The organism is Methylobacterium sp. DB0501 (assembly GCF_011043735.1).
Lineage (GTDB): Bacteria > Pseudomonadota > Alphaproteobacteria > Rhizobiales > Beijerinckiaceae > Methylobacterium > Methylobacterium alsaeris.
This window is the reverse complement of sequence record NZ_JAAKGV010000014.1, coordinates 170288-214679: the sequence shown is the minus strand read 5'-3', so window position 1 is coordinate 214679 and position 44392 is coordinate 170288. Positions and strand designations below refer to the sequence as shown.

At 69.9% G+C, this 44392-nt stretch carries 38 protein-coding genes, 1 tRNA gene and 2 rRNA genes (1 of these 41 only partly in view); 15 read left to right on the top strand and 26 right to left on the bottom strand.

All coding sequences use genetic code 11. The features are described 5' to 3' along the window. From G4G93_RS21045 to G4G93_RS21035, 3 genes are all read left to right on the top strand, one after another. Positions 1–257, top strand: a 23S ribosomal RNA gene (locus G4G93_RS21045); the annotation flags it as partial. A 113-nt stretch (positions 258–370) separates the two neighbouring features. Beyond that, positions 371–486: ribosomal RNA gene (rrf, locus tag G4G93_RS21040) — 5S ribosomal RNA — on the top strand. Positions 487–534: 48 nt separating this feature from the next. After that, positions 535–611 (top strand) — tRNA-Met (locus tag G4G93_RS21035). Between the two features lie 47 nt (positions 612–658). On the opposite strand, the gene G4G93_RS21030 is transcribed toward G4G93_RS21035, so the two are convergent. The 3 genes from G4G93_RS21030 to G4G93_RS21020 all read right to left on the bottom strand — a co-directional run bounded on the left by G4G93_RS21030 (position 659) and on the right by G4G93_RS21020 (position 2895). Further along, positions 659–889, bottom strand: coding sequence for a tautomerase family protein (locus G4G93_RS21030; RefSeq protein ID WP_165086858.1), 231 nt, complete (start codon positions 887–889; stop codon positions 659–661). Positions 890–899: 10 nt separating this feature from the next. Then, positions 900–1298 (bottom strand): cupin domain-containing protein, encoded by a 399-nt coding sequence (locus G4G93_RS21025; protein ID WP_165086856.1) that lies wholly within the window; start codon positions 1296–1298, stop codon positions 900–902. Positions 1299–1422: 124 nt separating this feature from the next. After that, positions 1423–2895, bottom strand: a complete 1473-nt coding sequence (locus tag G4G93_RS21020) for an amino acid permease (RefSeq protein ID WP_165086855.1) — start codon at positions 2893–2895, stop codon at positions 1423–1425. 207 nt (positions 2896–3102) lie between these two features. Here G4G93_RS21020 and G4G93_RS21015 point away from each other — a divergent pair, with 207 nt between their 5' ends. Further along, the gene (locus tag G4G93_RS21015; RefSeq protein WP_165086853.1) at positions 3103–3393 is read left to right on the top strand and encodes a ribbon-helix-helix domain-containing protein; all 291 of its coding nucleotides are present in this window, start codon (positions 3103–3105) and stop codon (positions 3391–3393) included. 1 nt (position 3394) lies between these two features. On the opposite strand, the gene G4G93_RS21010 is transcribed toward G4G93_RS21015, so the two are convergent. Further along, complete coding sequence (locus G4G93_RS21010) at positions 3395–5032, bottom strand: GMC family oxidoreductase (RefSeq protein ID WP_165086851.1); 1638 nt, start codon at positions 5030–5032, stop codon at positions 3395–3397. Positions 5033–5140: 108 nt separating this feature from the next. Between G4G93_RS21010 and G4G93_RS21005 the strand changes: the two genes are divergently transcribed. The 7 genes from G4G93_RS21005 (at position 5141) to G4G93_RS20975 (ending at position 13663) form a co-directional block, all read left to right on the top strand. Next, on the top strand, positions 5141–6691 hold the full coding sequence (locus G4G93_RS21005; RefSeq protein WP_165086850.1) for a tannase/feruloyl esterase family alpha/beta hydrolase: 1551 nt from the start codon (positions 5141–5143) through the stop codon (positions 6689–6691). Between the two features lie 192 nt (positions 6692–6883). Beyond that, entirely contained in the window at positions 6884–7120 is a 237-nt protein-coding gene (locus G4G93_RS21000) for a hypothetical protein (protein ID WP_165086848.1), read from the top strand. Positions 7121–7227: 107 nt separating this feature from the next. Further along, the gene (locus tag G4G93_RS36605) at positions 7228–8946 is read left to right on the top strand and encodes a sensor domain-containing diguanylate cyclase (protein ID WP_165086846.1); all 1719 of its coding nucleotides are present in this window, start codon (positions 7228–7230) and stop codon (positions 8944–8946) included. 522 nt (positions 8947–9468) lie between these two features. Continuing rightward, entirely contained in the window at positions 9469–10245 is a 777-nt protein-coding gene (locus G4G93_RS20990; protein ID WP_165086844.1) for an SDR family oxidoreductase, read from the top strand. Between the two features lie 615 nt (positions 10246–10860). Beyond that, complete coding sequence (locus G4G93_RS20985) at positions 10861–11778, top strand: 50S ribosomal protein L11 methyltransferase (protein WP_165086895.1); 918 nt, start codon at positions 10861–10863, stop codon at positions 11776–11778. Positions 11779–11937: 159 nt separating this feature from the next. Beyond that, entirely contained in the window at positions 11938–13110 is a 1173-nt protein-coding gene (locus tag G4G93_RS20980) for a zinc-dependent alcohol dehydrogenase (protein ID WP_165086842.1), read from the top strand. 10 nt (positions 13111–13120) lie between these two features. After that, the gene (locus G4G93_RS20975; RefSeq protein WP_165086841.1) at positions 13121–13663 is read left to right on the top strand and encodes a cyclase dehydrase; all 543 of its coding nucleotides are present in this window, start codon (positions 13121–13123) and stop codon (positions 13661–13663) included. 131 nt (positions 13664–13794) lie between these two features. On the opposite strand, the gene G4G93_RS20970 is transcribed toward G4G93_RS20975, so the two are convergent. Continuing rightward, on the bottom strand, positions 13795–13956 hold the full coding sequence (locus tag G4G93_RS20970; RefSeq protein WP_165086839.1) for a hypothetical protein: 162 nt from the start codon (positions 13954–13956) through the stop codon (positions 13795–13797). Positions 13957–14516: 560 nt separating this feature from the next. On the opposite strand from G4G93_RS20970, the gene G4G93_RS20965 reads away from it, so the two are divergent. The 3 genes from G4G93_RS20965 (at position 14517) to G4G93_RS20955 (ending at position 18111) form a co-directional block, all read left to right on the top strand. Further along, positions 14517–15653, top strand: coding sequence for an alpha/beta hydrolase (locus G4G93_RS20965; RefSeq protein ID WP_165086838.1), 1137 nt, complete (start codon positions 14517–14519; stop codon positions 15651–15653). Between the two features lie 406 nt (positions 15654–16059). Next, a complete protein-coding gene (locus tag G4G93_RS36600; protein ID WP_165086837.1) occupies positions 16060–16917 on the top strand; it encodes a GNAT family N-acetyltransferase in 858 nt (285 codons plus the stop codon). Positions 16918–17583: 666 nt separating this feature from the next. After that, positions 17584–18111, top strand: a complete 528-nt coding sequence (locus G4G93_RS20955) for a peroxiredoxin (protein WP_165086836.1) — start codon at positions 17584–17586, stop codon at positions 18109–18111. Here G4G93_RS20955 and lpxB read toward each other — a convergent pair. The 21 genes from lpxB to ispG form a co-directional block, all read right to left on the bottom strand. Further along, positions 18098–19279 carry a lipid-A-disaccharide synthase gene (lpxB, locus tag G4G93_RS20950; RefSeq protein WP_165086835.1) on the bottom strand — a complete coding sequence of 394 codons (1182 nt, stop codon included), beginning with the start codon at positions 19277–19279 and terminating at the stop codon, positions 18098–18100. The two genes, G4G93_RS20955 and lpxB, sit on opposite strands and share 14 nt — an antisense overlap. Further along, positions 19276–20175, bottom strand: coding sequence for an LpxI family protein (locus G4G93_RS20945; RefSeq protein ID WP_165086894.1), 900 nt, complete (start codon positions 20173–20175; stop codon positions 19276–19278). The genes lpxB and G4G93_RS20945 overlap by 4 nt, the downstream gene beginning before the upstream one ends. A gap of 30 nt (positions 20176–20205) precedes the next feature. Continuing rightward, on the bottom strand, positions 20206–21042 hold the full coding sequence (gene lpxA, locus G4G93_RS20940) for an acyl-ACP--UDP-N-acetylglucosamine O-acyltransferase (RefSeq protein ID WP_395409883.1): 837 nt from the start codon (positions 21040–21042) through the stop codon (positions 20206–20208). Between the two features lie 10 nt (positions 21043–21052). Continuing rightward, positions 21053–21508, bottom strand: coding sequence for a 3-hydroxyacyl-ACP dehydratase FabZ (fabZ, locus tag G4G93_RS20935; RefSeq protein WP_395413591.1), 456 nt, complete (start codon positions 21506–21508; stop codon positions 21053–21055). A 141-nt stretch (positions 21509–21649) separates the two neighbouring features. Next, on the bottom strand, positions 21650–22705 hold the full coding sequence (lpxD, locus tag G4G93_RS20930) for a UDP-3-O-(3-hydroxymyristoyl)glucosamine N-acyltransferase (RefSeq protein WP_165086834.1): 1056 nt from the start codon (positions 22703–22705) through the stop codon (positions 21650–21652). A 164-nt stretch (positions 22706–22869) separates the two neighbouring features. Next, positions 22870–25419: an outer membrane protein assembly factor BamA gene (gene bamA / locus G4G93_RS20925; RefSeq protein WP_165086833.1), complete on the bottom strand. Its 2550-nt coding sequence runs from the start codon at positions 25417–25419 to the stop codon at positions 22870–22872. Between the two features lie 338 nt (positions 25420–25757). Next, positions 25758–26918: an RIP metalloprotease RseP gene (rseP, locus tag G4G93_RS20920; protein WP_165086891.1), complete on the bottom strand. Its 1161-nt coding sequence runs from the start codon at positions 26916–26918 to the stop codon at positions 25758–25760. 129 nt (positions 26919–27047) lie between these two features. Then, positions 27048–28211, bottom strand: a complete 1164-nt coding sequence (gene dxr / locus G4G93_RS20915) for a 1-deoxy-D-xylulose-5-phosphate reductoisomerase (RefSeq protein WP_165086832.1) — start codon at positions 28209–28211, stop codon at positions 27048–27050. Next, complete coding sequence (locus tag G4G93_RS20910) at positions 28208–29074, bottom strand: phosphatidate cytidylyltransferase (RefSeq protein ID WP_165086831.1); 867 nt, start codon at positions 29072–29074, stop codon at positions 28208–28210. The genes dxr and G4G93_RS20910 overlap by 4 nt, the downstream gene beginning before the upstream one ends. Then, complete coding sequence (locus tag G4G93_RS20905; RefSeq protein WP_312892168.1) at positions 29074–29997, bottom strand: isoprenyl transferase; 924 nt, start codon at positions 29995–29997, stop codon at positions 29074–29076. Before G4G93_RS20905 ends, G4G93_RS20910 begins: the two co-directional genes overlap by 1 nt. Positions 29998–30026: 29 nt before the next feature. Beyond that, positions 30027–30590 carry a ribosome recycling factor gene (gene frr / locus G4G93_RS20900; protein WP_048434929.1) on the bottom strand — a complete coding sequence of 188 codons (564 nt, stop codon included), beginning with the start codon at positions 30588–30590 and terminating at the stop codon, positions 30027–30029. A gap of 229 nt (positions 30591–30819) precedes the next feature. Continuing rightward, positions 30820–31578: a UMP kinase gene (pyrH, locus tag G4G93_RS20895; RefSeq protein WP_165086829.1), complete on the bottom strand. Its 759-nt coding sequence runs from the start codon at positions 31576–31578 to the stop codon at positions 30820–30822. Between the two features lie 272 nt (positions 31579–31850). Then, complete coding sequence (gene tsf, locus G4G93_RS20890; RefSeq protein WP_165086828.1) at positions 31851–32774, bottom strand: translation elongation factor Ts; 924 nt, start codon at positions 32772–32774, stop codon at positions 31851–31853. 148 nt (positions 32775–32922) lie between these two features. Then, on the bottom strand, positions 32923–33972 hold the full coding sequence (locus G4G93_RS20885; protein ID WP_165086826.1) for a 30S ribosomal protein S2: 1050 nt from the start codon (positions 33970–33972) through the stop codon (positions 32923–32925). A 314-nt stretch (positions 33973–34286) separates the two neighbouring features. Beyond that, on the bottom strand, positions 34287–35417 hold the full coding sequence (locus G4G93_RS20880; protein WP_165086825.1) for a UDP-galactopyranose mutase: 1131 nt from the start codon (positions 35415–35417) through the stop codon (positions 34287–34289). A gap of 139 nt (positions 35418–35556) precedes the next feature. Beyond that, positions 35557–37179, bottom strand: coding sequence for a glycosyltransferase 61 family protein (locus G4G93_RS20875; protein ID WP_165086824.1), 1623 nt, complete (start codon positions 37177–37179; stop codon positions 35557–35559). Between the two features lie 467 nt (positions 37180–37646). Then, positions 37647–38135 carry a cyanase gene (cynS, locus tag G4G93_RS20870; RefSeq protein WP_165086822.1) on the bottom strand — a complete coding sequence of 163 codons (489 nt, stop codon included), beginning with the start codon at positions 38133–38135 and terminating at the stop codon, positions 37647–37649. Positions 38136–38243: 108 nt separating this feature from the next. Further along, the gene (locus tag G4G93_RS20865; RefSeq protein WP_165086821.1) at positions 38244–38450 is read right to left on the bottom strand and encodes a hypothetical protein; all 207 of its coding nucleotides are present in this window, start codon (positions 38448–38450) and stop codon (positions 38244–38246) included. Between the two features lie 96 nt (positions 38451–38546). Beyond that, positions 38547–39773 (bottom strand): bifunctional phosphopantothenoylcysteine decarboxylase/phosphopantothenate--cysteine ligase CoaBC, encoded by a 1227-nt coding sequence (gene coaBC, locus G4G93_RS20860; RefSeq protein ID WP_165086820.1) that lies wholly within the window; start codon positions 39771–39773, stop codon positions 38547–38549. Positions 39774–39779: 6 nt separating this feature from the next. Then, positions 39780–41750, bottom strand: coding sequence for a potassium transporter Kup (locus G4G93_RS20855; RefSeq protein ID WP_165086818.1), 1971 nt, complete (start codon positions 41748–41750; stop codon positions 39780–39782). A 369-nt stretch (positions 41751–42119) separates the two neighbouring features. Beyond that, complete coding sequence (gene ispG / locus G4G93_RS20850; protein ID WP_165086817.1) at positions 42120–43421, bottom strand: flavodoxin-dependent (E)-4-hydroxy-3-methylbut-2-enyl-diphosphate synthase; 1302 nt, start codon at positions 43419–43421, stop codon at positions 42120–42122. Positions 43422–43766: 345 nt separating this feature from the next. Between ispG and G4G93_RS20845 the strand changes: the two genes are divergently transcribed. Continuing rightward, positions 43767–44392, top strand: partial view of a patatin-like phospholipase family protein gene (locus tag G4G93_RS20845; RefSeq protein ID WP_165086815.1) — the 5' portion only. 520 nt of this gene lie beyond the right edge of the window; the window shows 626 of its 1146 coding nt (coding positions 1–626); it begins with the start codon at positions 43767–43769; its stop codon lies off the right edge, out of view.

The following is a 44392-nucleotide window of genomic DNA, read 5'->3' as shown; positions in this document are numbered from 1 at the left end:
GAGTTCTGAGAGGATCTGTCCCTAGTACGAGAGGACCGGGATGGACGAACCTCTGGTGGACCTGTTGTGGCGCCAGCCGCAGTGCAGGGTAGCTATGTTCGGTCGGGATAACCGCTGAAGGCATCTAAGCGGGAAACCCCCCTTGAAACGAGAACTCCCTTGAGAGCCGTGGAAGACGACCACGTGGATAGGCTGGATGTGCAAGCGCGGTAACGCGCTGAGCTGACCAGTACTAATCGCTCGATCGGCTTGATCGCTCTCATGATCCGTGTCCGGATCAACCCCGACACCACGCCACGATGAAGACGCCTGACGCAGCCAAGCGGCTGCCGCAGAACGCATGCTTGCCACAACGAACGTGCTTGGCCGGTCTGGTGGTCTGAGCGGGGTGATCAGAACCCGATCCCATCTCGAACTCGGCCGTTAACCGCCCCAGCGCCCATGGTACTGTGTCTCAAGACACGGGAGAGTCGGTCACCGCCAGACCTGCCAAGCACGTCACGTTCCCTCGACACGAGGCAGATCACACCCTGGCGCGGGGTGGAGCAGCCCGGTAGCTCGTCAGGCTCATAACCTGAAGGTCACAGGTTCAAATCCTGTCCCCGCAACCAACGATACGAAAAACCCCCGCTGGCGAAAGCCGGCGGGGGTTTTTCGTTCAGGCCGGTGCGTAGCCGGGTGTCTTGAAGATCGTGCCGGCCTTGGCGGCGATGTCGGGCTCGTAGACGGTTGCAGTCCAGGCGCTCGGCTCGACATCCTCGATCCCGACCGAGATCGAGCCTTCCGACGATCCCGCGGCGGTCATGATGGCCTTGGTGACCTCTTCGGCAATGCGCTGCTTCTCCTCGTCGCTGCGGCCGGCATAGAGCTTGACGATGACGTGCGGCATAATGGGTCCTCTACTGCGCGCCGTATTCGGCGTCGGTCACGGGGTCGAGCCAGGTCACGGCGCTGCCGTCCTGCTTCTCCTGGATGGCGATGTGGCTCATGCCGGTCGTGGCGCTCGCGCCGTGCCAGTGCCGCACCCCGGGCGGGAACCACACGACGTCGCCGGGCCGGATCTCCTCGATCGCACCGCCCGCGGTCTGGGCCCAGCCGAGGCCGGCGGTGACGATCAGGGTCTGGCCGAGGGGATGGGTGTGCCAGGCTGTCCGCGCGCCCGGCTCGAAGGTAACGTGGGCGCCCGCGACGCGGGCCGGATCGGGCGGGCTCATGAGCGGGTCGATCCGCACCCGGCCGGTGAAGTACTCGGCGGAGCCCGTTTGCGACGGACGGGATCCGCTCCGGTGGATCTCCATGATGTGGCCCTCTAATGAATGACGGACTCCTGGCGCTGCTGGCGCCGGACTCTCGGCGCATCGCGCGCGGGATCGGACTGCCTTAGCCCAGTCGCGGCCCGCGTCGCCAGGGGGAGGGGAGTGGTCAGCGCGCCGTCTCGCGGCCGACCCGGCTGTGGCGCCGGCCGTAGCCGAAATAGATCACGAGCCCGATTCCGAGCCAGACGACCAAGCGCAGCCAGGTCTCGCCGTCGAGGGAGAGCATCATCGCGAGGCAGACCAGGATGCCGGCCACCGGCACGAACGGCACCAGCGGGACGCGGTAGCCCCGCGGCTCGTCCGGGTGGGTGCGCCGCATGATGACGACGCCGGCGCAGACGATGATGAAGGCGAGGAGCGTGCCGATGCTCGTCATGTGGCCGAGCGTGCTGATCGGCGTGAGCCCGCCGAGGAGTGCCGCGAACACCATGAAGAACAGGTTCGAGCGGTACGGCGTGCGCCAGGTCGGGTGGACCACGGCGAAGAACTTCGGCAGCAGCCCATCGTTCGCCATCGAGAAGAACACCCGCGACTGGCCGTAGAGAAGCACCAGCATCACGGTGGTGAAGCCCGCGATGACGCCGAGGGTCACCAGGGTCTGGAGCCAGGGAAACGGCGTCTGCTTGATGGCGGTGGCGACCGGGGCGGCGTCACCCTTCATCGACGCGTAGGGAACGAGGCCGGTGAGCACCGCCGCGAAGGCGATATACAGGACCGTGCAGATCGCGAGCGAGCCGAGGATGCCGATCATCATCGTGCGCTGGGGATTCTTCACCTCCTGCGCCGCCGTCGAGACCGCGTCGAAGCCGATATAGGCAAAGAACACCACGCCGGCCGCTCGCATGATGCCGCTCCAGCCGTACTCGCCGAAGGTGCCGGTGTTCTGCGGGATGAATGGGACGTAGTTCTGTGCCTTGACGTAGAACAGGCCGACCCCGACCACGATCAGCACCACCGCGACCTTCACCACCACGATCACGCTGTTGACCCTCGTCGATTCGCGCACCCCGCGCATCAGCAGCAGCGAGATCAGGCACAGGATCAGGACCGCCGGCAGGTTGACGAGGCCGTGCACGGTCGAGCCGTCGGCGAGCTGCACCGTCTCGAACGGCGAGTGCAGCAGCCGCGGCGGCAGCGCGATGCCCCAGTCCTGCAACAGGGTGGCGACGTATTTCGACCAGCTCACCGACACGGTGGCGGCGCCGACCGCGTATTCGAGCACCAGATCCCAGCCGATGATCCAGGCGATGAACTCGCCCATGGTGGCATAGGCGTAGGTATAGGCGCTGCCCGAGACCGGGATCATGCTGGCGAGTTCGCTGTAGCACATGCCGGCGAGCGCGCAGCCGACCGCCGCGATGGCGAAGGAGATGACCACCGCCGGCCCGGCATTCTCCGCCGCCGCGATGCCGGTGAGCGAGAACAGCCCGGCGCCGATGATCGCCCCGATGCCGAGCCCGACGAGGCTCCAGGGTCCCAGCGTCCGTTCGAGGCCGTGGCCGCCGCTCTCCGCGTCCCGTCGCAGGCGGTCGATCGGCTTCGTCCGCATCAACTCGCCCGCTACGCTCTCCTGTGCCATCGCGCGTCCTCCTGGGGTCTTCGGGACTAGAACGCGCCGTTACCGTCAGGGCTGCACCATGACGTAAGGAAAGAAGAGCCGTACGTCTGGGCCATTCCGCCGGTCAAATGATGCACCGCGATCTTCTCGCCCGCGACGCATCGGCCGCTTGCCGATCCGCCTCCCGCTTCAATATCCTTGTCGCAACACAAGACAGGAGGAGCCCCCATGTGCCGGATCTTCGCCGAGCAGACGCCCGAGCGCTACGCCTACGAGACGCGCTCGCTGCGGATCGGCGGGCACTGCACCTCCCTGCGCCTCGAGACCGCGTTCTGGACCATCCTGGAGGAGATCGCCCGCCAGGAGGGCCTCAGCGTCGCGAAATTCGCCACCAAGCTCCATGACGAGGTGCTGGAGCGCCACGGCGAGGTGCGCAACTTCGCCTCGCTCCTGCGCTGTTCCTGCCTGATCTACCTGTCCGAGGGCCAGCGGGCACCGGTGCTGATGGCGGCGGAGTAGACTACCCGGCATCCTCCAGGATCATCGCCGCGCCCTTCTCGGCGAGCATGATCGTCGGCGAGTTGGTGTTGCCGGAGGTGATGCGCGGCATCGCCGAGGCGTCGGCGACCCGCAGGCCGCGGATCCCGCGTACCCGCAGGCGCGCATCGAGGACCGCGCCTGCGTCGTGGTCGGCCCCCATCCGGGCGGTGCCGACAGGGTGGAAGATCGTCGTGCCGAGGTCGCCCGCCGCCTTGAGCAGGGCCGCGTCGCTCGCGATCGACGGCCCCGGCAGGTACTCCTCCGGCCGGAAGCGGGCGAGCGGCGCCTGGGCGACGATGCGGCGGGTGAGCTTGAGGGAATCCACCGCCACGCGCCGGTCCTCCTCGGTGGAGAGATAGTTCGGGCGGATCTCGGGTGGCGCCAGCGGGTCGGGGCTGCCTGCATGCACGCTGCCGCGGCTCGACGGGCGCAGGTTGCAGACGCTCGCCGTGAAGGCGCCGAACCGGTGCAGGCCATCGCCCCACTTGTCGAGGGAGAGCGGCTGGAAGTGGTATTCGAGGTTGGCGGTGGCGTAGTCGGGCGACGAGCGGGTGAACACCCCGACCTGGCTCGGCGCCATGGTGAGCGGCCCGGTGCGGAACAGCGCGTATTCGACGCCCATCCAGCCGCGCTTGATGAGGTTGGCGTAGGAGAGGTTGAGCGTCGGCACGCCGGTCACCTTGTAGACCGGGCGGATCTGCAGGTGGTCCTGCAGGTTCTCGCCGACGCCCGGCGCGTGATGCGCGACCGCAACCCCGAGGCCCTGGAGCCGCGCTCCGTCGCCGATGCCGGAGAGTTCGAGGAGTTTCGGCGTCGCGACGGCGCCGGCCGAGAGCACCACCTCGCCGTTCGCCCGGGCGACGTATCGCTGCCCGCCGCGGCCGAACACGACGCCGGCGGCGCGCCCATCCTCGATCAGCACCCGCTCGACGAGGATTCCGGTCTCGAGCCGCAGGTTCGGGCGGTTCAACGCCGGCTTGAGGAAGCCGCGGGCCGCGCTCCAGCGCCGGCCGCGGCGCTGGTTGACCTGGAAGTAGGACGAGCCCTCGTTGTCGCCGGTGTTGAAGTCCGGGATTTTCGGAATTCCGGCGGCCTCCGCGGCGTCGCGGATCGCGTCGAGGATCGCCCAGCGGATCCGCGGCGGCTCGACCCGCCACTCGCCGCCGGAGCGGTGGAAGCCGTTGGGTGGGGCGATATGATCCTCGTGCTTGAGGAAATAGGGCAGCACGTCCTCCCAGCCCCAGCCGTCGAGGCCGAGCTGGCGCCAGCCGTCGTAATCGGCGGCCTGCCCGCGCATGTAGATCATCGCGTTGATGGCCGACGAGCCGCCGATGACCTTGCCGCGCGGATAGGCGAGCTGGCGCCCGTTCAGGCCGGCCTCGGCCTGCGTGCTGAACAGCCAGTCGGCCCGCTTGTTGCCGATGGCGAAGAGGTAGCCGGCCGGGATGTGGAACCAGATCCAGTTGTCGCGTCCGCCCGCCTCCAGCACCAGCACCCGCCGGCGGGCATCGGCCGAGAGGCGGTTGGCGAGCACGCAGCCCGCGGAGCCTGCCCCGACCACGATGTAATCGTAGGTGCCGAAATCCTGAAAGTCGCTGCCGGCGTCGTTGCCTGCCATCGCGTTTCCCGCCCTGATCTCTCGTTCCCGCGGGTTTAGCGCATTCCGCCGGCGACGGCGCAAGGGGTTGCGGTTAAGCTCAGCGAAAAGCCGGGAGGGACGGGGACGATGGGACGGAGACTTCGGGGGCGCAGCGTGGGGATCGCGGTCGGCCTGGCCGCCGGCCTGGTGGCGGGGCCGGCCCTCGCCGGCGAATGCGGCGCGCTCGCCAACCTCAAGATCGAGGCCGTGAACCTCCACTCCGCCGCCGAGGTGCCGGCCGCCGGCGACCTGCCGGCCTATTGCCGGGTGCTCGGCACGGTGCGGCCGGCGATCGGCTTCGAGGTGCGGCTGCCGCTGCAGGACTGGAACGGCAAGTATTACGGCACCGGCTGCGGCGGATTCTGCGGCACGCTCCTGTCGGACGCGCCGGGCTTCACCAACGCGATGAATTACGGCCTGCGCCGGGGCTACGCCGCCTCGACCATGGATTCGGGCCATTGGGGTACCGGCTCGGCCGACGGGCGCTGGGCGGTCGGCGACCTCGTCGCCCGGATGGATTGGGGCCAGCGCGCGGTGACCGAGACCGCCCGGGTCAGCAAGGTTCTGGTGCGGGCCTTCTACGACCGGCCGCAACGGAAATCCTACTTCGCCGGCTGCTCCACCGGCGGCCGCATGGCGGCGATGGAGGCGCTGAAATACCCGAAGGACTTCGACGGGATCATCAGCGGGGCACCGGCCCTCGACTATACCGGCCTCGTCGCCTCCACCTTCGCCTGGGTGACGAAGGCCAATACCGGCGCCGACGGCAAGCCGATCCTGACCACGCCGCGGGTCAAGCTGGTGGCCGACGCGGTCGCGGCGTCCTGCGGCACGGAGGGGACAAAGGGGCTCGTCGCCGATCCCCGGCAATGCGGCTTCACGCCGTCGGCCTTGCGCTGCACCGGCGATACCTCGGACACGTGCCTGAGCGAGGCCGAGATCGGGGTGCTGGAGAAGTGGTATGCCGGGCCGACGGATGCGGCCGGCCGCCGGCTCTACCCGGGCGGGATTCCGCTCGGCTCCGAGGCGCATTGGCCGCGCTGGCTCACGGGCCTCGGCAATGCGCCGGCGATCCTGCCGCTCTTCGCCGCCGACTTCCTGCGCTACATGGCGTTCTGGCCCTCGCCCGGGCCGGCCTATCGCGTGACGGATTTCGACTTTTCCGCGGATCCGCCCCGGCTGGCGCCGCAGGCGCAGGTCTACAACGCCGCCACCTTCGATCCGGCATCCGCCACCGTGCGGCCCGCCGCCGACCTCTCGGCGTTTCGCGATGCCGGCGGCAAGCTCCTGATCTACCACGGCTGGGGCGACCCGCTGGTCACGCCGTTCATGAGCGTCGCCTTCTACGAGGCGCTGGCCAAGGGCGGCGGCCTCGACAAGCTCAAGGACACCGCGCGCCTGTTCATGGTCCCGGGCATGGACCATTGCGGCATCGGCACCGAGGGGCCGGGCATCCCGGATACCGGCATCGATCCGCTGACGGCGTTGGAGCGCTGGGTCGAGGCGGGCGAGGCGCCGCGCGAGCTCACGGCGACGAAGCGCGATGCCGGCGGGGCGGTGCTGTGGTCGCGTCCGGTCTGCGCCTATCCGCAGGTCGCCCGCGCCGAGGGCGACGGCCTCACCTGCGCGGTGCCGTGACGGACCGGGAGGAGGGCGGGCCAAGATGGCCTGCGCAAGAAGGCCTGTTCGGGATGGCCCGGGCAAGGAGGCCCGGCCATCCGGCCTAAGGCGCCGGTCTCTCCACAGCAGCGGAATTTTCCTTTACACTGTGACACATTAGGAATTGCTCCGCGCCGCTTTCGTGGCATCTGTGCCGCAGGAGTGGGTGGCATGACAGACGACGCGCGTCCCCGGGTTCTCTCGATCACCAGCATCACCGCCGTCAGCACGATCGACGGCGGCGACACCCTGGCGGCCGAGGTGAGCGGGCCGGATGGCGGCACGCTCTTCCTGCTGATCCCCCTCGGCGCCGCCGGCGCCCTTATCACCCAACTGACCGACGCCGCCGAGCGGGGCGCGCGGGAGCGGCGCCTCCACAGCCGAGGGCGCCGCCAGGATCAGGCTTAGGCCGATCGTCCCATGCGGACGGTACGATCGGTCGAATGCGAGCGATCGGCTGAACCGGTCGTTAGGGCAGACACGGGAGAACGAACCTCCAGTCGCGGAGGTGCTTCGTGTCGTTCCGGAATCGGCTCCGCTTCGAGCACCAGCTGGCCGCGCTGGTCGGCCTGCTCTGCCTCGCCCTGGTGGGGGCGACGGTGGGCGGCGCGGTCTGGCTCGAGCGGCGGAGCGCCTTGCGGCTCGCCGAGGCGCGGCTCGCCCGCCTCGCCGCCGGCATGGCGGAGAGCCTCGACATCACCCTGCGTGAGCGGTTCCGCGAAATCCAGGTCGTCGCCGGCCTCGAGCCCCTCCGCGAGCGCTGGGCCAGCGACCCGACGATGGTGCGCGGCGTCCTCTCCGCCATGCGGGCGACGGCGCCGGACTATGCCTGGCTCGGCTTCGTGGCGGCGGACGGGCAGGTGCGGGTCGGCACCGGGGGCATGCTCGAGACTCTGGCGATGAACGGGCGGGCCTGGTTCGAGACCGGCCTCGCCAGGCCGAATGTCGGCGACGTGCACGGGGCGATGCTCTTGAGCCGCCTCCTCGTCCGCACCGAGCCGGAGCCCCTGCGCCTCGTCGATCTCGCGGCGCCGGTGCGCGACGCCGCCGGCCGCGTCATCGGGGTGCTCGGCGGACACCTGAGCTGGGACTGGGCCATCCGGGCGCGCCGCCGCCTCCTCGATCAGGACCTGGCCGGCACCGACCTGTGGGTGCTCGACCGGCACGGGCGCGTGATCCTGGGGCCGCATCTCGGCACGGCGCCGTTCGGTCCGGCCCGGCTCGGGACCATGGTCGAAGGCGGCCGCGGCACCTTCGCGGCGGTCATCGACGGGGAGGCGCGGCTCGCCGGCTTTGCCACCGCGGCGACGGGCGAGCGGAGCGAGATCGCCGGCGGCGATCCCGGTCTCGGCTGGATCGTGGTCGCGACCCGGTCCGACGCGCAGGCCCTCGCCCCCGTGCAGCGCTCGATTCACGCGCTGCTCGGCCTCGGTGCCGCCGCGGCCTTCGCGGGCATCGCCCTCGCCTGGGCCCTCGGCCGCCGCGCCGCCGCGCCGCTACGGCGGATGACCGAGGCGGCGAACCGGATCGGCCGCGATGCCGACGCGACGACGCTGCCGCGCCTCGACGGGGCACGGGAATTCGTCGCCCTCTCGGCGGCCCTGCGCTCGCTCCTGCGGCGGATCGGCTCCACCGAACGCGAACTCAGCGATGCCGCCCTGCGCTCGAGCCGCGTCGCCGCCTATTACCGGCGCCAGATCGAGGACCTGCGCCAGGTTGCCGGCACCGACGTGCTCACCGGGCTCCTCAACCGGCGCGGCTTCGCCGGACCGGCCGAGGAGGCCTTCGCGCGGGCGCGCGGGGGCCGGGGCGGGGCCGCCGTGCTGGTCATCGACATCGATCACTTCAAGCGCGTCAACGACCAGCACGGCCACGATGCCGGCGACGCGGTGATCCGCCATGTCGGCGCCCTGCTGGCGGGGGCGCTGCGCGACGCCGATACGGTGGCGCGGTTCGGCGGCGAGGAATTCGTCGTCGTGCTCGTCGACCTCGACGCGGCCGAGGCGACCCACAGCGCCGAGCGCCTCTGCGTTGCCGTGCGGAATGCGCCGATCGGCCATGGCGGCCGGACGATCCCGGTCACGGTCAGCATCGGCCTCGCGACGGTCGCCCGGCGCGATCCGGATATCCAGGCGGTGATCGCCCGGGCCGACGCGGCGCTCTACGAGGCCAAGGCGCGCGGGCGCGACCGGGTCAGCGTCGCGGCGGGGGAGGCGGTCGAGCGGGCGGCGTGAGGAGCGCGGCTGCGTCTCCTCCTGGGGTGAATCCGGAACCGGATCGCGCCAAGCTCCGTTGTTACTCCATACGAGTATTTATGGAGTCATGGAGGCGTCGATGATGAAGGGTGGGCTGCTGTGGTTGATCGGCATACCGATTCCGATCATTCTGATCCTGTTCTTCCTGGGATATCTGCACTGAGGTTGCCTGATCGACTTGGAAAATCGGCCTGGATCACGGGCTGAAATCCCTCCGCGTCATTCCGGATTCGTCTGTGCGGCCCTGGGATGACGCGGAGGCGTGCAGGATCGTCGCGGGAATCCCGATCATGCCCCGGCACGTCGAGCGTGCGGGCGCGTGACCGTGATCGTAGGCCGTCGCCCCACGTCGCGCGATCCACCATGGTCCGGTCGACACCCATCCACCGCGAAGCCTCCGCTCCCCGGCTTGCGCGGGACCGTCGTACCTTGGCAGACAGTCACGACGGACGGTCCGCCCCGAACGCGGCCGCCGAGCGACAGGGACGGGGAGGACAATCCATGACCGAGACCATGACCGGCAAGATCGCCTGGGTGACGGGCGCGGGCAGCGGCATCGGCGAGGCGGCGGCCCTGGCGCTGGCCGGGGCGGGGGCCCGGATCGTGCTCACCGGGCGCCGCGAGGAGCCGCTGCGGGCGCTGGCCGAGCGGATCGCGGGGGCCGGCGGCGAGGCCGTGGTCGAGCCCGGCGATGTCACCGATTCCGGCCGCATCCAGGCCATCGTCGCGGGGATCGCCGAGCGATTCGGCCGTCTCGACGTGCTGGTAAGCAATGCCGGCAGCAACGTGCGCGAGCGGCGCTGGGACGCCCTGTCGCCCGAGGACGCGCAGGCGGTGATCGCGGCCAACCTGTCGAGCGCCTTCTACGCCTCCCTGGCGGTGCTGCCGCTGATGCGTGCCCAGGGCGACGGCGTCCTGATCCACACGGCCTCCTGGGCCGGGCGGTTCGTCAGTCCGGTCAGCGGTCCGGCCTACACCGCAGCCAAGCACGCCGTGGTGGCGATGAGCCACAGCATCAACATGGAGGAATGCGTCAACGGCATCCGCTCGACGGTCCTGTGCCCGGCCGAAGTGGCGACGCCGATCCTCGACAAGCGCCCGGTCCCGGTAAGTGCCGAGGACCGCGCCCGCATGCTCCAGCCCGAGGACATGGCGGCGCTGATCCTGTTCGTCGCGACGCGGCCGAAGCACGTCTGCCTGAACGAGGTGGTGATCAGCCCGACCTGGAATCGCGGCTACGTGCCGGATGCCCGCCTGGGCTCGCGCTTGGGAGCGTGAGGACGGCTTGCGGGTGCAAGGATGACGTGGGGTGCGTGAGCGCGCATCTCGCCGCAATGGATGGCTCCCCGGATGGTCGCCTGGCGATCATCCGGGGCGGGGCGAGGTCGGGTCAGGCGCCCTGCGGTCCCGCGGCGGCCTCGGACTCAGCCTTCCTCAGCATCTCGCTCCGGTGGAGCCGGCTGAGCAGCATGAGCATGCGGCCCGGCAGGGCCGTATCCTCGGCCGTGAGCGGCGCCGCGCGGCGCCAAGTGGGGGCATCCCGAAGACTGGGGGCATCCCGAAGAGTGGGGACTTCCCGAAGGGCGGGTGAATCCCGCACGGGAGTCTGAGCCGGGGCGGCGGACTCGTCCGGCCGAACCTGCGCGCGAACTCGGGTACGCATCATTCGATCCTTCAACGGCCGGCTTCTGACGACCGGCGCCGCTATGAACGCCGACCCGCTGCGCCGGTTCCCTGGCGGCGTGCGGAGTTTCCCCGGCGACAGTCCGGCCGTGTCGTCGGTGCGACATCTTCCGGGAGCGGAGGCGGCGGGGCGCGCCGCGCGGCCGACAGATGCCTTACCGGCGTGACGGGGCGGTGACGGCGGGCGGCGCGGATGCTATGGCGCCGGGCATGCTCGAAGGCCTGCCGCCCCACCGCCCGACCCACGTGCTGCGACTCGACACGAACGAGCGCGCGGCCCGCGCCATGACCGACCTGATCGGCGAGGTCTTCGACCCGACCGAGACCGCCGTCGCGGCCTTCGAGGCCGAGGACGGCAAGACCTGGCATCTCGAGGCCTATTTCTCCGAGGAGCCCGACGAGGAGGCGGTGCGCGAGCTGATCCGCCCGATCGTCGGCGACGCGGCCGACGAGGCGGTCTTCGCGGCGATCGACCAGCAGGACTGGGTGCGCGCCTCGCTGGAGGGCCTCAAGCCCGTCCGGGCCGGGCGCATCCTGGTCCACGGCTCGCACGACCGCGGGCGGGTGCAGCCGAACGACTTGCCGATCGAGATCGAGGCGGCGCTCGCCTTCGGCACCGGCCACCACGGCACCACCCTCGGCTGCCTCATGGCCCTCGTCGACGAGGTGAAGCGGCGCCGGCCCCACCGCATCCTCGACGTCGGCACCGGTACCGGCATCCTGGGGCTTGCCGCCGCGCGCCTCCTGCACAGCCGGATCATCGCCGGCGACCTCGACCCGGAGGCGGTGGCGACCGCCCGCACCAACGCCGCCTTCAACGGGCTCGCCAACCTGATGGCCTTCTACGAGGCGCCGGGCCTGCGCCACCCGCTCGCCCGCGTCGCCCGCGGCTACGACCTCGTCTTCGCCAATATCCTGGCCCGGCCGCTGCGGGGGCTTGCCCCCAGCCTCGCCCGCGCGGTGGCGACGGACGGCACCCTGGTGCTCTCTGGCCTGATTCCCCGCGACGTGCCGGGCGTGCTCTCGGCCTATGCGGCACAGGGCTTTCGCCTGCGCCGGCGCCGGCTGATCGAAGGCTGGGTCACCCTGGAACTGCGCCGCGGCGGCGCAGCGCCCCGCCCGCGCTGAGCGCGGCGAGCATCCAGGAACAGCCTCGACGCTGAGCGGTTGTCCGAGCATCGCCGCCTACACATAGGGAGTATGAGCATCCCGAGGTGAGGCGGCCGGCGCACGCGGAACGCCAATCCCGGTTTCCGCGGCGCGACGAGCCCGGGAGACCGATCAGCCATGAAAGCCCTCGTCTGGCACGGCACCGCGGATATCCGCTGCGACACGGTCCCCGATCCGACGATCGAGGACGGGCGCGACGCCATCATCAAGGTGACCTCCTGCGCCATCTGCGGCTCCGACCTGCACCTCTACGACCACTTCATGCCGGGCATGAAGTCGGGCGACATCATGGGCCACGAGACCATGGGCGAGGTGGTCGAGGTCGGCCGGGACAACACGGCGCTCAAGGTCGGCGACCGGATCGTCGTGCCGTTCACCATCATCTGCGGCCAGTGCGAGCAATGCCGGCGCGGCAATTTCTCGGTGTGCGAGCGCTCGAACCGCAACGCCAAGCTGGCCGAGACCGCCTTCGGCCACACCACCGCGGGCCTGTTCGGCTACACGCACCTCACCGGCGGCTATCCCGGCGGCCAGGCCGAGTACCTGCGGGTGCCGTATGCCGACGCCACCCACATCAAGGTGCCGAACGGCATCCCGGACGAAAAACTCCTCTTCCTCTCCGACATCTTCCCGACCGGCTGGCAGGCGGCGGTGCAGTGCGACATCCAGCCGGAGGACACGGTGGCGATCTGGGGCTGCGGCCCGGTCGGCCAGATGGCGATCCGCTCGGCGATCCTGCTGGGGGCCAAACGCGTGATCGCCATCGACCGGGTGCCGGAGCGCCTGACCATGGCCCGGGCCGGCGGCGCCGAGACGATCGACCTCGACCAGGAATCGAACGTCGTCGCGAAGCTCAATGACATGACGAACGGCAAGGGGCCGGAGAAGTGCATCGATGCGGTCGGGATGGAAGCCCACGCCACCTCCTCGCTCGATGCGATCTACGACCGCGCCAAGCAGGCGGTGATGCTGGAGAGCGACCGGCCGCACGTGCTGCGCCAGATGATCATGGCTTGCCGCCCGGCGGGCGTGCTGTCGATCCCCGGCGTCTATGGCGGCCTGATCGACAAGGTGCCCTTCGGCGCGGCGATGAACAAGGGCCTGACCTTCCGGATGGGCCAGACCCACGTTAACCGCTGGTCCGGCGACCTGCTCCGGCGGATCGAGGAGGGGCAGATCGACCCGTCCTTCGTCATCACCCACACGGTGGGATTGGAACAAGGGCCCGAGATGTACCGCACGTTCCGCGACAAGCAGGACGGCTGCATCAAGGTGATGATCCGGCCGTGAGGATTCAGGCATGAACAGAACCGTGAATCCCCGCTCCCGCTCCGCGCACGACGCGCTCGCCCGCGGCCTCGGCTGGTTCTCGATCGGGCTCGGTCTCGCCGAGATCCTGGCGCCCCGCGCCCTGTGCCGGGGGCTCGGCCTGGAGGGCCGCGAGGCCCTGGTCCAGGCCTACGGCGCCCGCGAGGTCGCCACCGGCGCCGCGATCCTGATGAGCCACGATCCGACCCCGTGGATCTGGGGTCGGGTCGCGGGCGACGCGGTCGACCTCGCCACCCTGGCGACCGGCTTCGAGGGCGACAACCCCCGCGCCGGCACCCTGGCGCTGGCCACCGCGGCGGTGGCGGGCGTCACGCTCGCCGACATCGTCTGCGTCCAGGGCCTCACGGCCGACAAACGCCTGCCGCCGCCGGGGACTTACGAGTACCACAACCGCAGCGGCCTCCCGGGGGGCCTCGCAGCGGCCCACGGCGCCGCCCGTGACTTCGCGGTGCCGCGCGACTTCCGAATCCCGGAGGCCTTGCGCCCCTGGCGCGACGGCCGCCCGGCGGCGTGAACCGGCATCCTCGCTGTCATCCCGGGGTCCGCTGCGCGGCTCCGGGATGACAGCGAGGGCTCCCACGTCGTCGCGGCCAAAGAAAAAGGGCCGCCTCCCGGCGGCCCTCCTGCCCCGGTCGGCCCCGACGCCTACTCCTTGTCGCCGCGATGGATGCCCTTGTCGCGGTTCTCCTTCAGCCGGCCGTCGTCCGAATGCTGCACGGTGCCCTGGTTCGGAGCGTCCGGGTTCTTGTGGTTGTGGCGCGTGTGATCAGTATTGGCCGATTGAGACTGCTGCTTCTTGTCCGACATTCTCGTATATCCCATGATCTGCGATGCGCTGCAGTGAGTGTTTCGATAACATATGATCGGGGTGCGGGTTCCTGCTAGAGGAGAATTGCTGCCCGGGATCGGGCGCGACATTCCGTCGGCGCGAGGGCGGTGCCGCAGGGGCTGGAAAAACGTCATGCGGTACCCGGGGTGGCTGCGCACAGTGGCTAGGATATTGTCCTGGCGGGACCCGGAGGCAGGCCGACTCAGGCCGCTCGGAAGGTCTCCTGCGACCGGCACTCGACGGCACCGGCACCGGCTTCAGCGCACGCTCAGTCCATGACGTCGGTCCGAACGAACAGCGACCACTGGCCGTGAGACTTACGCCGACAGAATGTCCCGCCGTTGATGGGCGTCGGTGCTTGCTCGTGCAGGCAGCGCAGGAGTGTTATTTGTTATCCGATATCGGTACCGATATATTAATACATGGCCAAAATCGAAGCTGACATATATATAGTGATAGCGAGCTTCGTAGCGCCCGATAGTGCGTAGGATTTTCTTTGCCGGCATCAGTGTCCGGCGCGACGTCTTGGGAGGTCCGCATGATTGGCAGGCGCGTGTTCTCATCGGGTGCTCTCGCCGCGCTCGCAGGGGCAGGCCTTCTCAAGGCCCGGTCAGGTCAGGCGGAGGAGGGAGAGGAGGCCCGCCCGGCCGCATTCACCATCCAGTACGCAACCAACCGCCAGAAGGTCGGAGGCACCGAGCTGTTCGGTCGCGAGTACGAATGGGGAGCGGACGACGACCGATACCATGCCGGGGTGCTGCCGGTCCGGGTCGACGGCGTCCGGGCGGCCGTGGCGTCGGTGCCCGATGGGGTCGGAGAGCGGGATCCGCGCGCGGTCATCCGGGAGTTTCTGCGCCCGGGCGGCGAGGCGCAGGGCAGAGGACGACGATTCGCACCGCCTGATTCCGTTCTTGTCTTCATTCATGGATTTGCTTTTGAGTTCTCGGAAGTCCTGCCCGTTGCAGTGCAGCTCTCTCGCGGATATCGGCCCACGAGCACATTGTTCTTCTCTTGGCCTTCTTATGGGACTTACGAGAAATACAAGCGCGATCAGCCCTACGCCTATGGCTCCGGCGCGGCCGCCGCCCATTTCATGCGCGACCTTTTCGACGAGTACGACAAGCTGCACGAGCCCCCGGCAATGTCCCTCGCCTGCCATTCCATGGGAAATCGCGTGCTGAGTGCCGTGGTCCAGCATCTGAAAAACGACAGGCCGCGCGAAAAGAATTATCTCGCCAAGCGATACTTCGAGCACATCTTCCTGTTTGCTGCCGACGAGGATTATCGTGCGCTCAATGATCCAAGCAAGCTTGATCCGATCCTTGATCTCGTGAGAAAAACAGTGAACATCTACGCGAGCGGCGACGATTTCGCCCTTCTCCTGGCTGAGATCGTGAACGACACGCCCGAACTCGGGCGAACCGGACCGTACAGCTTCCCGATCAGGGATGGGAGCGGCAGGAAGCGTGACAACTTGTATTGGTTGAACTGTCAGCCGGTGGCGGACCCCGTGTCGCAGACGTTCGGGCACCAATATTTTCGCCTGTCGGCGCCGGTGATGAATGACGTGCGACAAGTGCTTGCAGGTGTCGATCCGAGGCAGATTGCCGGCCGCTGTCCGGCAGGCTTCGAGGGACAGAAATTCGATATCCGGTCCGATTCGTGCCGGTCATGAGGGATCCGCCGGTCGATCGCTGCGGAGTGCGGCCGCCAATGTCCGGGCCGGGCCGGGCCGGATCGCGGCCGACGCCGAGCGGTAGGGATAAGCGTGGTGCGCTCGACTTCAGCGCGGTTTGCGATGGGACCGTGTTGCCCCGGGGTGAGGCCTCGCCTAGCATAGCCGAATGAGCCCGACCCGCCCGACGATGACCGTTCGAGGCCGACGCCGCATCCGACGCGGTCGGCGGGACGGGGGCGTGTAGCTCCTCGCCAGCTTGAGCGGCGTGTCCGCTGCTCGCTTGCACCCATACCGGATCGCGTCCTCCCGAGCCTCGCGGCCGTGGGCGCGGCGAGGCGTCACCTGCCCCGCGCGGTGGAGCCCGAGCGTTCGGGGGCCGGGGCGCAAGCGAAGGCGAACAGCCGTGACAACCATCGATCCGCCGACGATCTGGACCGTGCCGGCGCCGTTCCGCACGATCTACACCCATGCCCGCGAGGCGCCGGCCGGCCGCAGCCTCTTCGTCTCCGGCCAGTTCGGCGTCGCGCCGGATGGGCGGATGCGCGAGGGTTTCACCGGGCAGCTCGGGCAGGCGATGGACAACGTCGAGGCCCTGCTCGCCGCCTCCGGCCTGGGGGTGCCGGAGGTCGCGAAGGCGACGTTCTTCCTGACCCGCGCGGACGACCTTCCCGCACTCGGCGAGGTGCGCCGGGGTCGCTGGGCCTCGGACAGGCCCGCCGCCGTCACCGTCATCGTCGTCGCAGGCCTGGCGCGGCCGGATGCGCTGGTCGAGGTCGAGGTGACGGCCGTCGCGGCGACGCCGGACGCGCCCGCCCTCGGGACCTTGCGTCCCGCGACGACGGCCGACGTTCCGGCGATTCAGGCCCTGGTGCGGGCGGCCTACGCGAAGTGGGTCCCGGTGATCGGCCGCGAGCCGGTGCCGATGACCGCCGATTACGCCCAGGCGGTCCGTTTGCACCGCTTCGACCTGCTGGAACGGGACGGAGCGCTCGTGGCCCTGGCCGAGACGATCCCGCGCGCCGATCATCTCTGGGTCGAGAACCTGGCGGTGGCGCCGACGCATCACGGCCTGGGGCTCGGGCGGTGGATGCTGCGGCAGGTCGAGGAGAGTGCCCGCGCGCGCGGGCACGGTGCGATCCGGCTGGCGACGAACCAGGCCTTCGCCGCCAATCTCGACTTCTACCGGCGGGCGGGCTTCGTCGTCGAGCGCGAGGAGCCGTTCCGGGGCGGGATCGGGGTGTACCTCGCCAAGACGCTTTGATGCGAGTTCCGTTAGGTCACCTCCGGACTCCGTCTCGCCAGTCTGCGCGGTGGAGCCGAAAGCTCCACACGCGTGAGCAAAGCTGACTTCCGCATGCCGAACGCGGTTGCGTGGCAATCGCCGAGCAATCAATCGGACGTCGTATGAGAAGGGCCTCCCGACAGAAGACGGGCCCGGCGACAGGCTGGGCCCGTCCGGTGCCTGCGCGGCTCGCGACCGCTACCCCGACCCCCGTCGGCCCATCGAGCGCCTGCGGTACCCGCCGCGCCGGCGCCATCCTGCGGCAGGGCTTGTTGAGGATCCCGAACTCGCCGCCGCCGGTACCGGTCCGCTCGCATCGGCCCGCTCGATCGAGGCCTCGGCGTAGCCGGTGGTCCGCGGCACCTCGATCGGTATGCGGTAGCTCGACATGGAGGACCGGGCCTGCCGGGGCCGCATCCGGGCACCGATGCTGGCAGACCGGAGTACGGAACCCCGGTTCACACCGCATCGGCCCATCCCGGGCGCCGGGACAGGCTGGGGGCACCCCGGCGATTTTCCCCGTGACGAGCGCTCGCCCGCGGGGCTAGGTTCCGCGGGGCCAGACTCCACTCGGCCGGATTCTCGGCGTCAGGTTCATGGCGCCCGTTCGGCTCGCCCACGATTCCCTTCCCCCGCGAGGTTTCGATGCAGCCCGCCACCGTTCCCGACGTGACCTTCCACACCCGCGTCAGGAACGACGCCCTCGGCGGCCCCAACCCGTTCGAATGGAAGGATCTCACCTCGGCCGAGGTGTTCGGCGGCCGCAACATCGTGCTGTTCGCCCTGCCCGGCGCCTTCACGCCGGCCTGCTCCGACGACCACCTGCCGGGCTACGAGCAGCATGCCGAGGATTTCGCCGCCCTGGGCATCGACCAGGTGATCTGCCTGTCGGTCAACGACGCCTTCGTGATGTTCCAATGGGCGCGCGCGAAGGGCATCGAGAAGGTGTTCATGCTGCCCGACGGCAATGCCGACTTCACCCGGCAGATGGGCATGCTGGTCAAGCGCGGCCGGCAGGGCATGGGGATGCGCAGCTGGCGCTATTCCATGCACGTCGAGGACGGCACGATCGCCAAGATGTTCATCGAGCCCGGCTTCCGCGACGACCCGCCCGGTGTCGGCCTCGCGGTCTCGGATGCCGGGACGATGCTCGACTATCTCAGGTCGCGGTAGGCGAGCCTCCTCCGGCCGCCGCCAGCACGATCCGGGCGGCGCTGCGGCTCGGATCGTCGCCATCGGGCAGCCGCATCGTGGCGTCGAGGCGCGCGAGCGCGGCTTCCTGCGCGGTCCGGGCGGGACCCGGGAGGAGCAGTGGACCGAGCGCGGCGGCCAGGCGCTCCGGGGTGCACTCGGCCTGGATCAGCTCGGGGATCGCGTTCTCGCCGAGGATCAGGTTCGGCAGCACGATCGTCGGCACCTGGATCAGGCGGCGCACGATCACCTCCTCGATCTTCGGCACCTGGTAGGCCACCACCATCGGCACGCCGGACAGCGCCAGTTCCAGCGTCACCGTGCCGGAGGCGGCCAGCGCCGCGCGCGCGCGCCGGAAGGTCGCGAGCTTGTCGGCCTCGCCGTCGATCAGGCGCGGGGGCACCGGCCACGTGCCCGCGAGGCGCTCGATCAGGGCGCGATGGCGGGCGACGGCCGGCAGCTCGACCGTGAAGGCGTGGCCCTGCGCCCGGATCGTCGCCAGGGTCGCACCGAAGATCGGCATCAGCCGCTCGATCTCGGTGCGGCGCGAGCCCGGCAGCACCGCCAGCACCGGTTCGGCGGCCTGGCGTGCCGCGATCTCGGCCGGGCCGGGCCGCAGCTCGCCCAGGCGCTCGATCAGGGGGTGGCCGACATAGGTGCAGGCCGGCCCGCCGAGGCGGCGATGGGCATCGGGCTCGAACGGCAGCAGGGCGAGCACGTGGTCGATGTAGCCGCGCATGGTCTTCGCCCGCCACGGGCGCCAAGCCCAGACGCTCGGGCTGACGTAATCGACCACGGGGAGGTCCGGCCGCTGCCGGCGCACCCGGCTCGCCACCGCGTGGGTGAAGCCCGGGCTGTCGATGATGACGAGCACGTCGGGACCGGCCGCCACGCAGGCCCGCACGGTCTGGCGGATGCGCCGCATCAGGAGGCGGATGCGGGCGGCCACCGCGAGGTAGCCGATCACCGCCACGTCCTCGAGGGGAAACAGCGAGTCGAGGCCCTCCGCCGCCATCGCGTCGCCGCCGACGCCGGCGAGCGCCAGCGGCCTCCCTGAGAGGTCGCGCAGGGAGCGGATCAGCTTGGCGCCGAGCTGGTCGCCGGATTCCTCGCCCGCGACGAGCCAGATCGTGAGAGGACGCTCGCTCAACGGGAGGGCTCCGGATCGGGCGGCAAGGAATCAGAAGGCAAGCCGAGGAGGAAGAGGCCGAGGCGGTCGGCGAGCGCCACCGTCTCGGGCCGGTCGAGCACCAGCGTGTCGCCGGCTCCGACCGCGATGCCGGCGCAGCCGGCCTCCGCCGCGCGCTTCACCGTGCGCGGGCCGATCGCCGGCAGGTCGACGCGCAGGTCCTGGCCGTCCTTCGCGCGCTTGACCAGCACCATCCCGGCAGGCGGGCGGCCGAGGCCGAGGGGGCGGCGGGCGAGAGCGCGGGCGCGGGCGAGCATCCTGTCGGTCCCCTCCGGCCCCTCGACCGCCAGAACCCGCCGGGTCGCCACCACGGCGGCCTGGCCGACATCGTGCGGCGACAGGCTGGCGAGCAGTGCCCGGCCGGCCTCCACGGAGGCCTCCGCCGCCGCGTCGGGCGAGAGCGCCCCGAGGCGGCCGGACGGCGCCATCAGGTTCGGGGCGAGGTCGCGCACGCCGAGCACCTGCAGGCCGTGCTCCTCCAGCAGAGCGAGCACGCCGCGCAGCAGGTGATCGTCGCCGCCGGAGGCGAGCGAGCGCAGGGCGTCGCGGTTGCGGTAGGCGGCCATCGTGTTGAGGAGGGCGGCCGGGCTCGGCCGCGCGACGGCGCCGGCGAGCGTCACCCCGGCGGGCGCCCAGGCGCACAGCGTGTCGAGGGCGCCGCGCACGTCGAGCAGGTCGACCGTGGCGTCGGCCCGCCGCCGCGTCGCCGGATCGGCGAAGCCGCGGATCGCCAGCACCCGGCAGGAGCGCCCGGCCCGGTCGAGGGACGCGGCGATGAGGAGCGGCAGCCGGCCGGCCCCGGCGACGATCGCCACCGGGCCGGTGGCGGTCCCGGTGCCCCCCGCCGCGGCGACCATCACGCCGCGCTCGTCGAGCAGGGGCATGCCTTACGCAGGACCCGGGGCCTCGCGCGGGGTGCAGACCGAGCGCTTGCCGCCCTCGCGGATGAAGGCCAGGATCTCCTGAACGATCGGGTGCTGGTCGAACTCCGTCGCCACGTCCTCGACGCGCTCCATCAGGGTGCCTTCGAGGGCGAACAGCAGGCGGTAGGCCTTGCGGAGCGCATGGATCTCCTCGCGGGAGAAGCCGCGGCGTTGCAGCCCGATGATGTTGAGCCCCGACAGGTAGGCGCGGTTGCCGACCGCCATGCCGTAGGGGATCAGGTCGTTCTCGAGGCCCGAGAGGCCACCGACGAAGGAATGTGCGCCGACCCGGGCGAACTGGATCACCGCGGCGCCGCCGCCAAGGATCGCGTAGTCGCCGACCTGGCAATGGCCGGCCAGCATCACGTTGTTGGAGAACACGACGTGGTTGCCGACCCGGCAATCGTGGCCGACATGGCTGTTGGCGAGGAAGGCGCAGGAATCGCCCACCACCGTGGCCAGCCCGCCGCCGGCGGTGCCGGGATTCATCGTCACGCCCTCGCGGATCTGGCAATCGGCGCCGATCGTCAGCGTCGAGTCCTCCCCGCGGAACTTCAGGTCCTGCGGCGGGTGGCCGATCGACGCGAAGGGGTAGATCCGGGTGCGCGGGCCGATCGTGGTGCGACCGGCCACGACGACGTGGCTCAGGAGCCGGACGCCGTCGCCGAGCTGAGCGTGCGGCCCGACATGGCAGAACGGCCCGATCTCGACGCCGGCGCCGATCACCGCGCCGTCCTCGACCACCGCGCTCGGGTGGATGCGGGTCTCAGCCGGGTCGTTCATCTCGGGCACGTCGCTCATCTCACGTCGCTCATTCGGTCACCAGCATCGCGCCGATCTCGGCCTCGGCCACCAGCACGCCGTTCACCTTGGCCTCTCCCTTGAACCACCACATGAAGCGGCGGTTGCTGGTCTTGCGCATGTGGTACTCGACCACGTCGCCCGGTACGACCGGCTTGCGGAACTTCGCCTTGTCGATGGTCATGAAGAAGACCTTGCTCGGCTTGGCGTCGCCCTTGAGCTTGTGCGCGCAGCAGATCGCGCCGGCGGTCTGGGCCATGCCCTCGATCAGGAGGACGCCCGGGAAGACCGGGGCGGCCGGGAAATGGCCGGTGAAGTGCGGCTCGTTGATCGTGACGTTCTTGATGCCGATGCAGCTCTCGTCGCGGTCGATCTGCACGATCTTGTCGATCATCAGGAAGGGGTAGCGGTGGGGCAGGAGCTCCATCACCCGCAGGATGTCGGCCGTTCCCAGCTCGGCAGGCATCTCGGTCATGGTGTCACGCTCCCTCATGGCTGCCCGGATCCGCGCCGGTCGTCGGTGCGCCGTCTTTGGCGAGAAGTGGCGCGGATGCAAGCAATTTGCGGCGGGAGCGGGGCGAGGGACGACCCGGCCCCCGCGGCGGCCTCAGCCCTCGCCGCCCTCGTCGCGGGCCCGCGCCGCGAGGTTCTTGAGCGTGGTCATCTCGCGGAACCACTCGCGCACGGGCTTGGCCGGGGTGCCGCCCCAGCGGGCGCCGGCCGGCACGTCCTTGTTGATGTTGCTCGATCCGGCGATCTGGGCGCCCATCCCGACGCGCAGGTGGCCCACCACCCCGACCTGGCCGCCGAGCACGACGTAATCCTCGAGCGTCGTCGAGCCCGAGATGCCGACCTGCGCGACGATCACGCAGTGGCGGCCGATGACGACGTTGTGGGCGATCTGGACGAGGTTGTCGATCTTGGTGCCCTCGCCCACCACCGTGTCGCGGCTGGCGCCCCGGTCGATCGTGGTGTTGGCGCCGATCTCGACGTCGTCCTGGATGATGACCCGGCCGACCTGCGGCACCTTGAGGTGGCCGCCCGGCCCCATGGCGAAGCCGAAGCCGTCCTGGCCGATGCGGGCGCCGCCATGGACGATCACCCGGTTGCCCAGATAGGCGTGCAGCACCGAGGCGTTGGCGCCGACGGCGCAAGCCCGCCCGATCCGCACGCCCGGGCCGATCACGCAGCCCGCCGCCAGCACGGTCTCGGCGCCGACCTCGGCCTCGGGGCCGATCACCACGCCCGGATCGACGATCACGCCGGGCTCGAGCCGGGCGGTCGGGTGGACGAAGGAGCCGGGCGAGATGCCGGTGGCGCCGAACAGCGAGGTCGGCCGCGCGGCGCTCGGGAAGAGGCGGGCGAGCACCTTGGCAAAACCCCGGTAGGGCTGCGGCGTCACCAGCGCCAGGGTGCCGGCGGGCACCCGGGCCGCGAAGCGCGGCGAGACCAGGCAGGCGCGGGCCCGGGTGGTCCCGAGGGTCTCGGCATACTTGGCGTTGTCCATGTAGGCCAGGTCGTCGGGCCCGGCGCTTTCCAGCGGCGCCGCGGCGCGGATCACCGCCTCGCCGTCGGAATCCGGCGGCAGGGCGGCGCCGGAGAGCGCCGCGACCTCGCGCAAGGAGACGGGGCCCGCGAGAGGGAAGAAGACCGGTTCCGACATCACCTGCATCCGCTGGGGCCGGCGGGTCGGGACACGACCGCCGAGGGGAGGGCGCCCGGACTAGCGGGTTGAGACGGTGGGCACAAACAAAAACGGCCGCGAAGGCTCGATGCCCCGCGGCCGCGGATCCGGAGCGGGCGCTACTGGCGCCCGCCGAGACGATCTTAGAAGCGCGAGCCGCCCGAGAAGCGGAAGGCCTGCGTCTGGTCCTTGCCGACCCGGCCGTAATAGGTGCCGTCGGTCCCGAAGACCTTCTGGCCCTCGTCCTTGGTCAGGGCGTAGGCGTAGTCGAAGCGGATCGGGCCGAGCGGCGAGTTCCACAGGATCGAGGCGCCGACCGACGACCGGATCGTGGTCTTGTCGCGCACGTTCACGCATTCCGGCTCGACGCCGATGGCGTTCGGGCCGATGGCGCTGAAGTTGCACGAGCCGTTCGGGGCCTGGCCGTTGATGAAGCTGTCGCCGTTGACGTCGAAGGCGCGGCGGCCCTTGTAGCCGAACAGCGTACCGGCATCGGCGAAGACCGCGCCCTTCAGGCCGAGGTCGCGGGGCAGGCCCCAGATCGGGAACTGCACCTCGACCGAGGCACCGACATAGGTCGTGCCGCCGATCGCGTTCGAGCGGGCGTCGCCCGAGCCGACGTCGCGGGGGCCGATACCGTTCGGCGCGAAGCCGCGGACCAGCGACGGGCCGAGGAAGAACTGGTCGGTGACGCGAAGCGTGTTGCCCTCGGTCGGCTGGACGTGGCCGCCCTGGAACTTCACGAAGCCGACGACGTCCTCGTACAGCTCCTTGTAGTACCGGGCCTCGCCGGTGACGCGGAAGAACTTCGAATCGCCGCCGATGCCGGCATATTCGGGCTTCACCTCACCGTAGAAGCCGTTGCGCGGCAGCTGCAGGTTGTCGAGGGTCGAGTAGGCGAGCGTCACGCCGGCGAGGGAGGTCAAGGTCGAGCCGACCGCCTCCTTCAGCGCGATCGAGGCCTCGCCGTCATAGGCGCAGTTCGGGTACCTCGCCAGCCCGCCGACGTTCCGACCGTTGAGGATCGTGCCCGGGTCGTAGGTGGAGGTGTAGCCCGGGATCGGGAACGAGCAGTCGTTGTACGGCCGCTTGAGGGTGTTCGGGATCTTCAGGTCGGTGTTGTAGATCGAGTAGCGCAGCGTGATGCCGAACTCCTCGGTGATCGGCAGGCCGAGGCGGAGCTGGCCGCCGACCACGTCGGTCACGTAGCGCGAGTAGCGGGTCTGGTCGCTGTACTTGTTGAAGACGTCGAAGCCGGCCGCGAGGCGGTAGCCGAGGAAGTACGGCTCGGTGAACGAGAAATCGACGCCGCGGGTGTACTGGCCGGCAGTGCCGGCGAGGCGAACGTACTGGCCGCGGCCGAGGAAGTTCGACTCCGAGACCGAGACCTCGCCGATGATCCCGTCCGCCGTCGAGTAGCCGCCGGCGACCGAGAACGAGCCGGTCGGTTGATCCTCGACGTCGATGTTCACGACGACGCGGTCGGGGGCCGAGCCTGGCTCGTTGGAGAACCGCACCTTCTTGAAGAAGCCGAGGCCGTTCAGCCGGCGCTCGGCCCGGTCGACCAGCACGCGGTTGTAGGCGTCGCCCTCGGTCAGGTCGAGCTCGCGCCGCACGACGTAGTCGCGGGTGCGGGTGTTGCCGCGCACGTTGATGCGCTCGATGTAGACCTTCGGTCCGTCCTCGACGATGTAGCCGAGGGCGACGGTGCCGGTGGCGCGGTCGCGCTCGCCGGTCGGGCGGACCTGGGCGAAGGGATGGCCGGCCCGGGCCACCGAGGTGGTGACGCCGGTGAGCGTCTTCTCGACGTCCTCCGCGTTGTAGACGTCGCCGACGCCGGTGCGCAGCTCGTCGCGCAGCACCGTGCCGTCCACGCCGGGGATGCGGGAATCGACCGCCACCGCGCCGACGCGGTACTGCTGACCTTCCTCGACCGTGATGGTGATGATCCAGCCGCCGGCCGCATCGTCGAAGCGCGAATCCGCCGAGGCGATCCGGAAGTCGGCGTAGCCGTTCTTCAGGTAGTAGCGCCGGATCAGGTCGAGGTCGTTGGCGAGCCGGTCCGGATCGTAGACGTCCGAGGTCTTGACGAAGCTGAGGAGGTTCATCTCCGACAGCGTCATCAGATCCTTCAGGCGGCCTTCCGAATAGACCTGGTTGCCGACGAAGCGAATCTCCTTGACGCCGGTCTTGTCACCCTCGTCGATGGTGTAGACCACGTCGACGCGGCCGTTGGGCAGGTCGACGGTGCGCACCGAGACCTTGGCGAGGCCGCGGCCGGCGCGGCGGTAGACCTCGCGGATGCGCTCGAGGTCGGAGTTGATGGTCGCCTGGCTGTAGGGCCCGCGCGCCTTCGACTCGACGATGCTCTCGAGCGTGCCCTTCTCGACCTTCTTGTTGCCCTCGAACACGACGCGGTTGATCTGGTTGTTCTCGCGCACGGACACGATGATGCGCCCGCCGCTATGCGAGACGCGCACGTCCGAGAACATGCCGCTGGCGATCAGGTTGCGGCGGCCCTCCTCGGGCGACACGCCGACCACGTAGGAACGGACCGTATCCGGGTCGATCCGGGAATTGCCCTGAACGACGATCTGCTGCGCGAAGGCGCTGCCGCTGGCGGCGATGGTAGCGGCCATGACAATGGCGCCCTTCGCCGACGCACGCCGGCGCTTACCCGTCATCGACATCATAAATGGCCCGTCTCATTTTTTGTCGGTACGGGTTTGCACCCGCAGACGATCGCCTTCTCGCGAAGGCGAAGGCCCCTGGTCCTAGCCCCGCTTCTATCGGGAATCCCTGGCGAAGCAAACGCCACGCTCCCAGCAGACCTGGATTTTGCCCAGACGTTGCCTTCCTGTCACGGGCTAAGGCCACGCTTTCACAGGGCAAGGTCAGCGCGCGGTGAACGGGACGCCTCGGCGAACGCCCCGGAATGGCACGCATTTTACGAAAATTGTGGACAACTCACGCGAAAGAGCCGCCCGCGCGGCGCGGACGGCTCTTCGCAGGCGGGGAGGGGGCTCCCGCCTCAGGTGCCGCGGTTGAACGCGGCGCCGATATGCAGGATGTCGTTCCAGGTCGCGAACAGCATCAGCATCAGCACCAGGGCGAGGCCGATGCGGAAACCGATCTCCTGCGCCCGCTCGCTCAAGGGGCGGCCGCGGACGATCTCGACGGCGTAGAACATCAGATGGCCGCCATCGAGCATCGGCACCGGGAACAGGTTGATGAGCCCGATCGACACCGACAGCACCGCGATCAGCCCGACCAGGGCGCCGATGCCGCCGATCTTCGCGGCCTGGCCGGAGACCCGGGCGATGCCCATCGGACCGGAGAGCTGGTCGGCGGATTCGCGCCCCGTGATCAGCTTGCCGATGTAGCTGAAGGTCCGGTCGACGACGAAGTAGGTCTCGGCGACGCCGATCTTCAGCGAGTCGAGGGCGCCGTAGCGCACCAGCTTGACCTCTGCGGCGTCGCGCGGCCCCTGGATGCCGAGCCGCCCGATGCGCTGGGTGCCGAACGGGGTCTTGTCCTCGAAGGTGTCAGGCGTCGCCGCGAGCGGCGTGGTGACGCCGCCGCGCTCCACCGTGAAGTCGAGCCGGTCGCCGGCGGCGCCCGAGACGGTGCGCTGCATGTCGGCGAAGTTGTGGATGGCGCTGCCGTTGATCGTCAGCACCACGTCGCCGGGCTGGAAGCCGGCGCGCTCGGCCGCGCTGCCCGGCTGCACCGCCGAGACCCGGGGCGCCACCTCGTAGCGGCCGGTGACGTAGACGGCGCCGGCGAAGACCGCGATGGCGAGCAGGAAGTTCGCGACCGGACCCGCCGCCACGATGGCGACGCGTTTCCAGACGTTCTGGGCGTGGAAGCTCACCGCCCGCTCGGCCGGATCCATGCGCGCGGCCGCCTCCGTGTCGGGCACGCTGGCGCCGTTCATGTCGCCGACGAACTTGACGTAGCCGCCGAGCGGGATCGCCGACAGCTTCCAGCGGGTGCCGCGGCGGTCGTTGAAGCCGACGATCTCCGGCCCGAAGCCGATCGAGAAGCTGGTCACCCCGACGCCGCACCAGCGCCCGACCAGGAAGTGGCCGAGCTCGTGGATGAAGACCACGACGGTGAGGACGAACAGGAACGGCACGATGTAGCCGAGCAGGTTCGTCGTCGCACCGCCCACGACGTTGAGCAGATCCATGGTCACCTCGATGCGGCGCGGCGGGCTCTCCCCGGCCCGGCGCGGCCGCCTTCCCGTTCCGACCTTCATACAGGCTCGGCGAGCCTGCGAACAGGGCGCGAAACGTCCGAGGGTTAACTTAACGAAAGCCTAAGCCGCCAGGGCCTCGGCGCTCCAGCCGCGCACCTCGGCGTCGATGGCGAGGGCCTCCTCGACATCGGCCGGGGCGGAGGGGAATCGCGAGGCGAAATGCTCGCAGGCCCGCTCGACCAGGGCGGCGATGTCGTAGAAGCCGATTCCCCCGGCGATGAAGGCCGCCACCGCGATCTCGTTGGCCGCGTTCAACACCGTCGGCTGCGCGGCCCCGGCGGCGAGCGCCGCCTTGGCGATCCGCAGGCAGGGGAAGCGCTCCTCGTCCGGGCGCTCGAAGGTGAGGCTGCCGGCCGCCGCGAGGTCGAGGGGCCGGCCGCGGGCGATCGTCAGGCGCTCGCCCAGGCCCAGGCAATGGGCGATCGGCACCCGCATGTCGGGCAGGTAGAGGCCGGCGGTCACCGAGCCGTCGCGCCAGGTGACGAGGGCGTGGACGATCGATTGCGGGTGCACCACGGCGTCGAGGCGCTCCGCCCCGAAGCCGAACAGGTGATGGGCCTCGATCAGCTCCAGGCCCTTGTTCATCAGGGTGGCCGAATCGATGTTGATCTTCATGCCCATCGACCAGGTCGGGTGGGCGGCCGCATCCGCGGCCGTCGCCGCGGCGATCCGCTCCCGGGTCGCGGTGCGGAACGGTCCGCCCGAGGCCGTGATGGTCATCCGGTCGACGTCGTCGAGCTTGCCCTCGCCGATCGCCTGGGCGAGCGCGTTGTGCTCGGAATCCATCGGCAGGATGCGGGCGCCGTATGTCCGGGCATCGCGCATGAAGGCGTCGCCGGCGCAGACGAGGCTCTCCTTGTTGGCGAGCGCCACGGTGCGGCCGAGCCGGATCGCCGCGCTGGTGGGCGCGAGGCCGGCTGCCCCGCTCACCGCCGCCACCACGAGGTCGGCATCCCGGGTTGCCGCCTCGATCACCGCGGACGGGCCGGCGCCGCAGGCGATGCCGGAGCCCGACAGCGCATCGCGCAGGGCGAGCCCCGCCTCCGGGTCGGCGATCGCCGCGAACTCTGCGTTCAGCTCGCGGGCGACGCGGGCGAGCGCCTGCGCGTCCCGGCCGCCCGCCACGGCGCCGACCCGGAAGCGGTCCCGGTGCTGGTCGAGCAGGTCGGCGGTCGAGCGTCCGATCGAGCCGGTCGCGCCCAGGACGGAGACGGTGAGGGTCATGGCTGTCCCGTGAGAGTGAGGCCGACGAGCAGGAGGCCGGCGAGGAGGGCCACGGCGAAGAAGCCGTCGAGGCGGTCCATCACGCCGCCGTGGCCCGGGATCAGGCGACCGGAATCCTTGGCGCCGTAGGCGCGCTTGAGGGCCGATTCGGCGAGGTCGCCGCCCTGGCTCATCACCGAGGCGACGGCCGAGAGGACGGCGGCGAAGGGGATGGACAGGGCCTCGGTGGCGCCGAGATGGCGCGCGCCGGCCGCCACCGCGCCGCCGACGATCGTCGCGCCGATCAGGCCGCCGCAGAAGCCCGACCAGGTCTTCTTCGGGCTGACCGCCGGCCACAGCTTCGGCCCGCCCAGCGAGCGGCCGGTGAAGTAGGCGGCGATGTCGGTGGTCCAGACCACGCCGAACAGCCAGAGCGGGCCGGCGAGCCCGATGCGGGGATCGTCGCGCAGCAGCACCGGCACCAGGGCGACCACGAGGGCGCAGGCGAGGCTTGCGGGAGCCCAGATCCGGCCCGAGGCCGGCCGGGCCAGCAGCGCCAGGGCCGCGAGGCCGAGCACGGTCGTGCCGAGGAGCCAGGGGAGGGCGATCGGCAGTCGCGCCCCCGCCACCATGCCGGCCAGCACGAGGCCGGCGATGGCGAGCAGCGGCCGGTGCGGTGCCGTCCGGGTGATGGCGAGCCACTCGCCGACCACCGCGAGGCCGGCGAGGAACCAGACCACCGCGAAGATCCAGCCGCCGTTGAGGGTGGCGCCGAGCACCAGCAGGCCGAGCACGATGCCCGACACCGTGCGGGCGCCGAGCTCCGTCGCGGGCCAGGCCGGACGGCCCGTCCCCGGGAGCTTCGTTCCGTCGGAGCCCGCCATCAGCCCGCCCGGGCGCTGAGGCCGCCGAAGCGGCGGTCGCGGCTCTGGAACTCGCCGATCGCCGCCACGAAGGCGGCGTGGTCGAAGTCCGGCCAGAAATCCGGCACGAACACGAACTCGGAATAGGCGGTCTGCCAGGTGAGGAAGTTCGACACCCGCTGCTCGCCGGAGGTGCGGATCACGAGGTCGGGGTCGGGGATGCCGTGGGTGTCGAGCGCCGCCGTCATCGCCGCGGCGTCGATCGCCGACGGCGCCAGGCGCCCCTCGGCCACCGCCCGGGCGAGCGTCTGCACGGCCCGCAGGATCTCCTGGCGCCCGCCGTAATTGAACGCCACCACCAGGGTCAGCTTGGTGTTGCGGGCGGTGCGCTCCTCGGCGTCGCGCAGGAGGCCGGCGATGTCGCCCGGCAGGCCGTCGCGTTCGCCGATGATCCGCACCCGGACGCCGTTGGCGTGCAGGTCGGCGAGGTCGCGGCGCACGAACAGCTTGAGCAGGCCCATCAGGTCCGCCACCTCGGCGGCCGGCCGGCGCCAGTTCTCGGACGAGAAGCTGTAGATGGTCAGGTAGGGAATGCCGAGATCGATGGCCGAGCGCACCGCCCGGCGGACCGCCTCGACGCCGCGGCGATGGCCCTCGACCCGGGGCAGGCCGCGGCGGGCGGCCCAGCGGCCGTTGCCGTCCATGATGATGGCGACGTGGGCCGGCATCGTCCCCGACGACGTGATTCCAGAGGACGTGGTCCCGGACGGCTTGGGTCCGGACGGCTTGGGTCCGCCCGGCGCGGGGCCGGGGCCCGCCGCCGGCTGGCCCTCGATGTCCCGACCCGCGGCCTCGCCTGCCTCCAGCAGGGTCACCGTCTCGCTGTCGCCTGCCATGCTGGCCCCGACCCCGGCGGAGCCGCGTTCCGGCTCCGCGCTCCCCACGCGTTCGTTCAAGTCATGCCGTCTTCGCGTCAGACCTGCATGATCTCCTTCTCCTTGGACGCCAGGGTCTGGTCGACCTCTGCGATGTGCTGATCGGTCGCCTTCTGCACCTGATCGGCCTGGCGCTTCTCGTCGTCCTGGCTGATGGCGCCGTCCTTCTCGAGCTTCTTCAGGAGGTCGAGGCCGTCGCGGCGGACGTGGCGGACCGCGACGCGGGCCTCCTCGGCGTATTTGTGCGCGACCTTGACCATTTCCTTGCGGCGCTGCTCGTTCATCTCGGGGATGCGCAGGCGGATGGTCTGGCCCTCGGTCATCGGGTTGAGGCCGAGATCGGATTCGCGGATCGCCTTCTCGACCGCCGCCACCATGCCGCGGTCCCAGACCGAGACGCTGAGAAGGCGCGGCTCCGGCACGCTGATCGTCGCGACCTGCGCCATCGACATCGCCGCGCCGTAGGCGTCGACCTGGATCGGGTCGAGGAGCGAGGGTGTGGCTCGTCCGGTGCGCAGCGAGCCGAGATCGTGCTTGAGCGAGTTGATCGCGCCCTGCATGCGCCGCTTGATGTCGTTGAGGTCGAAGGAGGGGGTAGGCATTCCTGCGAGTCCCGAGGCGTCTTGAGGAGAATGGGGGAGGCCGGACCCCGGAGGGCCCGCCCGGTCGGGCTTCAATGAACCAAAACCAGACCTGCCGCAAATCGTCGGGAGCGGCGTCCGTTCCGGGCTTGGGCACGACCCGATCGCATCGCAATCGGGCCGTGCTCTAGGTCTTTGATCTTGCCGCATTTTCTTCGACGAGCCGGTATCGGCTCCGTCGGACGATGCGCTAGGGCGCCACCAGGGTCGAGCGCGCGGCGCCGGTGAGGATCGCCGTCACCGAACTCGGGGCGTGGACCGAGCCGACGATCAGCGGCAGGCCGCCGTCGCGGGCGAGCGCGAAGGCGGCGGTATCCATCACCTTGAGGTCGCGGGCGATCGCCTCGTCGTGGCTCAGGCGTTCGTAGCGCACCGCGTCCGGATTGGTCTTCGGGTCGGCCGAGTAGACGCCGTCGACCTGGGTGGCCTTGAGCACCGCGTCGCATTTCAGCTCGGCGGCGCGCAGGACCGCGGCGGTATCGGTGGTGAAGAACGGGTTGCCGGTGCCGCCGGCCAGCACCACGACCTGGCCCTTGTCGAGATGGTGCAGGGCCGGCTGGCGGGCATAGGTCTCGCAGATCGTCGGCATCGACACCGCCGACATGGTGCGGGCGGTGACGCCGGCGGCGTTGAGCGCGGTCTCGAGCGCCAGCGAGTTCATCACCGTCGCCATCATGCCGAGCGAATCACCCGTGGCGCGGTCGATCCAGCCCGCCGCCGAGACCCGGGCGCCGCGGATCACGTTGCCGCCGCCGACCACCAGGGCGATCTGGAAGCCGCTCTCCACCGCCCGGGCGATGTCGTCGGCCAGCGCCGCGAGCGTCGGCGGATGCAGCCAGTAGCCGTCCGGGGCGGCGAGCGCCTCGCCGGAGAGCTTCACCAGCACGCGGCGGAACGGGGATCGTCCTTGCTCCACCGGGGAATGTTCCGGCACGGGATTTTCCGGCATGGGCGCTCCTCTGGCCGCCCGTTGGGGCAGCCGCTGTCGGCGTCAAGTGTCGTTACGAGTCGGCCGGGTTCTAGCCTGTCGATCCCGGCCCGTCGAGGCGCGGGGGGAGCGGAATCGGCACGTCCGGAGGCGGGATTCCGGGCGAGAAATCCAGGCAAGAAAAAGGGGGGCCGCACTGGCGCGCCCCCCTCTTCAACCGTCGCGCGATGCGCGGATTAGGCGGTTCAGCCCTTGGCGGGGCCCGTTGCCGGGCCTTTTGCCCGGCTTTTGCCTCAGCCCTTGGCGGCCGCCGCGACCTCGGCGGCGAAGTCCGGGGCCTCTTCCTTCTCGATGCCCTCGCCAAGCGCGTAGCGGACGAAGCCGGTGAGCTTGACCGGGCCGCCGGCCTTGCCCTCGGACTCCTTGAGCACCTGCGAGACCGTCTTCGACGAGTCGTGCACGAAGGGCTGCTCGAGGAGGGTGACCTCCTTGTAGTAGCTCTTCAGGCCGCTCTCGATGATCTTGGTCATCACGTGGTCCGGCTTGCCGGCGTTCTTCTCGCGCAGGATGTTGCTCTCGCGCTCGACCGTGGCGGCGTCGACGCCCGAAGCGTCGAGCGCGACCGGGTTGGTCGCCGCGACGTGCATGGCGATCTGGCGGCCGAGCTGGCTGAGGACCGTCACGTCGCCGGCCGATTCGAGGGCGACGAGCACGCCGATCTTGCCGAGACCCTCGGAGACCTGGCCGTGCACGTAGGAGGCGATGACGCCCTTCTCGACCGACAGCTTGGCGACGCGGCGCAGGGTCATGTTCTCGCCGATGGTGGCGATCAGCTCCTGCAGCTTGTCCTTCACCGTGGTCTCGGCGCCCGGGAAGTGGGCAGCCTCAAGGGTCTCGATGCTGTCGCCGGCGGTGAGCGCCAGCTTGGCGGCCTCGCGGACGAAGGCCTGGAAGCCGTCGTTGCGGGCGACGAAGTCGGTCTCGGAGTTCACCTCGAGCACCGCGGCATGGTGGCCGGCGGACTCGACCGCGACCAGGCCTTCGGCGGCGACGCGGCCGGCCTTCTTGGCGGCCTTGGCGAGACCCTTCTTGCGCAGCCAGTCCACGGCCGCCTCGAGGTCGCCGGCGGTCTCGTTGAGGGCCGACTTGCAGTCCATCATGCCCGCGCCGGTCTTCTCGCGCAGCTCCTTGACCATCGCTGCCGTGATGTTGGCCATCGTGGGATCCTCTCGATTGGCGCCCCGGCGCCACGCTCATGGGCGGTGCCGGTCGGCGGATAAAGGGAACCCGGCGCCGTGGCGGCGCCGGGCTTTGAAATGTCAGGGCCGCGGGACAAACGCGCCCCGCGTGAGATCCGTGCCGGCGTTACGCGGCCGCGGCGGCCTCGACGAAGCCGCGGGCCTGGTTGACCCAGCCGTCGCGCTCGAAGCGGCCGTTGAGCTTCAGCTCGCCGTCGACCTTGGCGATGTCCTCAGGCTGCATCGCGGCGATCTGCCAGTAGTGGTAGATGCCGGCATCGTTGAGCTTCTGCACCAGCTGCGGGCCGACGCCCGTGAGCTTGGTCAGGTCGTCCGGGGCGCCGCGGGGGGCGGCCAGCAGCTCGAAGGGCTCGCCGACATACGGCTCGGTGACGTCGACCGGCACCACCTCGGGCTCGTTGGCGAGCGCCGGCAGCTCCTCGGCCATCGGCTCGTCGGACTCGCCGATGTCGATGCCGAGCGCGCCCTGGCCGCGGGAGATGCCGTCGATCGCCGCGCGGGCGACGAGGTCGCAGTAGAGCGCGATGGCACGGCCGGCATCGTCGTTGGCCGGGACCACGTAGGTGATGCCGTCCGGGTTGCAGTTGGTGTCGACGATGGCCGCCACCGGGATCTTGAGGCGGTTCGCCTCCTTGATCGCCAGCTGCTCCTTGTTGGTGTCGATCACGAACAGCAGGTCGGGCACGCCGCCCATGTCCTTGATGCCGCCGAGCGCCTTCTCGAGCTTGTCCTTCTCACGGGACAGCATCAGGCGCTCCTTCTTGGTGAGGCCCTGGCCGCCGCCGGCGAGGGTCTCGTCGACCTTGCGCAGGCGCTGGATCGAGCCCGAAATGGTCTTCCAGTTGGTCAGCGTGCCGCCGAGCCAGCGGGAGTTCACGTAGTACTGGGCCGAGCGCTTGGCCGCGTCCGCGATGGTGTCGGCCGCCTGGCGCTTGGTGCCGACGAACAGCACCCGGCCGCCCTTGGCGACGGTGTCGCTCACCGCCTGCAGCGCCTGGGCGAGGGCCGGCACCGTCTGGGCGAGGTCGATGATGTGGATGTTGTTGCGGGTGCCGAAGATGTACGACTGCATCTTCGGGTTCCAGCGGTGCGACTGGTGGCCGAAATGCGAGCCGGCCTCGAGCAGCTGGCGCATGGTGAAATCGGGAAGGGCCATAGTCTTTGTTCTCTCCGGTTGTCACCGCCGCGGAGGAAGCGACCGGACCCGCCCGGACCCCGCCGCGAGCGGCGGAGGGCGAGACGACGACCGGCCACCGGAAACGCCTCATTCAGGCATGAGGCCGGCTCCGCGTGTGGGATGGGCGGGCCTTTATCCGATCGGGCCCGGGAAGGCAAGGCTGGCGGCAGGCCGGGAGCCCCGCGGCGAGGCGGAGCACGGCGCGCCCGACTCGCCGCGGGCACCGTCCCCGCCCGGCTCTCGCGATCCCGTCCCCGGCCGGCGCGGGGCGGCGGCCGGGACGTGGACGGCGCTCAGCGCCGCTTGAGCCACTTCTCGGCGCCCATCAGCGACTGGTTGATGACCTGATGCATGTCCAGGTACTGATAGGTGCCGCACCGCCCGATGAAGGTGATGTCGTCGCGCCGGTCGGCCAGCTCGGCGTATTTCTTGTAGACGTTCTGGTAGCGCATATCCGCCGTCTTGACGGGATAGTACCGCTCCAGATTGTTGTCCCGGTAGTCGCACGGCTCCTCGAGCGTGTGCGAGTACCCCGTGGCGCCGGGCTGGCGGTGGTGGGGCAGCAGGTACCAGGCGGTCTCGCGGGTGAAGGGCCGGGCATCGGTGAAGTTGATGACCGAGCGTTTCCAGTCGGCCGCCTCGTCGCGCGTGCTGTGGTGGAACTTGATCGAGCGGTACGGCAGCTCGCCGAGCGCGTTGTCGAAATACACGTCGATCGGCATCGAGTTGAAGCAGTGGAGATAATCCTTCTCCATCGCCTTGTCGAACGGCTGGTTGAGCGCGACCTCGATGTTCGGGTGATCGAAGATCCTCTCGAAGATGCTCGTGTAGCCGTGCACGGGCATGATCTGAAACTTGTCGCCCGGAAAATACCGGTCCTCGTCGTCGTAGCGGATCTGAACGCGGCTGACCACCGAGATGTCGACCTGCTCGAGATCCATCAGCCACATCTTCTTGGTGTATGGCCGGAAGAACAGGTCGGTCAGGTCCGTGCCGATCTTCGAGTACAGGTACTCGGCGGCGTTGCGCGGGGTTTCGCACGGGATGGCGCGCCGCTCGAGGAAGGCCTTCACCTCGTGCTCGTCCGTGAGGGACTCGCCGAACACGGTGTTGATCGTGGTGCGGTTGACCGGCAGGGGAGCCAGCTGGCCGTCGGCCAGCAGGGCATCGACCCGGTGCTCGTACGGCGTCCACTCGCCGAAGCGCGTGACCCAGTTCACGACCTGCTCGTTGCTGGTATGGAACAGGTGCGGCCCGTACCGATGGATGCGGTTGCCGTTCCGGTCGATCTCGTCATAGGCGTTGCCGCCGATATGCGACCGGCTGTCGATCACGCGGACGGTATGGCCGGCCTCGGCGAGCGTGCGGGCGTAGCAGGCGCCGGCAAAGCCGGCGCCGACGACGAGGATCGGTTTCGCGTTCATCGTCCTACTCCGGCACCACGCAGTCGATCGCGTTCATGGCAAAGACGGTTTCGGTTGCCTGTTCGGGAAATGGGGTATCGGCTGGGTAGGACATGACGCGTGTTCGTCTCGGTTCATCGATTCATGAAAACGGTTGCGATCAGATTTGGGCGATCGCCAGCATGGCGAGCGCGATGTCGCGGGGGTTGGCCAATTGTCGGGAGGTGAGGAACCGTCCGTCCTGAGACTCCACCACGCGGGTGTCGTTCGCGTAGACGTAATCGACGCTCGCGTTCGACAGCTTGTCGAGCAGGGAAAAGTTGCTGTTGATCTCCCTCGCCGGGTTCAGGATCACCATCTTCGGTGGCTGTTCGACGAAGACGACGTTGTGGAGGAACGAGCCCGCCGTCCCCAGGACGAGCGACGAGGAGGCAAGCGTGCGGATTTGCTCTTCGTAAGGCATGGTCTCGGGGTGAATGACACGAATCCCCCGCTGCGTCATCACCTCGTCGATCTCGTGCTCGTTCACGATCCGCCCGACACCGCCCGTCAGCCTGCTCTTCGAGTAGTAGATCGGGCCGGATCTCTCGGCCGAGGATGCAACCCCGAGATTGCGGGAGATGTGCAGGCAGAGGTCGCGGAACGCCTGCTGGGCATGGTGCTGCTCCATGAGCGCGGCCTGCGGCACCGTCAACCGGGGAATGACCGTGGGCTGGTTGAGCGGGATGAAGTCGTCGGCCTGCAGGCCGAGGCCCTTCATCAGCTTCGCGAAGAAATCGAGGTGGAACCAGTCCTGCGGATTCGGGTGTCCGTGATAGACGAGCTTCGGCCGTCTGCCGGAGCGCCCGAGCGTGGCCCAGAATCTCGGGAGGGTGTTGATGATGAAGTGGCCGAAATGGGGATTGATGCGCCCCACATACAGGTAGTCCCCGTCGGGCAGCGCGGCCGCGCGGAACGCGGCGCGGTCGACCGGCGCGATGTCCTGGTTGTTCGTGTGCTTCTCGGGACCGCGAAAATCCACCGCGTCGGAAATGATGCGGCCCTGTGCGTCGTACACGCCCCACTGGCCGTCGAGCTGGAACGGCAGGTGGAGAACGTCCCGATGCTCCGTCTCCTGCGGATTGCCGGGCAGGATGTTCGCCTCGCCCCACAGAGCGTGGCACAGCGACAGGTCGGCGCGACGCTCCACGCCGCAGGCGGCCTCGACGGCCGCGGAGCGCTCGATAAAGGTGGCGAAATCCTCCGCCTTCATCTGGGTGAGAGCCGGGATGACGCCGCGCAGCTTCTCGTTGGGCCAGTTCCACCAGGCGATCGCCTTCAGGCGGCGGATGAGCGCGTCGTCGAACCGGTAGCGCTTGATGGTCGCCGGATTGCCGGCCACAATCGCGTAATCGGGCACGTCCTTGGTGACGACCGCATTCGCCGCCACGATCGCCCCGTCACCGATCGTCACGCCCGGCAGGACGCAGCAATTCGCCCCGAACCACACATCGTTGCCGATGCGGATGCCGTCGCCCCGTGTGGCGTGATCGGGCACGCCGTGCTCCGCGCCGGGCCACAGGCCGAACAGCGACCGGAACGGATAGGTGCTGGCCATGTCGATCCGGTGATTTCCTAGAATAAAGGTCGTATTATGCGCAATCGAGCAGAAGCGGCCGATCGACAGGGAGCCCCATTCGGGCTCCATGACCATCGGGTTGCCATAAGTATGCTCGCCTATGTCCCAACTGAATCGTTCGATGAGCGGAGCGAGATAGCGGCGGGTTGCAAACTCGAAATCCATGATTGCTCCGCTGCGAAAAGTCGGGCTGCCGTCGAAGGGTCATCCGCGTCGAGGGCCGGTGGCGTGCAGGCGATAGCCTGCCGACCTGCGACATGCAAACCGACGCATCGGACCGATTGATGGCCGTGCGGCACCGGCGTGCCGCCATTCCCGCGCCGCTACCGTGCCCAATCGGACCGCTCCGGGAGCGGGTCGCGCCCACATCGGTCGGTGCCGGTCGCGCCACGCCGGTTGACAATCCATCCCGCGAGCAGGTTCCGCGTGCCATTATTCCTGGAGGCGGGGATCGCGTGTATCGGTGTCGCAATCGATCGAAGTGCTAAACCCGTTCCGGCGGGAGGGTGCGCGCGGATTTATCGGTCGATCCGAGGACGATATCGTCGGTATCGCTCATGAAGCACCGGGACGACGGCACGGGCGAGCCACGGAATCGGGCGGGTCCTGCATCGGCGAGCCCGCCCGACTTCTCAGCCTTCCTTGAAGCCGTATTCCGGTACGCCCTCCTCGTTGCCGTAATACTTGTACGGCAGGAACTTGCCCGATATCCGCAGCTTCACCCGGTCACCCTTGTTGTTGGGCTCGCGCTCCATCGTCATGTTGAAGTCGATCGCCGACATGATGCCGTCGCCGAACTCCTCCTGGATCAGCTCCTTCCAGGTGGTGCCGTAGACCATCACCAGCTCGTAGAAGCGGTAGATCAGCGGGTCGGTCGGCGGCATCTGCGGGATCGAGCCGCGATAGGGCGCCTCGTTCAGCATCCGCTCCTCGGCGGCCGAGAGGCCGAACAGGGCGGCGGCCTTGGCGGCTTGGGCCTTGGGCAGCTTCATCTGGCCCATGCAGGCGGCGGTGATCAGGATCGGGGAGAGTCCGCCGATTTCGTCCTGGATGTGTTTCCAGGTCCAGCCCTTCTCGCGCTTGATGTCGAGCAGCTTTTCCGTGAGGTCTTCGCGCTTCATGATCTCCCCCTTCGTGAGCACGCACCGGTCGGCGGCCAGTGCGAGGTCGCGCAGGAGTGGCAATGCGTGTGCCAGGAAGGCGCCCGGGCGCGCCGAAAGCCGTGCGCCCTAGCGCCGCTGCTCGCACAGGGTCTTCACGTAGGTCCCAGGTTCGGTGCCGCGGCCCGTGCCGGCGGCGATGGTGGGGCCCAGCAGCATGCATTCCTGCGGCGAGTGGGCCGGGTGGGTGATCACGTCCTGGGCGGTGTCGCGGGTGCAATCCTTCGCCGCCAGGGAGGAGGCGCAGATCAGCGTGACGACGAGGATGGTGGGCAAGGCGGCCTCCCTGTCGGGGAGGAGATCTCCCGGTGGGAGGCGGAGACATAATGCCGGATCGGCGGGCGCCCACCGCCGGGCCGGCGATATCTTGCCTCAGGGCGAGGGGCCGAGTTCGGCGAGCCGCGCGACCAGGCGGCGGGCGACCTCGTCCTTGCCCATCGTCGGCCAGGTCTCGAGGGTGCCGTCGCGGCCGATCAGGTGGACGCTGTTGCGATCGCCGCCCATCACGCCGGTCTCGGCCGAGACGTCGTTGGCGACGATGAGGTCGCAGCCCTTGCGGGCGATCTTGGCCCGGGCATGGGCGATGACGTCGGTGGTCTCGGCGGCAAAGCCCACCACCAGGGGTGGGCGGCCGTCGCTCCGGCGCGCGATCGTCGCCAGGATGTCGGGGTTCTCGGTGAGCCGCAGGGGAGGGGGGCCGTCGGGCCCCTTCTTGATCTTCTGGTCGCCGAGGCTCTCGGGGCGCCAGTCGGCGACGGCCGCGGCGAAGACCGCGATGTCGGCGGGCAAGGCCGCCTCCACCGCCGCCAGCATCTCGCGGGCGGTCTCGATCCGCAGAACCGTGACGCCCGGCGGATCGGGCAGGGTGACGGGGCCGGAGACCAGGGTCACCCGGGCGCCGGCGGCGGCCGCCGCCGCCGCGATGGCGTGGCCCTGCTTGCCGGAGGAGCGGTTGGCGAGGTAGCGCACCGGGTCGATCGGCTCGTGGGTCGGCCCGGAGGTGACGAGGAGGTGGCGGCCCGCGAGAGACGGAGGCCCCGCCTCCTGCGATCCGGCCAGCACCGCCTCGACGGCGTCGGCGATCTCGTCGGGCTCGGCCATCCGGCCGGGGCCGGTTTCCGCCTCGGCCATCCGGCCCACATTCGGCCCCACCACGGCGACGCCGTCGCCCCTGAGCAGCGCGAGGTTGCGCTGCGTCGCCGGATGCAGCCACATCCGCACGTTCATCGCAGGCGCGATCAGGATCGGCAGGGTGGTGGCCAGCAGCACCGTCGAGGCGAGGTCCGGCGCGTGGCCGCCGGCCATCCGGGCGAGCGTGTTGGCGGTGGCCGGCGCGACCACCACGGCGTCCGCGTCGCGGGCGAGCTTGATGTGGCCGATATCGGCCTCGTCGGCCCGGTCGAACAGGTCGGTATGGGCGCGCTGCCCGGCGAGCGCCGCCGCGGCGAGCGGCGTCACGAATTCCTGCGCGCCCTTGGTGAGCACGCAGCGCACCGAGGCGCCGCGCTCCCGCAGGCGCCGGATCAGGTCCAGCGACTTGTAGGCCGCGATGCCGCCCCCGATGACGAGGAGCACCCGTTTGCCGTCGAGCGCGCCCATCCCTGGCTAGACCGTGACCTGGGTGCCGACCTCGACCACGCGGCCGGTCGGGATCTGGAAGAAGTCCGTCGCGTCGTTGGCGTTGCGGGCCAGCGTGATGAACACCCGATCCTGCCAGAGCGGCATGCCGGACTGCGCCGCCGGGCGGATCGAGCGCCGCGACAGGAAGAACGACGTGGCCATGATGTCGAACTTGAAGCCCTGCTTGCGCAGGAGCGCCAGGCCCCTCGGGATGTTCGGCGATTCCATGTAGCCGAACTTCATCACGACCTTCCAGAAATGCGGCCCCATCGGCTCGATCCGGACCCGGTCGGCGTCGTTGAGGCGCGGCAGGTCGATGGTCTTGACGGTGAGCACGACGTTCTTCTCGTGCAGCACCTTGTTGTGCTTCAGGTTGTGCAGGAGGGCCGCCGGCGCGGTCTCGGGGTCGCTGGTCAGGAACACCGCGGTGCCGCGGACGTGGTGCGGCGGGCTCTTCTCCAGCATCGCGACGAGCTCGGTCAGCGGCACGTCGGTCTTGCGGGTCTTGTTGAACAGGATGGTGACGCCGCGCACCCAGGTCCACATCAGCAGCACGAGGCAACCGGCGAGCAGCAGGGGCATGTAGCCGCCCTCGAACACCTTGAGCAGGTTCGAGACCAGGAACAGCAGCTCGACGGCGATGAACGGCACCATCGCGGCGCCGGCGGCCAGCGGCGACCACTTCCACACCCGCCACAGCACCAGGAAGGCGAGGCCGGCGGTGATCAGCATCGTGCCGGTGACGGCGATGCCGTAGGCCGAGGCAAGCGCCGAGGAGGAGCGGAACAGCACCACCAGGATCACCACGCCGACCATCAACAGGGTGTTGATCTGCGGCAGGTAGATCTGGCCCGAATGCGACTCCGAGGTGTGGCGGATCTCGAGCCGCGGCAGGAGACCCAGCTGCACCGCCTGGCGCGACAGCGAGAAGGCGCCGGTAATCACCGCCTGGCTGGCGATCACGGTCGCCGCGGTGGCGAGCAGCACCATCGGCAGCAGGCCCCATTCGGGGACGAGCTGGTAGAACGGGTCGGTCGTGTCGGGGTTGGCCAGCACCAGGGCGGCCTGGCCGAGATAGTTGACGGCGAGCGCGGGCCCGACGAGGACGATCCAGGCGGTCTGGATCGGGCGGCGGCCGAAATGGCCGAGATCGGCGAACAGGGCCTCGGCCCCGGTCACCGCCAGGAACACCGCGCCGAGGGCCACCAGGGCCCCGGTGCCGTGGCCGAGCAGGTAATGCACCGCGTGCCAGGGATTGAGCGCCCACAGGACCTGCGGCGTGCGGGCGATGTGCGGCAGGGCCGCGAGCATCAGCACCGAGAACCACACCAGCATGATCGGGCCGAAGAACGTCGCCATCCGGGCGGTGCCCCGGCTCTGGACCAGGAACAGCGGCAGGATGATCGCGATGGTGATCGGCAGCACGTAATGGTCGAGGGCCGGGGTGACGAGCTTCAGGCCCTCCACCGCCGACAGGACCGAGATCGCCGGGGTGATGATCGCGTCGCCGTAGAACAGGGCGGCGCCGAACAGGCCCAGCATGAACACGATGTGCGAGCCGCCCAAGGCCTTGCGGGCGAGCGCCATCAGCGAGAGAATGCCGCCCTCGCCCTTGTTGTCCATCTGCAGCAGCAGCAGGACGTACTTGATGGTGACGATGAGCACGAGGGCCCAGAGCAGCAGCGAGACGGTGCCCAGCACCTCCTCGCCGGTGAGCACGCCGTCGGCCCGGCCGGGCGCCAGCGCCTCGCGGAACGCGTAGAGCGGGCTCGTGCCGATGTCGCCGTAGACGACGCCGACGGAGCCGAGGAACAGGGTCCAGAAGCTCGCCTTGGCGTGGCCGTGGCCCTCGGCCTCGTCGACGCTGCCCGCCTTGGTCGGCGGCCCGCCGCTCGGCGGGGTGAGGGATTCGGGCGGCGCGACGGGCCCGCCCGTGGGTGCGGTCGACTGTGTCATGTCTGATCGGGGATGCGCCCGCGGGCGGCCGGGATTGCCGCCAAGCGCGCTGATGGGCCGGGTGGCGGGCTCGAATCCTAGAGGGCCCGGCGCGTCCGCCGGGCCTGATTGTGGCAGGATTGTAGCACGGGCCGGGAGGGGCGCAAGGCGGCCTGCGCCTCCCCCCCTCGGACACCGGCCCTGGTCGGGCCTCTCCGTCTGCCAACGGCCCGGGATGCCGATGCGTCGGCGTCGGTCCCGGGCAGGCCCGGGATCGACGGGGCCGTCGACCCATCTCGGGTTGTCGGTGCCGACCCCGGGCGTCCGGGACCTCGGGCTTGGCGACGATGCGAGAGCAAGGCCGACGGTCGTTCTCGACGAACGCCGGTATTACTCGGCGGCGCTGCGGCGACCCTGCCCGAAGCGGCGCTCGATGTAGTCGATGACGATGCCCTCGAAATCCTTGGCCAGCGTCGGGCCGCGCAGGGTCATCGCCTTCTTGCCGTCGATGAAGACCGGGGCGGTCGGGGTCTCGCCGGTGCCGGGGAGCGAGATGCCGATATCGGCGTGCTTCGATTCGCCCGGGCCGTTGACGATGCAGCCCATCACGGCGACGTTCAGACCTTCCACGCCCGGATAGGTCTTGCGCCACTCGGGCATCGAGGTGGTGATCCAGTTCTGGATGTCGCGGGCGAGCTCCTGGAACACCGTCGAGGTGGTGCGGCCGCAGCCCGGGCAGGCGGCGACGAGCGGCACGAAGGTGCGGAAGCCCATCGTCTGGAGCAGCTCCTGGGCCACCTTCACCTCGACGGTACGGTCGCCGCCCGGCTCCGGGGTCAGGGAGTAGCGGATCGTGTCGCCGATGCCCTCCTGGAGCAGCACGCCGATCGCCGCGGAGGCCGCCACGATGCCCTTGGTGCCCATGCCGGCCTCGGTGAGGCCGAGATGGATGGCGTAGTCCGAGCGGCGCGCCACCTCGCGGTAGACCGCGATCAGGTCCTGCACCGCAGAGACCTTGGCCGAGAGGACGATGCGCTCCTTGGGCAGGCCGATCTCCACCGCCCGGTCGGCGGAGAGGAGGGCGGATTGCACCATCGCCTCGCGCATCACCGCGCGGGCGTCGCGCGGCTTCGCCGAGTTGGCGTTCTCGTCCATCATGTGGGTGAGGAGCGCCTCGTCGAGGGAGCCCCAGTTGGCGCCGATGCGCACGGCCTTGCCGTAGCGGGCCGCCTGCTCGACGATGGTGCCGAACTGCAGGTCCTTCTTCTCCTTGAAGCCGACATTGCCCGGGTTGATCCGGTACTTGGCCAGCGCCTCGGCGCAGGCCGGATGGTCGGTCAGGAGCTTGTGGCCGATATAGTGGAAGTCGCCGACGAGGGGCACGTGGACGCCGATGCGGTCGAGCCGCTCGCGGATCTTCGGCACGGCGACCGCCGCCTCGTCGCGGTCGACGGTGATGCGCACGACCTCGGAGCCGGCCCGGGCCAGCGCCGCGACCTGCGCCACGGTGGCGTCGATGTCGGCGGTGTCGGTGTTGGTCATCGACTGCACGACGATCGGGGCGCCGCCGCCCATCACCACCGCGCCCTCGCCCTCGCCGATCCGGACGCCGACGGTGCGGTGCCGGGGGCTCGGGCCGGCGATCTCGGGGGCGGCTTGGTCCGCCGGGGCGAGGGCTTCCATGGCTTCCATCGGATACCTTCAGGGGGTCGTTCGCAGGAGACGTGTGACGTGTGAACGGGGTCTTCGAGTCGCGACGAGCGCGGCGTGACCCTCGTCTAGAGCATTTCCGGGCGCGGTGGAAATCGCTTCGCCTGCATGAAAGCCCGGCGTGGTCAACGGGCTAGGCGGATCTCCGGCGGAATGCCGCGACATCGTTGCGAAATCCTTGCACCCCCGCACGGGCGGGGTTCGCGCCTTAGCTGAGGATGGGGCCGGTGCGCGTCAAGCGCGTGACGCCGGGCCCGCCCGGGTTCCGTTGCGCGACTTTGCATCGCACCATTTGGATTTTGCAGCGCACCACACCACATGCTCCCCATGACGGACTCAGCCTCTCCCCACAAGCCGGACCGGAGCGCGGGTGACCGCGAGCCCTTCCCGCAAGCCATCACGAGCCGGCAGGCCGCGCCCGGCCCGCACGCCGCCTCCGGCCCGTTGGGCCGCGGCCTCGTCGGCCCCCGGGCCGAGAAGCCGATCGCCCTGGCGCTCCAGGGCGGCGGCGCCCACGGCGCCTTCACCTGGGGCGTGCTCGATGCCCTGATCGAGGATGGCCGCCTCGCCTTCGAGGCGATGACCGGGGCGAGCGCCGGCGCGATGAACGCCGTCGTGATGGTGGACGGCTGGCTGCGCGGCGGCCCCGACGGCGCGCGCGAGCGTCTGGAGACGTTCTGGCGCGAGATCAGCCTCGATGCCGACCTGTCGCAGGCGCAGCGGAGCGTCGTCGACGGGGTGATGAGCTTCTGGAAGAAGACGCCGGTCGGGGCGTTCTGGAACGCCGTCGCCAGCCCTTACATGACCAATCCGCTCAACATCAATCCGTTGAAGCGGGCGCTGGCCGACACGGTCGATTTCGAGGCGTTGCGCCGGGACGGGCCGGCCGACCTGTTCATCTCGGCCACCAACGTCTGGACCGGCAAGATGGCGGTGTTCGAGCGGCCGGACCT

Excerpts from the sequence above, each read along its gene's own strand:
- G4G93_RS20955 (WP_165086836.1), top strand. The coding sequence starts at position 17,584 with ATGCAGCCCGCCACCGTTCCCGACGTGACCTTCCACACCCGCGTCAGG.
- G4G93_RS20910 (WP_165086831.1), bottom strand. The coding sequence starts at position 29,074 with ATGGCGGGCTCCGACGGAACGAAGCTCCCGGGGACGGGCCGTCCGGCC.
- G4G93_RS20985 (WP_165086895.1), top strand. The coding sequence starts at position 10,861 with ATGCTCGAAGGCCTGCCGCCCCACCGCCCGACCCACGTGCTGCGACTC.
- G4G93_RS20875 (WP_165086824.1), bottom strand. The coding sequence starts at position 37,179 with ATGGATTTCGAGTTTGCAACCCGCCGCTATCTCGCTCCGCTCATCGAA.
- G4G93_RS21005 (WP_165086850.1), top strand. The coding sequence starts at position 5,141 with ATGGGACGGAGACTTCGGGGGCGCAGCGTGGGGATCGCGGTCGGCCTG.
- G4G93_RS21015 (WP_165086853.1), top strand. The coding sequence starts at position 3,103 with ATGTGCCGGATCTTCGCCGAGCAGACGCCCGAGCGCTACGCCTACGAG.
- G4G93_RS21025 (WP_165086856.1), bottom strand. The coding sequence starts at position 1,298 with ATGGAGATCCACCGGAGCGGATCCCGTCCGTCGCAAACGGGCTCCGCC.
- pyrH (WP_165086829.1), bottom strand. The coding sequence starts at position 31,578 with ATGCCGGAAAATCCCGTGCCGGAACATTCCCCGGTGGAGCAAGGACGA.
- G4G93_RS21030 (WP_165086858.1), bottom strand. The coding sequence starts at position 889 with ATGCCGCACGTCATCGTCAAGCTCTATGCCGGCCGCAGCGACGAGGAG.
- G4G93_RS20880 (WP_165086825.1), bottom strand. The coding sequence starts at position 35,417 with ATGAACGCGAAACCGATCCTCGTCGTCGGCGCCGGCTTTGCCGGCGCC.
- G4G93_RS20945 (WP_165086894.1), bottom strand. The coding sequence starts at position 20,175 with ATGGTCGCCGCGGCGGGGGGCACCGGGACCGCCACCGGCCCGGTGGCG.
- rseP (WP_165086891.1), bottom strand. The coding sequence starts at position 26,918 with ATGGATCTGCTCAACGTCGTGGGCGGTGCGACGACGAACCTGCTCGGC.
- coaBC (WP_165086820.1), bottom strand. The coding sequence starts at position 39,773 with ATGGGCGCGCTCGACGGCAAACGGGTGCTCCTCGTCATCGGGGGCGGC.
- tsf (WP_165086828.1), bottom strand. The coding sequence starts at position 32,774 with ATGGCCAACATCACGGCAGCGATGGTCAAGGAGCTGCGCGAGAAGACC.
- frr (WP_048434929.1), bottom strand. The coding sequence starts at position 30,590 with ATGCCTACCCCCTCCTTCGACCTCAACGACATCAAGCGGCGCATGCAG.
- G4G93_RS20975 (WP_165086841.1), top strand. The coding sequence starts at position 13,121 with ATGAACAGAACCGTGAATCCCCGCTCCCGCTCCGCGCACGACGCGCTC.
- dxr (WP_165086832.1), bottom strand. The coding sequence starts at position 28,211 with ATGACCCTCACCGTCTCCGTCCTGGGCGCGACCGGCTCGATCGGACGC.
- G4G93_RS20855 (WP_165086818.1), bottom strand. The coding sequence starts at position 41,750 with ATGACACAGTCGACCGCACCCACGGGCGGGCCCGTCGCGCCGCCCGAA.
- G4G93_RS21020 (WP_165086855.1), bottom strand. The coding sequence starts at position 2,895 with ATGGCACAGGAGAGCGTAGCGGGCGAGTTGATGCGGACGAAGCCGATC.
- G4G93_RS20980 (WP_165086842.1), top strand. The coding sequence starts at position 11,938 with ATGAAAGCCCTCGTCTGGCACGGCACCGCGGATATCCGCTGCGACACG.
- fabZ (WP_395413591.1), bottom strand. The coding sequence starts at position 21,508 with ATGCCTGCCGAGCTGGGAACGGCCGACATCCTGCGGGTGATGGAGCTC.
- G4G93_RS21010 (WP_165086851.1), bottom strand. The coding sequence starts at position 5,032 with ATGGCAGGCAACGACGCCGGCAGCGACTTTCAGGATTTCGGCACCTAC.
- G4G93_RS20970 (WP_165086839.1), bottom strand. The coding sequence starts at position 13,956 with ATGTCGGACAAGAAGCAGCAGTCTCAATCGGCCAATACTGATCACACG.
- lpxA (WP_395409883.1), bottom strand. The coding sequence starts at position 21,042 with ATGAGCGACGTGCCCGAGATGAACGACCCGGCTGAGACCCGCATCCAC.
- lpxD (WP_165086834.1), bottom strand. The coding sequence starts at position 22,705 with ATGTCGGAACCGGTCTTCTTCCCTCTCGCGGGCCCCGTCTCCTTGCGC.
- ispG (WP_165086817.1), bottom strand. The coding sequence starts at position 43,421 with ATGGAAGCCATGGAAGCCCTCGCCCCGGCGGACCAAGCCGCCCCCGAG.
- G4G93_RS21000 (WP_165086848.1), top strand. The coding sequence starts at position 6,884 with ATGACAGACGACGCGCGTCCCCGGGTTCTCTCGATCACCAGCATCACC.
- G4G93_RS20965 (WP_165086838.1), top strand. The coding sequence starts at position 14,517 with ATGATTGGCAGGCGCGTGTTCTCATCGGGTGCTCTCGCCGCGCTCGCA.
- cynS (WP_165086822.1), bottom strand. The coding sequence starts at position 38,135 with ATGAAGCGCGAAGACCTCACGGAAAAGCTGCTCGACATCAAGCGCGAG.
- G4G93_RS20885 (WP_165086826.1), bottom strand. The coding sequence starts at position 33,972 with ATGGCCCTTCCCGATTTCACCATGCGCCAGCTGCTCGAGGCCGGCTCG.
- bamA (WP_165086833.1), bottom strand. The coding sequence starts at position 25,419 with ATGATGTCGATGACGGGTAAGCGCCGGCGTGCGTCGGCGAAGGGCGCC.
- G4G93_RS20990 (WP_165086844.1), top strand. The coding sequence starts at position 9,469 with ATGACCGAGACCATGACCGGCAAGATCGCCTGGGTGACGGGCGCGGGC.